51 protein-coding genes and 1 rRNA gene (1 of these 52 running past the window's edge) are annotated in these 57,671 nt (G+C 63.3%); 24 read left to right on the top strand and 28 right to left on the bottom strand.

The genetic code is table 11. From position 1 onward, the window contains the following. A protein-coding gene (locus tag AB0O58_RS14585) for an ABC transporter substrate-binding protein (protein WP_283550899.1) crosses the window boundary here: on the top strand, positions 1–530 show its 3' portion. It extends 442 nt beyond the left edge of the window; 530 of the gene's 972 nt are visible here — the last part of the coding sequence; its start codon lies off the left edge, out of view; it ends in the stop codon at positions 528–530. Positions 531–633: 103 nt separating this feature from the next. Next, the gene (locus AB0O58_RS14580) at positions 634–2,112 is read left to right on the top strand and encodes a mannitol dehydrogenase family protein (protein ID WP_287452524.1); all 1,479 of its coding nucleotides are present in this window, start codon (positions 634–636) and stop codon (positions 2,110–2,112) included. Here the strand turns inward: AB0O58_RS14580 and AB0O58_RS14575 are convergent. The 3 genes from AB0O58_RS14575 to AB0O58_RS14565 form a co-directional block, all read right to left on the bottom strand. Continuing rightward, entirely contained in the window at positions 2,100–2,891 is a 792-nt protein-coding gene (locus tag AB0O58_RS14575) for a thioesterase family protein (protein WP_032399135.1), read from the bottom strand. The genes AB0O58_RS14580 and AB0O58_RS14575 overlap by 13 nt on opposite strands. A 54-nt stretch (positions 2,892–2,945) precedes the next feature. After that, on the bottom strand, positions 2,946–4,235 hold the full coding sequence (locus AB0O58_RS14570) for an MFS transporter (protein WP_032399136.1): 1,290 nt from the start codon (positions 4,233–4,235) through the stop codon (positions 2,946–2,948). 82 nt (positions 4,236–4,317) lie between these two features. Next, the gene (locus AB0O58_RS14565; RefSeq protein ID WP_094623181.1) at positions 4,318–5,364 is read right to left on the bottom strand and encodes an SDR family oxidoreductase; all 1,047 of its coding nucleotides are present in this window, start codon (positions 5,362–5,364) and stop codon (positions 4,318–4,320) included. 92 nt (positions 5,365–5,456) lie between these two features. Here AB0O58_RS14565 and AB0O58_RS14560 point away from each other — a divergent pair, with 92 nt between their 5' ends. Then, on the top strand, positions 5,457–5,774 hold the full coding sequence (locus AB0O58_RS14560) for a helix-turn-helix transcriptional regulator (RefSeq protein ID WP_167329389.1): 318 nt from the start codon (positions 5,457–5,459) through the stop codon (positions 5,772–5,774). Here AB0O58_RS14560 and AB0O58_RS14555 read toward each other — a convergent pair. Both AB0O58_RS14555 and AB0O58_RS14550 read right to left on the bottom strand, forming a co-directional pair. After that, positions 5,758–6,033, bottom strand: a complete 276-nt coding sequence (locus AB0O58_RS14555; RefSeq protein WP_366238327.1) for a hypothetical protein — start codon at positions 6,031–6,033, stop codon at positions 5,758–5,760. The genes AB0O58_RS14560 and AB0O58_RS14555 overlap by 17 nt on opposite strands. After that, positions 6,030–7,532: an SAM-dependent methyltransferase gene (locus AB0O58_RS14550; RefSeq protein ID WP_366238326.1), complete on the bottom strand. Its 1,503-nt coding sequence runs from the start codon at positions 7,530–7,532 to the stop codon at positions 6,030–6,032. The genes AB0O58_RS14555 and AB0O58_RS14550 overlap by 4 nt, the downstream gene beginning before the upstream one ends. Before the next feature lie 115 nt (positions 7,533–7,647). On the opposite strand from AB0O58_RS14550, the gene AB0O58_RS14545 reads away from it, so the two are divergent. Both AB0O58_RS14545 and AB0O58_RS14540 read left to right on the top strand, forming a co-directional pair. Next, positions 7,648–8,151 (top strand): DUF1648 domain-containing protein, encoded by a 504-nt coding sequence (locus AB0O58_RS14545; RefSeq protein ID WP_052053708.1) that lies wholly within the window; start codon positions 7,648–7,650, stop codon positions 8,149–8,151. A gap of 163 nt (positions 8,152–8,314) precedes the next feature. Next, a complete protein-coding gene (locus tag AB0O58_RS14540; RefSeq protein WP_287452519.1) occupies positions 8,315–9,526 on the top strand; it encodes a Fic family protein in 1,212 nt (403 codons plus the stop codon). Between the two features lie 18 nt (positions 9,527–9,544). Here AB0O58_RS14540 and AB0O58_RS14535 read toward each other — a convergent pair whose 3' ends face one another. Further along, positions 9,545–10,789, bottom strand: a complete 1,245-nt coding sequence (locus tag AB0O58_RS14535) for a TetR/AcrR family transcriptional regulator (RefSeq protein WP_366238325.1) — start codon at positions 10,787–10,789, stop codon at positions 9,545–9,547. A gap of 173 nt (positions 10,790–10,962) precedes the next feature. On the opposite strand from AB0O58_RS14535, the gene AB0O58_RS14530 reads away from it, so the two are divergent. Beyond that, positions 10,963–11,223, top strand: a complete 261-nt coding sequence (locus tag AB0O58_RS14530) for a LuxR C-terminal-related transcriptional regulator (protein WP_366238324.1) — start codon at positions 10,963–10,965, stop codon at positions 11,221–11,223. A gap of 3 nt (positions 11,224–11,226) precedes the next feature. Here the strand turns inward: AB0O58_RS14530 and AB0O58_RS14525 are convergent, their stop codons facing one another. After that, complete coding sequence (locus tag AB0O58_RS14525; RefSeq protein ID WP_287452518.1) at positions 11,227–11,880, bottom strand: DedA family protein; 654 nt, start codon at positions 11,878–11,880, stop codon at positions 11,227–11,229. Positions 11,881–11,967: 87 nt separating this feature from the next. On the opposite strand from AB0O58_RS14525, the gene AB0O58_RS14520 reads away from it, so the two are divergent. The 4 genes from AB0O58_RS14520 (at position 11,968) to AB0O58_RS14505 (ending at position 14,883) form a co-directional block, all read left to right on the top strand. Next, complete coding sequence (locus tag AB0O58_RS14520) at positions 11,968–13,017, top strand: superoxide dismutase (RefSeq protein WP_366238323.1); 1,050 nt, start codon at positions 11,968–11,970, stop codon at positions 13,015–13,017. Between the two features lie 137 nt (positions 13,018–13,154). Further along, positions 13,155–13,844 (top strand): DUF998 domain-containing protein, encoded by a 690-nt coding sequence (locus AB0O58_RS14515; protein WP_283348389.1) that lies wholly within the window; start codon positions 13,155–13,157, stop codon positions 13,842–13,844. A gap of 64 nt (positions 13,845–13,908) precedes the next feature. Then, positions 13,909–14,472, top strand: a complete 564-nt coding sequence (locus tag AB0O58_RS14510) for a DUF3558 domain-containing protein (protein ID WP_167325994.1) — start codon at positions 13,909–13,911, stop codon at positions 14,470–14,472. Between the two features lie 165 nt (positions 14,473–14,637). Further along, a complete protein-coding gene (locus AB0O58_RS14505) occupies positions 14,638–14,883 on the top strand; it encodes a hypothetical protein (RefSeq protein ID WP_143537157.1) in 246 nt (81 codons plus the stop codon). 60 nt (positions 14,884–14,943) lie between these two features. On the opposite strand, the gene AB0O58_RS14500 is transcribed toward AB0O58_RS14505, so the two are convergent. Further along, the gene (locus AB0O58_RS14500; RefSeq protein ID WP_027497711.1) at positions 14,944–16,317 is read right to left on the bottom strand and encodes a dicarboxylate/amino acid:cation symporter; all 1,374 of its coding nucleotides are present in this window, start codon (positions 16,315–16,317) and stop codon (positions 14,944–14,946) included. 314 nt (positions 16,318–16,631) lie between these two features. On the opposite strand from AB0O58_RS14500, the gene AB0O58_RS14495 reads away from it, so the two are divergent. Both AB0O58_RS14495 and AB0O58_RS14490 read left to right on the top strand, forming a co-directional pair. Continuing rightward, positions 16,632–17,309 (top strand): ElyC/SanA/YdcF family protein, encoded by a 678-nt coding sequence (locus AB0O58_RS14495; protein ID WP_287452897.1) that lies wholly within the window; start codon positions 16,632–16,634, stop codon positions 17,307–17,309. A gap of 191 nt (positions 17,310–17,500) precedes the next feature. Beyond that, on the top strand, positions 17,501–19,096 hold the full coding sequence (locus tag AB0O58_RS14490) for an ABC-F family ATP-binding cassette domain-containing protein (protein WP_236254224.1): 1,596 nt from the start codon (positions 17,501–17,503) through the stop codon (positions 19,094–19,096). A gap of 9 nt (positions 19,097–19,105) precedes the next feature. On the opposite strand, the gene AB0O58_RS14485 is transcribed toward AB0O58_RS14490, so the two are convergent. The 8 genes from AB0O58_RS14485 to AB0O58_RS14450 form a co-directional block, all read right to left on the bottom strand. Beyond that, positions 19,106–20,722 carry an AMP-binding protein gene (locus AB0O58_RS14485; RefSeq protein WP_283550998.1) on the bottom strand — a complete coding sequence of 539 codons (1,617 nt, stop codon included), beginning with the start codon at positions 20,720–20,722 and terminating at the stop codon, positions 19,106–19,108. A 20-nt stretch (positions 20,723–20,742) separates the two neighbouring features. Next, complete coding sequence (locus AB0O58_RS14480; protein ID WP_366238322.1) at positions 20,743–22,098, bottom strand: DUF2786 domain-containing protein; 1,356 nt, start codon at positions 22,096–22,098, stop codon at positions 20,743–20,745. A 90-nt stretch (positions 22,099–22,188) separates the two neighbouring features. Next, positions 22,189–22,998, bottom strand: coding sequence for a hypothetical protein (locus tag AB0O58_RS14475; RefSeq protein WP_366238321.1), 810 nt, complete (start codon positions 22,996–22,998; stop codon positions 22,189–22,191). Positions 22,999–23,172: 174 nt separating this feature from the next. Next, entirely contained in the window at positions 23,173–24,771 is a 1,599-nt protein-coding gene (locus tag AB0O58_RS14470) for an FAD-dependent oxidoreductase (protein ID WP_366238320.1), read from the bottom strand. A 61-nt stretch (positions 24,772–24,832) separates the two neighbouring features. Further along, positions 24,833–25,852, bottom strand: a complete 1,020-nt coding sequence (locus AB0O58_RS14465; protein ID WP_287452907.1) for a diiron oxygenase — start codon at positions 25,850–25,852, stop codon at positions 24,833–24,835. A 91-nt stretch (positions 25,853–25,943) separates the two neighbouring features. Further along, positions 25,944–27,242 carry a hypothetical protein gene (locus tag AB0O58_RS14460; protein WP_287452909.1) on the bottom strand — a complete coding sequence of 433 codons (1,299 nt, stop codon included), beginning with the start codon at positions 27,240–27,242 and terminating at the stop codon, positions 25,944–25,946. Positions 27,243–27,333: 91 nt separating this feature from the next. Continuing rightward, positions 27,334–28,494, bottom strand: a complete 1,161-nt coding sequence (locus AB0O58_RS14455; RefSeq protein WP_052054975.1) for a hypothetical protein — start codon at positions 28,492–28,494, stop codon at positions 27,334–27,336. 48 nt (positions 28,495–28,542) lie between these two features. Then, positions 28,543–29,217 carry an NUDIX hydrolase gene (locus AB0O58_RS14450; RefSeq protein ID WP_045841341.1) on the bottom strand — a complete coding sequence of 225 codons (675 nt, stop codon included), beginning with the start codon at positions 29,215–29,217 and terminating at the stop codon, positions 28,543–28,545. Between the two features lie 62 nt (positions 29,218–29,279). Here AB0O58_RS14450 and AB0O58_RS14445 point away from each other — a divergent pair, with 62 nt between their 5' ends. Continuing rightward, positions 29,280–30,206 carry an ADP-ribosylglycohydrolase family protein gene (locus AB0O58_RS14445; protein WP_045841340.1) on the top strand — a complete coding sequence of 309 codons (927 nt, stop codon included), beginning with the start codon at positions 29,280–29,282 and terminating at the stop codon, positions 30,204–30,206. Further along, positions 30,203–30,712, top strand: a complete 510-nt coding sequence (locus AB0O58_RS14440; protein WP_283348394.1) for an O-acetyl-ADP-ribose deacetylase — start codon at positions 30,203–30,205, stop codon at positions 30,710–30,712. Before AB0O58_RS14445 ends, AB0O58_RS14440 begins: the two co-directional genes overlap by 4 nt. Here AB0O58_RS14440 and AB0O58_RS14435 read toward each other — a convergent pair. Together AB0O58_RS14435 and AB0O58_RS14430 are read right to left on the bottom strand one after the other, a co-directional pair. Then, the gene (locus AB0O58_RS14435; protein WP_366238319.1) at positions 30,709–31,407 is read right to left on the bottom strand and encodes an excalibur calcium-binding domain-containing protein; all 699 of its coding nucleotides are present in this window, start codon (positions 31,405–31,407) and stop codon (positions 30,709–30,711) included. The two genes, AB0O58_RS14440 and AB0O58_RS14435, sit on opposite strands and share 4 nt — an antisense overlap. Positions 31,408–31,571: 164 nt before the next feature. Then, complete coding sequence (locus AB0O58_RS14430; protein WP_032364467.1) at positions 31,572–31,922, bottom strand: VOC family protein; 351 nt, start codon at positions 31,920–31,922, stop codon at positions 31,572–31,574. Between the two features lie 149 nt (positions 31,923–32,071). Between AB0O58_RS14430 and recC the strand changes: the two genes are divergently transcribed. The 3 genes from recC to recD are packed head-to-tail and all read left to right on the top strand — an operon-like array spanning position 32,072 to position 40,538. Beyond that, positions 32,072–35,350 carry an exodeoxyribonuclease V subunit gamma gene (gene recC, locus AB0O58_RS14425; RefSeq protein WP_366238318.1) on the top strand — a complete coding sequence of 1,093 codons (3,279 nt, stop codon included), beginning with the start codon at positions 32,072–32,074 and terminating at the stop codon, positions 35,348–35,350. Beyond that, positions 35,347–38,679: a UvrD-helicase domain-containing protein gene (locus tag AB0O58_RS14420; protein ID WP_366238317.1), complete on the top strand. Its 3,333-nt coding sequence runs from the start codon at positions 35,347–35,349 to the stop codon at positions 38,677–38,679. The genes recC and AB0O58_RS14420 overlap by 4 nt, the downstream gene beginning before the upstream one ends. Next, the gene (gene recD, locus AB0O58_RS14415) at positions 38,676–40,538 is read left to right on the top strand and encodes an exodeoxyribonuclease V subunit alpha (protein ID WP_366238316.1); all 1,863 of its coding nucleotides are present in this window, start codon (positions 38,676–38,678) and stop codon (positions 40,536–40,538) included. Before AB0O58_RS14420 ends, recD begins: the two co-directional genes overlap by 4 nt. Positions 40,539–40,542: 4 nt before the next feature. Here the strand turns inward: recD and AB0O58_RS14410 are convergent, their stop codons facing one another. The 4 genes from AB0O58_RS14410 to AB0O58_RS14395 form a co-directional block, all read right to left on the bottom strand. Continuing rightward, entirely contained in the window at positions 40,543–41,385 is an 843-nt protein-coding gene (locus AB0O58_RS14410; RefSeq protein ID WP_366238315.1) for a hypothetical protein, read from the bottom strand. A gap of 79 nt (positions 41,386–41,464) precedes the next feature. Further along, positions 41,465–42,670, bottom strand: a complete 1,206-nt coding sequence (locus AB0O58_RS14405; RefSeq protein WP_366238375.1) for a sulfite reductase subunit alpha — start codon at positions 42,668–42,670, stop codon at positions 41,465–41,467. 75 nt (positions 42,671–42,745) lie between these two features. After that, positions 42,746–44,218 (bottom strand): DUF2079 domain-containing protein, encoded by a 1,473-nt coding sequence (locus AB0O58_RS14400; RefSeq protein WP_366238314.1) that lies wholly within the window; start codon positions 44,216–44,218, stop codon positions 42,746–42,748. 50 nt (positions 44,219–44,268) lie between these two features. Then, positions 44,269–45,249 (bottom strand): GTP pyrophosphokinase family protein, encoded by a 981-nt coding sequence (locus tag AB0O58_RS14395; RefSeq protein WP_027497694.1) that lies wholly within the window; start codon positions 45,247–45,249, stop codon positions 44,269–44,271. 90 nt (positions 45,250–45,339) lie between these two features. On the opposite strand from AB0O58_RS14395, the gene AB0O58_RS14390 reads away from it, so the two are divergent. Then, positions 45,340–46,314 (top strand): sigma-70 family RNA polymerase sigma factor, encoded by a 975-nt coding sequence (locus tag AB0O58_RS14390; RefSeq protein WP_027497693.1) that lies wholly within the window; start codon positions 45,340–45,342, stop codon positions 46,312–46,314. A gap of 6 nt (positions 46,315–46,320) precedes the next feature. Here AB0O58_RS14390 and AB0O58_RS14385 read toward each other — a convergent pair whose 3' ends face one another. Together AB0O58_RS14385 and AB0O58_RS14380 are read right to left on the bottom strand one after the other, a co-directional pair. Next, the gene (locus AB0O58_RS14385) at positions 46,321–46,728 is read right to left on the bottom strand and encodes a VOC family protein (protein ID WP_032364405.1); all 408 of its coding nucleotides are present in this window, start codon (positions 46,726–46,728) and stop codon (positions 46,321–46,323) included. A gap of 166 nt (positions 46,729–46,894) precedes the next feature. Then, entirely contained in the window at positions 46,895–47,164 is a 270-nt protein-coding gene (locus AB0O58_RS14380) for a hypothetical protein (RefSeq protein ID WP_366238313.1), read from the bottom strand. A 267-nt stretch (positions 47,165–47,431) separates the two neighbouring features. Between AB0O58_RS14380 and AB0O58_RS14375 the strand changes: the two genes are divergently transcribed. Together AB0O58_RS14375 and AB0O58_RS14370 are read left to right on the top strand one after the other, a co-directional pair. Then, on the top strand, positions 47,432–48,613 hold the full coding sequence (locus AB0O58_RS14375) for an FAD-dependent oxidoreductase (RefSeq protein ID WP_366238312.1): 1,182 nt from the start codon (positions 47,432–47,434) through the stop codon (positions 48,611–48,613). A 58-nt stretch (positions 48,614–48,671) separates the two neighbouring features. Next, positions 48,672–49,898, top strand: a complete 1,227-nt coding sequence (locus AB0O58_RS14370; RefSeq protein ID WP_366238311.1) for a hypothetical protein — start codon at positions 48,672–48,674, stop codon at positions 49,896–49,898. Here AB0O58_RS14370 and AB0O58_RS14365 read toward each other — a convergent pair. From AB0O58_RS14365 to AB0O58_RS14350, 4 genes are read right to left on the bottom strand one after another with little or no spacing between them, the layout of a single operon-like run. Further along, positions 49,815–51,257, bottom strand: coding sequence for a gluconate:H+ symporter (locus AB0O58_RS14365; RefSeq protein ID WP_366238310.1), 1,443 nt, complete (start codon positions 51,255–51,257; stop codon positions 49,815–49,817). The genes AB0O58_RS14370 and AB0O58_RS14365 overlap by 84 nt on opposite strands. Further along, a complete protein-coding gene (eda, locus tag AB0O58_RS14360; protein WP_027497688.1) occupies positions 51,254–51,892 on the bottom strand; it encodes a bifunctional 4-hydroxy-2-oxoglutarate aldolase/2-dehydro-3-deoxy-phosphogluconate aldolase in 639 nt (212 codons plus the stop codon). Before eda ends, AB0O58_RS14365 begins: the two co-directional genes overlap by 4 nt. Next, positions 51,889–53,502: a D-aminoacylase gene (locus AB0O58_RS14355; protein WP_366238309.1), complete on the bottom strand. Its 1,614-nt coding sequence runs from the start codon at positions 53,500–53,502 to the stop codon at positions 51,889–51,891. Before AB0O58_RS14355 ends, eda begins: the two co-directional genes overlap by 4 nt. Before the next feature lie 13 nt (positions 53,503–53,515). Further along, positions 53,516–54,799 (bottom strand): alanine racemase, encoded by a 1,284-nt coding sequence (locus tag AB0O58_RS14350; protein ID WP_027497686.1) that lies wholly within the window; start codon positions 54,797–54,799, stop codon positions 53,516–53,518. 114 nt (positions 54,800–54,913) lie between these two features. On the opposite strand from AB0O58_RS14350, the gene AB0O58_RS14345 reads away from it, so the two are divergent. The 4 genes from AB0O58_RS14345 to AB0O58_RS14330 form a co-directional block, all read left to right on the top strand. Beyond that, a complete protein-coding gene (locus AB0O58_RS14345) occupies positions 54,914–55,936 on the top strand; it encodes a sugar kinase (protein WP_366238308.1) in 1,023 nt (340 codons plus the stop codon). Beyond that, positions 55,933–56,730 carry an IclR family transcriptional regulator gene (locus tag AB0O58_RS14340; protein WP_366238307.1) on the top strand — a complete coding sequence of 266 codons (798 nt, stop codon included), beginning with the start codon at positions 55,933–55,935 and terminating at the stop codon, positions 56,728–56,730. Before AB0O58_RS14345 ends, AB0O58_RS14340 begins: the two co-directional genes overlap by 4 nt. Then, complete coding sequence (locus AB0O58_RS14335; protein ID WP_032372898.1) at positions 56,727–57,128, top strand: RidA family protein; 402 nt, start codon at positions 56,727–56,729, stop codon at positions 57,126–57,128. Before AB0O58_RS14340 ends, AB0O58_RS14335 begins: the two co-directional genes overlap by 4 nt. A gap of 452 nt (positions 57,129–57,580) precedes the next feature. Further along, positions 57,581–57,671: ribosomal RNA gene (locus tag AB0O58_RS14330) — 16S ribosomal RNA — on the top strand; the annotation flags it as partial.

Here is a 57,671-nt window from a genome sequence, read left to right as displayed (position 1 = left end):
TCAGCGCCATCGAGCGGCTCAGCCCGGCAGGCGGCAAGGTACTGGTGATCTCCACCGATCCAGGAGTCTCCACCGCCGACGCCCGAGTGGAAGGCTTCGAGGAAGCCGTCGGAGCGAACTCGGCCTTCGATTACCTGGGCGTGCAGTACAGCCACAACGATCCGGCCGAAGCAGCCCGTCTGGTCTCGGCCGCACTGGCCAAGGACCCCGACATCGTCGGCATCTTCGCCGCCAACACCTTTGCGGCCGAAGGCACCGCAACCGGAGTTCGGCAGGCAGGCAAGCAGGATCAGGTCAAGATCGTCGGCTTCGATGCGGGCCCGGCGCAGGTCAAGCAGCTTCGTGAGGGAACGGTGCAGGCCCTGATCGCTCAGCAGCCCGGCACCATCGGCACCGATGGCGTCGAGCAGGCCATGGCTGCCATCGACGACAAGCCGGTCACCGCCGAGATCTCCACCGGTTTCCACGTCATCACCGCCGACAACATCGACGGCGAAGGCGCACAGTACGTCTACAAGTCGTCTTGCTGATTCACCCCTGAACTGCGGTGGTGCTCCTGGTGGCAGAACCTGCCCGGGAGCGCCACCGCTCACCACGTCCGTTTCATCTTCAGCCGACTCGAGGACCGAAGTCATGACCGAGCTTCGTCGCACCACGTTGGAACACCTACCGGCGACCGTCGCGAGGCCCGAGTACGACGCGGACGAACTGCACTGCGGTGTGGTTCATTTCGGTGTCGGTGCGTTTCACCGCGCACATCAGGCGGTCTACTTCGACCGATTGCTCGCGGCCGGGCACCTGGACTGGGCGCTGTGCGGGGTAGGAGTGCTGCCCCAGGACAAGAGAATCGGAGAGGTCCTAGACGCCCAGGACTACCTCTACACAGTCGTGACCGTCGACCCCGACGGCATACGTGACGCCCGAATCGTCGGCTCCGTCGCCGATTTCGTCTTCGCACCCGACGATCCGCAGGCCGTCATCGATGTGCTGAGTTCACCGTCCACGATGATCGTGTCCCTGACCATCACCGAAGGCGGTTACGGCGTCGACGATCTCACGGGCGCATTCGAGCCCACCGACCCGTCGGTGCTGGCGGATCTCGAGGATCTCTCCATACCCAAGAGCGTCTTCGGTTTTCTGACCGTGGCTCTCGCCACCCGTCGATTCCATGGAGTACCGCCGTTCACCGTGATGTCGTGCGACAACATCGTCCACAACGGAGCGGTCACGCGCACCGCGCTGACGTCCTTCGCGCGCCACCACGACCGCGATCTCGCCGACTGGATCGATGCCACGACCGCGTTCCCCAATTCGATGGTCGACCGCATCACGCCGGCAACGACGTCGACCGTCATCGAGGATGCTCGACGTGACTTCGGCATCGACGATCGGTGGCCCGTCCAGTCGGAATCGTTCTCGCAGTGGGTACTCGAAGACACCTTCTCGTTCGGGCGGCCACCGTTCGACGAAGTAGGAGTGCAACTCGTCTCCGATGTCGCACCGTACGAGCACATGAAACTTCGGCTGCTCAATGGATCCCACCAGGCCATGAGCTACCTCGGCATCCTCGCCGGATACACCCACGTTCACGAGGTGATGGCGGATCCGGACATGCGTGAATTCGTCGCATCGTACATGCGTGCGGAGGCTGCCCCGACGCTCGCGCCGGTGCCGGGGATCGACCTCGACACCTACATAGAGCAACTGCTGCAACGATTTTCGAGTCTGGCCGTTCGAGACACCCTCGAACGTCAGATCGTCGACGCCTCCGCGCGAATCCCGAAATTCGTGCTGCCGGTACTGCGAGATCGGTTGGCGCACGATCGGACCGTCGATCATTGCGCGTTGATACTCGCCGGATGGTGTGGGGTGTACGAGCGTGGAGACGTGCCCATGATCGACGTCGATGCGGAGCGTCTGCAGCGACTGTCGTGGGAAGACCACGACAATCCCGGAGCATTCCTGACCAATCGCGCAGTGTTCGGGGACCTCTCGGTTAGCCCGCGACTACGAGGTGCGTACCAGCGAGCCAAGCGTTCGCTGCAGGACAACGGTGCGAGGGGCGCGGTACGACGACTGGTCGAACAGTCGTCGGTGAGTCACACCTTGTAGTAGACCATCTGGTGACTGGTGGCCAGCAAAATCCCGCCCTCGGTCCACAATTCGGCAGTCTGGTCGAAGTAGCCCTGGTGAAATCGGCGTGCCCGCGCGGTGCCGAGGACGTATCCGTCGGAATGCTGCTCGAGATCCTCGGGCGTAGCGAAGTAATGGGTAGTCAACGAGATCGTCCCAGCCGGAACATACGTGCCGAGCCGCTGGAAGATCCGCGGATAGAACACATCGCTCAGCGAGGTCAGGGCCGCGAAGTCCATCGGCCGCGGTGGTGTGTCGCGGATCCACAGAGTCTCGGTCGAGTCAGCGGACTCCTGATCGCTCAGTGCGCCGTGCACGAAACGCATCTCGTAGTTCTGTGCCCACGCGATGGCGTCGGGAAGACCGCCCTGCTTCGTGTCGGCGGGGGAGGGAACGTCAGGGGCCGTCGCCTCGATGTTGTCCCAGGTCTCACGACGCGAACCGAACACCGCGGTCGCGGTCGTCGCCACCGCACCGTTCTGAGTCAGTTCGAGATACCAGTGCTGGTTGCTTCGGTTGGTCCGCACAGGGCGAGCCGAGATCTCGAAATCACCCTCGGCGACAGGACCGGCGAAGTTCACCGTCAACGAGACCGGTGTTCCCTGGCAGTCGGGATGGAGCTCGATGGCCCGGACGAACGATGCAGCAGTGATTCCGCCGAACGGGCCGACCATGTTGTTGTACGACGGCGACGTACGTCCGGCGTACGTGCCGTCGCCGACACTCTCGAGTGCGACTGCTGCGTCGAACGGGTGCATTGAATCTCCTACGGCCTCGGACGGTGTGCCATCCGATCGTAGTGTCGCCGAGAATCAGTCCAGGTCCTGGCCACGCTTCTCCGGCATCCACACCATCGTCAAGAACGAGATCACAGCTGCTGCAGCGAGATAATAGAAGAACCAGTCGGCGTGGCCTGCGTCGGACAAGGCATTGACCAGTAAGGGAGCGGTGCCACCGAACAACGCAACCGTGAGGTTGTACCAGGCCCCGATACCTACACCTCGAAGCTCTGCCGGGAAGGCTTCGGCCAGAACGGCAGGAATGATGGCCGAGCACATCGCGAACAGCAGCAGGCCGACGCAGAAGACGATGAGCAGTTTGACGAACGACGGCCCGATCAGCTTGGAGAGCGGGATGATCAGAATCGCGAACAGCGCAGCGTAGGTGAGCAATTGCGGTTTGCGGCCGATACGGTCCGCGAGAGCGCCCATGGGGTACTGCAGCGCGACGAACATTGCTGTCGCGATCGACAACGCTACGAACACGTCGTTGGCGTCTGCTCCGCGCTGCTTGACGGCGTAGGGCGTCATCGCGGAGAAGAACGTGTAGTAGGCGAGTGTGGCGAGGAGAACGAATCCGATGACCTGCAGAACGGCGCGGGGATGGTGCTTCATGGTCATCCACAACGGGTTTCGCACGGCCTTCGCCTTCACCGCGTTGCGCTCCTGGTTGTCGGCTTCGGCCATGCCGCGTCGCATCCAGAGTCCCACTACTCCGAGCAGCCCGCCGATGACGAACGGTACGCGCCAGCCCCACGAGCTCAGTTGGTCGTCGTCGAGCACGAACGTCAGGTACGCGCCGAGCAGTGACGCAAGGAGAATGGCCGTGCCGGTGGAGATGTAATAGAAGGACGAGTATCGCCCCCGCCGATCGTTCGGGGCGATCTCGGCGAGGTAGGCCGACGCATTGGAGACTTCACCGCCCATCGACATGCCCTGGACGATCCGGGCCAGCAACAGCAGAATCGGAGCGATCCACCCTGCTACGGAAAACGTGGGGAGGACCGCGATCGCGAACGACCCACCCGACATCATCGCGATCGTCAAGATCATTGCCTGGCGTCGCCCCCGCAGATCGGAGAACCGTCCGATCAGCAAGCCCCCGAGCGGCCTGAAGAAGAACGCCACCGAGTACGTCGCCAAGGTGCTCAACAGAGCCACAGCCGGGTTGTCACCGGAGAAGATCTGGGTCGCGAAGTAGATCGAGAATGTCGCATAGACCGTCCAGTCGTACCACTCGACGGCATTGCCGATACTGACTGCGAGTAGTTGCTTCTTGGGCATCACGTGCCGAGTGGACGTCGATTCGGACTTCACTGACATGGCGATCTCCTTGTCGGGGGCGTGCGTCGAAAAGCCTATGCCTCCACAGCTCCCGGGTGCGGAACCACCGAGCCCGATTCGCTCAGGGAATGATTCGTTGCCGCCGGAGATCTGTGACGATGCCGGCGAACATCGCCTCGGTGTCCACGAAACGATGAAAACCCATACGGCGGGCCTTGGAGCCGTCGGATATGACGTCGTAGTCCCAGGAGAACACGAAGTCACCGAACGCCCAGGACGACACATCGCGGTAGGGAGTGGGCTTCAGCTCGTGCTCGGCAACGATCGAATTCCACAGTGGCTCTTTGTCGGCCATGACGTCGGCCAGCGACATCGGCAGTGGGGTGGCGGTGTCCAACCCGAAGATGTCCGCGATGCGCGGCCACATGTCGTTCCAGCGGAACAGGTCGCCATTGGTGATGTTGAATGCCTGGTTCGCGCACGCCGGCGTAGTTGCGGCCCAGACGGTCGCTTCGGCGAGCAACGACGCATCGGTCATTTCCAGCAGAGATCCGAAAGCGCCGGGCTTGCCCGGGAACCGCATGGGCACGCCCAGCTTCTTGCACATGGTGGCGTAGACAGCGATGACGGTGGCCAGATTCATCGGATTCCCCAGCGCTACACCGCACACCACCGATGGCCGGATAGCCGACCAGGACCACCTCTTTCCGACCTGACGGCTTTCGAGGAACTGTTGTTGGTCGACGTTGAACTCGGGCGGCATGTGCGGTGGATCGGATTCGCGCGCAGGGGTTTTGAACGGTCCGAGATGCGCGCCGTAGACCTTGTAACCCTGCATCAGGCTGACATGTTCCAGGTTCGGAGAACTGTCCTCGATCACGGTGACCACGTTGACGAGCATCGCCAGATTGGGAGGCACCAGCTCGGCCCACGTGGGGCGTTCCTGGTACGCGGCGTAGAAGATGTGCGTGACGTCTGTCAGGTGCGAGAGTCGGCGTCGAGTCTCGTCGCCGTCGAGCAGGTCCACCGCAATGTGCCGGACGCGTTCGCAGTCGATACCGCCGCGGCGGGACAGGCCGATGATGTTCCAATCCCCGGTCCGCTGCAGGTGTTCGACCAGATTTCCGCCGATCACGCCGTTGGCCCCCACGACTACTGCTGTCTTCATCGGCTTCTCCTTATCTGAATATCGCGATATTGCGATGTCCGAGTAGGTAGACCACAGATCGCGATATTGCGATATTGGAGTACGCTTCGAGGGTGGCTGACGAACTGAATCCAGCGGAGCTTGCGGCAGTGTTCGGTGCTCTCAGCAACCCGGCGCGATTGGCGATCATGCAATGGCTCAAGGAGCCGAGCGACTTTCCGCCGCAGCTCGAACCGGCCGAACAGGTAGGGGTGTGCCTCAAACACATTCAGTCGAGGGCCGGCGTCTCGCAGTCGACTGCCTCGCAATACATGGCGGTGCTACAACGCGCCCACCTGGTGACCAGCACCAAAATCGGGCCCTGGGTGCACTACAAACGCAACGCCGACTACCTCGACCGATTGACCGAAACCATCAAGACGGATCTGTGACGTCTCCACTGCGTCGGCGCGACTTCTGTATGAGGCCTGACAGCAGGTTGATGATGCCGGACAGTGCGATGATGCGCCGACTCTGACGGGCCAGCCATGTCGAAATGAGGGCTGCGAAACCGGCAAATACGCAGAGGAAGATGGACACGAAGATCAACGCGCTCCACTTCGCCACGGTATCCACCACGAACATGCCACCGCCGATGAAAAAGAGGACCAGCTCTGGAACGGGTTGTCGCTGAAGAGGATCGGCAGTCACAGTGGAAGTCCTCTCGCGAGATCCACCGCGCGAGTGAGCGATGCTGCCTCGAACACTAGACCGTGCGCAGCTGCCGCCGCTGCGGAACGCTCACTCAGTACGACGGGGTCGGTCGCCCGGGCGACCGCCGCGAGGTCGATGCGTTGCAAGAGCTTCTTCGTCACGGGCCGCTTGCTGTCCCAGAAGGCCAGAGCAGCAATGAGATCGGTAGCTTCGGGCCCGGTCAGTAACGCGTGGGCGACGGAGCAGGTTGCGGGGTCCTCGAAAGGGAGCAGATAGGTGGCATCGTCGAACACGGCTGGTTTGCCGTCGTAGAGACCGACCATCCTGAACTGTGGAATCTTGTGGAACCCGGAAATCGCAATCTTGCACGGCGCGAACGTGTACGGGCCTACACCGAAGATGCAGAACCGGGCTCTATTGCGATAGATCGACGACTTCCGCCCGTCGAGGACGGCGGCGTTGTCGTTCAGGTACTTCCACAGCTTCGGTGCAGTCGACGCAAGTAGCCCGGTGTCGTCACCGGTATGCGACTGCGGCACGATCATCCACCTTGACACCGAGTCCAGCTTGTCGCGGTAGACATCGGTGGACTTGAAGAGTGGGAACAGGTAGTCGGCTTCGATGTCCACGCCGGTTCCCAGTTTGGTTCGCGGGCCGCCATTTTCGGCCAACTCCATCACCGCTGTGGCGTCGTGCTTGATGCCTTGCCGCCATACGAGAGGGCTCGCACCGTCGAACTGCTTACTGCGCTGATATGCATCGACATTCGCGACCAGTTGGCCGTCGACGACTCCGATTCTATTGTCCGGCTGCACCGCATCGAGGCTCGGATATGCCTGTGCGGTGTAGTCGGCCTTGCCCGGCCCGAGTTCGACAACGAACCAGCAGGCATCGACCCCTGCGTCGAACCACTTCTTCGCATCGATCATTCGTAGGCTCGAACCGGTCACCGGAAGCTGATGCCGAGCACAGTGCAGCAGAACGTTTCGAGCTACTTGGGTTTTGCAGATCATCGCGATCGTGGCGGGGCGATCTGCGAATTCGGTGAGCAACTTGACCCAAATGAACTCTGCGATATCGAAGTTGGAGCTGCCGGTGATGGCATCGATGCCGCGAGCGTTCTTCGTGTTCGTGCGTGCGGGTCGATTGGCGGAATCGAGCACCGACAGTTGCGAGTTGGTGACCCACGGTGGGTTGCCGATCACGAGGGTCGCGCCGGGCCCCGAACTCCACTCGATATCTCGGGCCAGATCGAAGTCGAAGATCGACGCTGTGATGATCCTGCCGAATTGTGCTGCTGACGAGGCATACTCGGGCTGCACCTCGATCCCGACGCGCTCTGTTTCGGGATGAGTCCGGGCCATCACCGACAGGAAGTTCCCGACACCGCACGTGGGTTCCAGGACGCGGGTCCAGTTGCGACCGGGCAGGGTGTCGACCAACGCGCGCGCCAACTCGACCGGAGTCTGAAAGTCTCCGAACTCGTTGTTGGGCATCGATGCCTCCGGCAGTGGTGCGGATAGGTGCCGTCTGTGGCACAGGAGCATAGCCTGCGGAGCGACCCAGAGGCTCAGCACCGCACCACTGCCGCAGGCGCTAATGTTGACTGGGATGAAGCTTTCGCGCGCTGCCTTACTGCTGTCCAGTCTCGTCTTCGTCGGTAGCCTCGTGTGGGTCGCCGTCACCGCGGGCGACGAGATACCCGCTCATTTCGACGGATCCGGTCAGGTGGATCGGATGGACTCGAAGCTCTCCTTCCTCCTCACGATGGGTGGTACCGGGTTCGTCATGATCGGGTTGTTCGTCAGCGTCGGGTGGTGGCTGCCGAAGGTCCCGGCCCAGCTGGTGAACCTGCCGAGTCGACGACTGCACGAGTACTGGACTGCCCCCGAGAATCGGCCCGAACTGAACCGCAAGATTTCCGAGGACCTCGACTGGATCGGAGTCGCCTCCGCACTGCTGTTCGCCTGGATCTGCGTCGTTGCGGGCACGACTACAGGTGCGTCGGTGAGCGCGTGGGTGTTCGTGGTGCCGACTGTGCTTTATGTGGTGGTGATTCTGGGATATGCGGCCTTCGCGTTCATGGGCAGTCGATACCGTATTCCGAAGGACTGAGTCAGGGGAGTGGTTGCAACATGGCCAATTTCGAGCCTGACTGTAAAAGGTAGCTGCCATCGGCAGAGTCGACCTTCATCTCGACACTGTCCGAGCGTGCCGATCGTACGGTTTAGCAGTCCATACCAAACTATATACAAATAAGGTTTGGTATGGTCTCATAATGGCGGACGGTGAGGCCGGTGCATCCTGGTCTGCGGTGCAGTTCGAGAGCCGGCCGTGGCGTGTCGCCGATTCGTACACGTCGCGCGCCCAGAGGCGGCTGCATCAGGGTGACTATCGAGCAGCTGTACCGCCGCGTATTGCAGAGGTAGAGCTGAACCTGCCTGCGCAGCTGATCGCAGAGTCGGAGGACGCCCTCCGTGAGATCGTTCGATTCGACCACTATGCCTCTGAGCGGCTCGGTTCGTCGGTGGAACATGCACCCATGAGTTCGATTCTGCTGCGGACGGAAAGCTCGGCGTCCTCTCAAATCGAGAATCTGACCGTGGGAGCCAGGGCACTTGCACTCGCCGAATTGGGTGCGCCCACAACGCGGAACGCCTCGATCGTGTCGGCAAACGTCCGTGCGATGGAATCAGCACTCGAGGTCGGATCATCGATCGGAGAAGCAAGCGTGCTTCAGATGCACCGATCGCTGATGGAGTCCAACGGCGATCCGTTCCCGGGGCAATGGCGAACTCAGCAAGTCTGGATCGGGGGATCGGACATAGGCCCGCACCGTGCCGCTTTCGTTCCACCGCACCACGACCGGCTTGAGGGTGCACTTGCCGACCTGTTCGAGTTCGCAGCTCGTTCGGACTTGCCCGTCATCCCGCATATCGCCGTCACGCATGCGCAATTCGAAACGCTTCACCCGTTCACGGACGGAAACGGGCGAACGGGCCGAGCCATAGTCCACGCGATGCTGCGGAGGGCAGAAGTGACGGAGCGAGTGACGGTTCCATTGTCTGCTGGGCTCCTCACGGACACCGCAGGCTACTTCCGAAGTCTGGATGCCTACCGCGCCGGGGATGTCGAGGCGATCGTGCGAAGCCTCACCGCTGCCACGTTCCACGCCGTCGAAGGTGGGCGGCGATTGGTAGACGAGCTGTCCGACGTCAGAACCGAGTACACCGATCGCGTCGTCGCACGCAGCGACTCGGTTGTGTGGAAACTACTCGACGCGCTGGTGGCGCAACCGGTCGTCGACAACGCCTACGTACGAAACACTTTCGCCGTCAGCGAGATTGCGGCTCAGCGGGCAATCGACAAGCTGACCGAGGTGGGAATTGTGCACCAGACGTCGAAGGGGCGACGAAACAGGGTGTGGCAGGCCGAGGAGATACTTGCCGCTCTCGACGACTTCGCGGACGGCATCCGGCGGGTCCGATAACACGCACTCGGTCGATGCTCAGTGCACACCGAGACCGTCGAGGAGGAGTTCAGCGACGAAGTTCGCGTTGTCCTGCGGGCTGTTCTGTCTTCGTGTGAAGCATCGCATCAGCAGCGTATTGGTGATGCCTGCTGCGAGATCGACTGGGCTCGAGCTCTTTCGGAACACCCCGCTGTCCTGACCCCGCGCGATGACCGGCCCGATGATTGCCGGCAGGTTGAGTTTCTCCTTGATCGAGATCAACCCCTCCGGCTCGCCGTACGTGTCGTGTGCGACGGCGACGAGGAGCGCGTCCATGAATTCGACTTCGTCGGCGGCGAGCTGCGCGAACCGCAGCATGTGATTTCGTAGAATCGTGAGTTCATCGAGGCCCAGCAACTGGTCGTCGGCTACCGACTCGCGAAGATGATCGACCCGATTCTGCAGGGCTGCAACGATGACGGACGGCTTGGTCGGAAACAGTGTCTTGCAGGCCGTCCTCGGCACTCCTGCGATGTCGGCGACGTCGTCCATTCGCGTCATGAAGTAGCCACGCTTTCCGAACTCGTCGCGCGCAGCTGTGACGATCGCAGCGCGAGGATCGCGAGGAAGCGGGCGTTCCTCGACCGGTGAATCGACTTCTCCCACATCATCGAGGTGCTGATGACGTCCGGACGTGTCGACGACGGCCCCGAGAAAGGCAAGCACCGCGTCGGACATCACCTCGGCCGATACGGACGCGGCGTCCGCCTGACTGCGGAGGCGAAATCCATCGATGATTGCGTTGACCGTCACTGCGAACGTTCGGGCTGTGAAGGGACGGCGAAAGGCCCCACCGTCGGGGGCGAACAGTGCCTCGAACGCGCCCAGTACGGCTTCGTCTCGGACGCGGTACTCACTTATCAGGGCCGGGGACGACGGTCCGCCGAAAACGTGGTCCAGAAGAGACTCGGTGATGCTCTTCCGGTCGACGATTGCCGGGAAGTGCTGCGCAACGAGTGCCGTCACCGTCGAGCGAATCGATGCACCGCTGTTCGTCACCTGGCTGCGAATTGTTTCGTGGACGTCGGTGGGCAGCGAGGTCCGGGCCAGCTGCTCGACCACCTTGTCGAGAAAGTCGGCCTTGGTGCTGAACTTGCGGAAGAACGTCGCTGTCGACGAGTCGGATGCGTGGACGACGTCCTCGATGCGCATACCCCGGTCGAGAATTCGTCGAGGATCTGCGACCAACAATGTGACGGCCGCCTCGACGAAATGGGTGGCAGTCGCGTCGAGCTCGTTCATGGGGACGGACTTTACCGAGGTGAGACCGACCGTGACGGTGCCGGTGACAGTACTCACTCTCGGGTGAGAGCGACCTCGGTCATCAACCGGAGTGACCCAACGGAAAGAGTGCGGTGTGATGTGCTGTGTTCGCGCCGCCGGGACAGCGGTGGTGCCCGATATCAAGGATTTTCATGACAATTCTCGCCATCCGCATCCACGAAGGCTCCGATCCGCGGCTCAGCGCTCGTGAAATCGAAGTGCTCACCACGTGGCTGGTGTCCGACTCCAAGTCGGAGGCGTCGCGGGCGCTCTATCTGTCGATGGGAACTGTGAACACCCACTTGTCCCGGATCCGAGCCAAGTACTCCGCGGTGGGGCGCACGGCACCCACCAAAGCGGCATTGTTGGCGAGGGCTCTGCAGGACGGCTTCATCGATATCGACGATCTGTGAGGTTCACTCAACCTCGACGCGCCTCGACTTCATTTTCTTCACCACGAACCACGCGATCAGCGCCACAACGATGCCGATGACGATGTACTGGAACACCGAGGCGTAGTTCTCCACGTAATGCCAATTCTCGCCGAGGAAGTAACCGGCCAGCACGAATATGGAGTTCCAGATCAGGCTGCCGAGCGTGGTGTACAACGTGAATTGCAGTACCGGCATCCGTGACACACCGGCCGGAATCGAGATGCCCGAGCGAACCACCGGGATCATGCGGCCGAAGAACACCGCCGACCGACCGTGTCTGGTGAACCAGTCCTCGGCCTTCGTCAGATCCTCGGTTCCGACGAACGGCATCTTCTCGACAATGGCGTACATCCGGTCACGTCCGAATTTGATGCCCAGCCAGTAGAGAACCAGAGCGCCGAGCACCGATCCCGCCGTCGTCCAGAACAATGCACCGAAGAGCGTCATCCCGCCCTGAGATGCGGTGAAGCCGGCCAACGGCAGGATGATCTCGCTGGGTAGCGGCGGGAAGAAGTTCTCGGCAGCGACGGCAATACCGGCACCGGGACCGCCGATCGCCTCCATCAAACTCACCGCCCACCCGGCGATTCCGCCGAGTTCAGTGCTGGTCGCGGCAAGGGTGGAGAGCTCACTCATGACTACGACTGTACGAAACGTCTCGACCGAAAATCTGCTCACCAGGAGAAATGCCAAGAAATTGAGACATATGGAACACTTGCGAGGGTGAAACGAGCCCTCCAGGTACTGCCCGTTGTTGCCGCCGCCACACTCCTGCTGGGTGCCTGCGGGTCCTCCGATCCGGAGCCGACCCCCGCTTCCGCTCCCACTGAATTGTCAGCTCCGTCGTCGCCCGCTCCGTCGTCTGTATCGGCTTCGTCCGGCCCATCGAACGCCGGCGTCTACAACCTGCCGGGCACAGGAGTCTTCCCCGAAGGCATCACCGCCGCCGACGACACGTTCTACGTCACCTCCACTTCCGACGGTGCCGTGTTCCGCGGAACCGTCGGATCGCCGGATGTGTCGGTGTTCTTGCCCGGCGGTGCGGACGGACGCACCGGTGCTGCGGGGATCGACACAGCTGACGACGACGGCTTAATTGACCGTGCCTCGTATCTGGTCATCGCAGGCGGGGCGACCGGCAAGGTGTGGGTATACGACAGGGGTACCGGTGGCCTGGCTGCCACCTTCGCTAACGGCCTCGGTGCCGATGCGACATTCCTCAACGACGTCGCGATCGCCGACAATGGCGATGCGTACGTCACCGATTCTCGAAGTCCAGTGCTGTACCGGATTCCGTTCGAGCAGATGATGGCCGGCGTCCAAGATGGTCCGCTCGAGACATTCGCCAGTTTCGACGGCACTCCCTTCATATATGGCGAGGGCTTCAACGCCAACGGCATCGTCGAGAACGACAACGAGACAGCGCTGATCGTCGTGCAATCGAGCACCGGAAATCTCTATCGAATCGACAAGGCTTCGAAAGAGGTCACCCAGGTCGATCTCGGCGGAGCAACGCTCATGAACGGCGACGGGATGGAGATGGACGACGACACGCTGTACGTCGTCCGCAATCGGGACGGTCTGATCTCGAAGGTCGACCTCGACGATGATGGCCGGCGCGGATCCGTCACCGGCGAAATCACGGACCCATCGTTTGCCTACCCCACAACCGTTGCAGCAGTGGATGATCGACTACTGGTGGTCAACAGTCAGTTCGACAAGCGTGGGGGAGAACCGGTTGAGCCGTTCACCGTCAGCTCTGTTCCGGAGTAGAGCGGCTTCGCCGCACGTGCACGGAAATTCGTAGCAGAGACCGAGTTTCCGCGCACAACGATCCAAGGGGGTTCGAGCAACGGTTCGGGCACCATGGAAGTCGGACGCGACCGACGTCGTCCGGGAGAGGGGTCTTCGTGTCGATACGTCCGGCCGAGGTCGGCACCGTGTCGATCGTGTTGGGAGCGCTGGTCGTTCTGGTTCTCGATGCTCACACTGCATGGCAGACGCCTTCGCACCTTCGGCGCACGATCAGTGAATACGGACTCGGCGCACAGCAGTGGGTGTTCTCGATCGGGGTCGTCCTGCTCGCGTTGGGTTCTGCTTTCACTCTGCTGGCCGCGGTGCGACAACGGCTCACCCCACCCACCTCGGTAGCGTCCTTGTGTCTGATGCTGTGGACTGTCGGCCTTGTTGCCGTTGTCGCCGTGCCGAAGCAGGATTGGTCGAACGACGCGTCACTGAGCCTCGGCGGGACGATCCATCGACTCGGTGCGGCAGTGGCGTTCGTCAGCATCCCCGTCGCGGTCTTCGCGTTCTCGCGGCCCTGGATTCGGCAGGGGCCATGGACTGTCCGGGCACGAACGACACTGTGGTTGAGCGTGCTGTCCGTCTGCACGCTGCTCCCGATCGCATACGCACTCGTTGTCGGTGCCGTCGGCACGCGACCCTGGTATCGGGTGGTCACCCTCGGTTATGTGGAGCGCGTGCTCGTCGTTGCCGAAGTGATCGCATTGATCTCGCTGGCCTTGTGGGTGTGGGCAGCCGAACGTAGGAGTCCTGCTTCCGTGAAGTCACAGGAGATCGAGGCCTCGCAGCCCGTCTAGGGAACCGATCGCGCGTTGCGTGCGTCCAACCTGTCAGTGCCGTCGGCGTCGAGAGGTTGAATGAATGCGTGTGATGTCCGGACGTCGAATTGCTGTGGCGTGCAGCGCGGTGCTGTTGCTGACGGGATGCGCCGGGTCGACGAATGGAAGCCCGGTCGCGAGCGAGGACACATCCACGTCGGCGGTGACACCGGGTCCACGCGAGCCATTCGATCCATGCACTATCCCGAAATCTGCGGTGACAGCCAGCGGCTTGGACGTGAGTACTGAGCGACCCGACTTCGCGGGCATCACGACGTACCCCGGATGGAAGGGCTGTACTTGGGACGGCACTGCGCTGAACAGCTGGTACTACGTCGCCGTGTTGTCGTCGCTGGAGTCCATCAACGAACTACTGGGCAGTCCTTCGTTCGTGCGCGGTGCGGAGGTGAGCCTCTCGGGCCGCACTGCAGTTCAACTGCGGCACGCAGACGAATTGAAATCCCTGGGTTGCGCAGTTGCTTTCGGCACGGGTGACGGTCTGATCGTGCTCGACCTGCAGAAGAAGGGTTCGCGAGATCTCGAAGGTGAACCCTGCGCCGAGGTCAACCGACACGCGGTCGACTTCGAACCGTATTTGCCGAAGTGAATCAGAAGGGTGCTGACTACCTTGGAGCCATACGGTTTGAATCAGAATCTGGACCACTGGCGGAGTCTTCGAGACCGAGCAGCGGCGGGCGAAGTCGAGGTCGAATCAGGAGTGGCAGAGAGGTGCGACGCTGCGTGCGGCGACTACTTGACGAAGCTGGATCGCATGCTGGAGATGACCGCCTCCCTCGCGTGGCCTGAGTCCTGGGGTGACCTGGACTCGGCCAAACAGCTTCAGGCGAAGTTCACGCGGCTGGCGACAGGAGATGAAGGCTCCGCTCGCTTTGTGATCAAGCAGCAGATCGAGATCATCAAGACCATGCGCGAGTTCTTTCAACACTATTTCGCGAGTGTCGAAGCCGTGGACAGTGCCACCGCGGCAACAGTCGAAGCGCTGTCACCACCGCGATAGACGAAAAATCCCGACGACCCAGTTGCTCGGTCGTCGGGATCGGTCGTTCGAAACGTCCTGCTAGCGAGCCAGTTCCACTTCGGCTTCCTCGTCGACGAAGGGATCGCCGTTGCGCGGAGCGTTGTAGCGCTCGAGATTCAAGATGCCTTCGCGCTTGGCGACGATGGTCGGCACCAGAGCCTGGCCGGTGACATTGACCGCGGTACGGCCCATGTCGACGATCGGTTCCACTGCGAGCAGCAGGCCGACGCCGGCGAGAGGCAGTCCCAAGGTCGACAGCGTAAGAGTCAGCATCACCGTCGCGCCCGTCGTTCCTGCTGTTGCCGCTGAACCGATCACAGACACGACGATGATCAGCAGGTAGTCGGTGATGGTCAGGTCGATACCGTAGAACTGCGCGACGAACAGTGCTGCGATGGCGGGATAGATTGCAGCGCAACCGTCCATCTTCGTCGTCGCCCCGAGCGGTACCGCAAACGAGGCGTACTCACGCGGCACGCCCAGGTTGCGTTCGGTGACACGCTCGGTGAGAGGCAGAGTGCCGATCGACGATCGCGAGACGAAACCGAGCTGGGTCGCGGGCCACACGCCCGAGTAGAAGGCGCGCACCGAAAGACCATGAGCGCGAACGATCAACGGGTATACCACGAAGAACACAACAGCCAGGCCGACGTAGATCGAGACGGTGAACACTCCGAGCGAACCGATGGCGTCCCAGCCGTAGGTGGCCACAGCGTTGCCGATCAGAGCAGCCGTGCCGATCGGCGCGAGGCGAATGATCCACCACAGCACCTTCTGGACAATGGCCAGCAACGAGGCGTTGAACGCGAGGAAGGGCTCGGCCTTCTTGCCGACCTTGAGTGCAGCGATACCGATGGCAGCGGCGATCACCAGCAACTGCAGGATGTTGAAGCTCAACGACGTGGTCGCGGTACCGCTCTCGGCAACCGTGGTCTTCGCGCCGAGCGCGAGGAAGTTGTTCGGCACCAAGCCGGTGAGGAACGACCACCATGACCCGACGCTGGACGGATCTCCCGCCGAGTCCGCCCCAGCGCTGGTCCGCGATCCGGGCTGGGCGACCAGACCGATGACGATGCCGATGATCACTGCAATGAACGCCGTGATGGCGAACCACCACAGCGTCTGAATTGCCAGACGCGCAGCATTCGTGACTTCACGAAGATTGGCGATGGAACTGACGATGGCCGTGAAGACGAGCGGAATGACCGCGACGGTGAGTAGCTTCACGTAGCTCGAACCGATGGTCGAGAGGGTACCGACCAACCAGTTTTCGTTGCCATCGGCCGCGTCGGGCATCGATCGAGCGATCAGCCCGAACACGACACCGAGTACGAGACCGGCAACGATCTGTGGACCGAACGCGGTTGCCCAGGTAGGGACACGGCGCGTACGGGTAGCGCTGGGCGCAGACATGGTTATGCCTTTCGAAAAGAAGAGACGCCGACAGAGGTGGGCGAGAGAATGCTCATCGGGCCGATGTGCCCGACGGAGAGGTTGCGGTCTAGAGGACCGTCAACAGGTAGCGCTGGCTTGCAGACGCAAGTCGACGTAGCGTCGAGAGGTCAGCAGCGGATTCACTGGTAAGACGGTACTCGTCCGACAATCGCCGCGACGGGCAGGGTTCTTCTGAGGGTTCACTGTGGAATCGATGAGGGTGCGCTGCGCGATCGACGGTTCGCCGATTTCGTGAGCTACGTTGAGTTTTCCGCAGCCGACGAAACGAGATCATGAGTACGACAGCAAAGCCTCGAGGACTGGTTCGGCGACTGGTACAAGCGATGTGCGCTGTTGTCGCAGCGCTGGTCGCGGTCGTTCTGGCGTCGGCCGGATGGGTTGCGTACGCGACGGCGGGCAAGGTCTACGACGTCGACGACGCACCGGACGCGCCAGTAGGGATCGTTCTCGGTGCCCAGGTGCGCGACGGCAAGCCGATGCGCTTTCTCGCCGGTCGGCTCGACACCGCCATCCAATTGATGGAGGCCGGAAAGATCAAGGCAATCCTTGTCTCCGGTGACGCAGACGGCAACTCCGGCAACGAGATTCAGGCCATCACCGAGTACCTGATCGAGCATGGAATCGATCCGGACGTCATCATTGGTGACGACCACGGCATCGATACCTACGACACGTGCGCCCGCGCGAAAGAGACGTTCGGCGTCGAACGTGGACTCATCATCAGTCAACCCCTTCATGTCTCCCGTGCCGTCGCGCTGTGCGAGGACATGGATCTGGAGATCGACGGTGTGACTGCCGACTGCATCGACTGCAACACGCTCGCTGTTGTGCGGAACTACGCACGAGAGTTGTTGGCACGCCCCAAAGCAGTTCTCGATCTGTGGTCAGGGCGCGACCCAGTCGTCGTGTCCCCGCCGAACGATTCACTTGCGACCATCACCGGGCGATAAGTGTGCCCGTGGGAGATCGGCTCCTCAGATTGGGAAGTAGGACGCCGATCGGCACCTGCAAGTCGAGTCCGGGGAGCTGATCCGCGGCTCGTAGACCGGATCGGCGACGCGGAGCGTTCGCACCGACGCGACTACAGTGAGCGAGTCGGTTCGACGACTCAGCGAACCCCGTGTTTTACAGGAGTGGACGCTTGAGCTGGATTCGCTTGAACGACGTTGCCAAGGGATACGACCAGAAGGTGATGTTGCGTGAGGTGTTCTTCCGCCTCGCCGACGGCGATCGCATCGGTCTGATCGGCCGCAACGGAACGGGCAAGACCACCCTGCTACAGCTTCTCCTCGGCCGAGAGACCCCGGATTCGGGGACCGTCGACGTCACCGAGGGTGCTCGCATCGGCTACTTCTCGCAGTTCTCCGAACTGGACGGCGATCGCAGCATCCAAGCGGAGCTCGAATCTCTCTTCGGTGCTGTCCATGCAATCGAGACCGAGTTGGCCGAGGTCGAGGCCGCATTGGGCGGTGACCTGGACGAGAAGCAGATGTACAAGCTCGTCGACCGCCAAGCCGAACTGCTCGACGCCATGGAGAACAGTGGCGGTTGGACCTACCACCAACAGATCGACACCGTGTTGTCGATGCTCGGATTCAACGCCGAACGACGGGAGCTCCCCGTCGATCGACTGTCCGGTGGTTGGCGCAACCGCGCGGCGTTGGCCAAGATCCTCATCGAGGCCCCGGACGTCCTGCTCCTCGACGAGCCGACGAACTTCCTCGATGTTGCCGGAATCGCGTGGCTCGAACGCTGGCTACGAGACTTCCGCGGTGCGCTACTCGTTGTCTCGCACGACCGCGCATTCCTCGAGCAGGTCGTCACCAGCATCGTCGAAATCGAGAACCATCACCTGCAGACCTACGACGGTAGCTACTCGGAATACGTGCAGCAGAAGCAGTTTCGACTCAAGAACCTCGAACGTGAGTTCAGCAACGAACAGCAGCTGCTGGCCTACGAGCAAGAAGCGATCAGTGATCGTAAGGAAGCAGTGAAGAACCCCAGCGGAGTGCTCAAACGTCGACTGGCGAACATCAAGAAGAGCAAGAGCCCCCGCCCGGTCGACACGGTGGTCACCGCAATCTACGGCGGTTTGCATGTGCACGACAACCTCGCGGAGATCACGGGAATCGCGAAAAGCTATGGCGAGCAACGACTCTTCGAGAACATCTCGTTCACCGTGCACCGCGGTGACCGTATCGCCATCACCGGACCCAATGGATGCGGAAAGACCACGCTGGTCGACATTCTCGTCGGTGCCGAGCAACCCGACAGTGGCAAGATCAAATGGAAGACCAAGGCACCGTCGTTCATCTATTACAACCAGGTGCTCGCCGATCTCGATCTCGACGACACCGTGTCGCACTCGGTCAACGCGATGCCGGGCAGTCTCGCTCTGACGGCGACAAAGAAGGAAGTCCACCGCTTTCTCACGCTGCTGCAGTTCTCCGAGATGGATCTCAAATCGAAGATCGGCGTGCTGTCCGGAGGGCAGAAGGCGCGAGTTGCATTGGCGCAGTGCCTGTTGTTCGGCGCAGGCGTCATCGTGCTCGACGAGCCCACCAACCACCTCGACCTACAGAGCACCCAGGTGCTCGAACGTGCGCTGATGGCCTTTCCCGGCGCGGTGATTCTGGTGAGCCACGACAGGTTCTTCGTTGAGAAGGTGGCATTTCGGCAGCTGTCGTTCGACGGCAAGGGCGGCGTCACCGAAATCGCCGGTGTGCAAATGGCGTGACCAGAGTTGCTATCCGTTGATCTTGGACGCGGACGTGCCCCACTCGGCGTCGCGCAACTCCTTCTTCCTGATCTTGCCCGTCGATGTCTTCGGCAGCTCGACAATGAACTCGACGTTGCGCGGAGCCTTGTACGACGCGATGGCCGATTTCACGTGCGCCACGAGCTCGGCTTCCGAGACGTCCACGCCGGCCACCAGCACCACGAACGCCTTCGGCCGCTCTCCCCACTTGTCGTCGGGCACCCCGATGACCGCAACATCCGCGACGGCAGGATGGCTCGCCAGTGCCTGTTCCACCTCGATGGTGGAGATGTTCTCGCCGCCGGAAATGACGACGTCCTTGGCGCGATCGAGTAGCTGAACGTAACCGTCGGGATGCATCACCCCGAGGTCACCGGAATGGAACCAGCCGCCCGCGAAAGCCTGTGTCGTTCCGGCCGTGTCGTTGTAATACCCCTTCATGACGTTGTTGCCGCGCATGACGATCTCACCCATTTCGGTGCCGTCGGGTTCGACATCGATCAAAACCCCACCGGGGCCAGGCTTGTCGCGGACCACGCGCAGACGGTCTGCGGTGAGCATGCCGACTCCTTGTCGAGCCAAGCGACGGGCCTGTTCGTCGGCGTCCAGTTCGAGCCATTCCTGCTTCGCCTCGCACACCGAATACGGACCGTAGGTTTCGGTGAGGCCGTAGACGTGTACGAGCGTTGCTCCCAACGCTCGAATCTTGGCGATGATCGTCGGGCTCGGAGGAGCTCCCGCAGTGACGATGGTCAACGGTCGATCGAGTGAATGTGCCTCTGCAGCAGTGGCGAGAGTGGTCAACACGGTCGGCGCACCGGCAAGGTGATCGACGCCGTTGTCGATGGCCGACCAGATGGCGTCGCCGCGCACTCCGCGAAGGCACACGTGTGTGCCGGACGCGGCCGTGACCGCCCACGTGGTGCACCATCCATTGCAGTGGAACATCGGCAGAGTCCACAGATAGCGGGTGTCGCCCCCGAATCCCTGGTGGTGAAGTTCTCCCAGGGAATTGAGGTAAGCACCGCGGTGGGTGTACATCACGCCCTTGGGTCGACCGGTGGTGCCCGAGGTGTAGTTGATCGTGATGGTCGACGTCTCGTCGTCGACCTCCCACTCCATCGGTTCGTCCGTGCCCCGTTCGAGGAACGCGTCGTATCGCGTGGTGTGCGGCAGCCTGTCGTACGTGCCGTCCACCGAGGGGGTCTCGACGATCTCGGTGACCGAATCTGCGATGGGATCTGTTCCGAGACCGGCCAGCAGTGCCGAATCACCCACCAACAGAACCGAACCGGAGTGATCGCAGATGTACCGAACTTCGTCCGGCGAGAGCCTGGTGTTGATCGCGACCAGAACGGCACCGGCCAGTGGCACCGCGTAATGCGCGAACAGTAGCTCTGCCGAGTTCGACGCCATGTAGGCCACCCGATCGCCGTGGCCGACCCCCGACGCGCGCAGTGCATGCGCGAGCCGGGTGACGGCGGCGGCGAACTGCTCGTAGGTGAAGGTGCGCGCACCATCCTCCACGGCGATCTTGTGGGGATGAACCTCCGCAGCGCGTTCGAGAAAGCGAAGTGGTGTCAGCGGAGTATCCAGACCGGTCATGCCAGCCAATGTAGCGCGCACTACGAGGCCAGATCTGATTTGTCGATACGTTCGCGCCCACCGGTAAGGTCGGCGCGTTCGGCGGCGGCACGGCCTGCACGTCGACCCGCATGATCGCGTGCCTCGATAAGCACCTCCGTTGTCGACGGATACATGGCCGTGAATGCCTTGTTCACGGCATCGCTGCGCTCGGCCAAGATCGGCAGCAAGGCGCTACCGTGATGCTCCGACGCCGCCTTTGTAGCTCGCTCCCGAGCTTCCAGCAAGCGCTGGCCGATACGGTGGGCGTACGCGATCAGAAAAGATTTCCTGAAGCTGCGACCTCGGGCTTCCGGTGATTCGGCGAGTTCGTCGAGTGCGCGAGAAGACTGCACGAGTAGCGATGTGAACAGCAGCTCGCACAAATCCAGATCGACTTCGAGCCCGACGATGTTGACCAGAGCGAATCGCTTGTACCACAGGGTTCGGGCACCATTTGCTTCGCAAACACTGTGCAGGAGAAGAGACTTGGCCTCCGAGTACGGACTGTCGACCAAGATGCGGCGGGTGGTTACGTCGCCGATCGAACCGCGCGGGTTGTCGGACTCGAGCAGCGCATGGTCGATGGCATAGCGGGTCATGAGATCTTGAGCCTTCGCCGAAAACGCCTCGGCCTCGGCCGGAAACTGGGTGGACTCCGCCTTTGCCAGTAACCCCCGGATCTTGCCCAGCATCTTGGGATCCGAGACGCCACTCTTGTGGGCCGATGACGGTGTTGGCGAGGATCGAACCGACGACCACTGCGATGGAATGGGAACCAGCTTGTCGATCGAACCCAGTGAGGTCGTATGACCGAGGACGGTCAACACCGTGTTCCAGGAGTCGGACGTGGAGATCCGAGGCCTCGCACACCACCTTCGGAGGCGTTCGACGGACACGCCTGCGGTGGAATCGATTTTCAGATCGATCAGTTGCTCTCGCCAGGAATCGGGTGCGTTGGTATCGATCAGTTGCTCTCGCCAGGAATCGGGTGCGTTGGTGAGGGCAGAGGAACGCCCCGCATGGGTGGCGATCGCCTCCACCACGAGCATCCCGGCCGCGCCCCCGACCATCTTTCGAGTAGCGTGCGCGAGTTCGGCCGGCTGCCAACCGATCTCGAACAACCTGTCGACAGAGTGGTCGAGTATCCGTGCTGATACGGCGTACGCAGGATCGACCTCGGGCGTGCACTCGAATTTCGCGAGACGGTCTGCAACCAGCCGAACGTACGCCTTCCACCCTGACCCTCGAGTGGCGTAGTCGAGGCCCATTTCGACGAGGCGAACCGGATCCGCGTCCGGCCGGATTTGACCGGTGCGGTGAAAATTTTGAAAGCTGTCCAGATCGATACGACTCATCGTCGTCCCCTCCACGTCCCCCGGTGTGGTCCCCGAACTTTTCGGTGAATCGCAGAGTAGGGGAGGGGTCCGACAAGTTATTCGAACATGTCAGCGAGGAGCGAGCATCAGCAGCAGTTCTTCCACCGACGGCAGGCCGGGAATCACGGGAAGGTTCGGTACAGGAGAAGTAGTGGGCGGTGCCGTCAACTCGACGCCGCCCAGCGCTGCCAGGACGTCGTCGGTCTGTGAGCGGCGCGGTCCATACGTGTTGGAAGCCACGACGAATTCGTCACCGATCGACCCGGACGCAACCACGCTCGATCCGTCGTCGGCCCATCCCCATTTGCTACCGGTCACGCCGGGTAGTTGCTGGGTGCCCCAGTCCTGCACGGTTCCGTCGGCTGCAACCGGTGCGGCGGAGTTCATCCAGCCGAGGACCGGGCTGGTGGGGTCTGTTCGCTTCTTCGCCGCCAGGAATCGCACGGTGTCGGCTGTGCTGGTGTAGGAACTGCCCCAGAAACCGCCCCGCGAGGTGGAGGTGAGTCCGAACTCCGTTGCCGTCGAATCGATGGCCTGGGGATATTTGTTGTCGGGTACCGAGGCGGCACCGTCGTCACTGACCTGGACCATTCGTGCGGCCAGGTCGCGATCTCGCGGCGAACCGTCTCCGAAGCGCACGACGTAGTCGGCCATGTAGAGCTTGACCGTCGACAGCCCGGGACGTGCCGAATTGTCCTCTGCGCTGCCGACGTACGTACCCGTCGGGACGTGTTCGTACGAGATCGACGTCCGCGCCGGCACATCTGCCAAATCGCCCGGTGTGGGCAGAGCCTGCGCCGGTGCGGCGCACGCGAGCGCCATGGCAATTCCGACAAATGGGACAGCGGCTGTGACTGTGATGCGACGCAGGCCCGGCATCTCGGTCTCCTCGAGGTGTTGGCCCGCCGCGATTCGGTGGCCGATACACCCCAATCTACCCCGATGGTCGTCGCTTCAACCTCACGCCCGGACCGGATGAATGTGGCTTTGTTGCACTCAGAACGACTGACAGTCGCATTGATCCCGACCGGGTGGGGTGTCGGAGCCGAGCGGTCAGGATCGGCGTAGTGCCAGCAATTTGTCTTTCGAGCGACGCAGCGACCCTCGACCCGAGCTCGCCGTCCATGCGCTCGGCAGATCGATCGGATCGGTCAGGCGGCCTGCGTTGAAGTCGTCGACCAGATGTCCGACGGTCTCCTGAGCACACGACTTGTTGGTGCCGATGAAGCCCGAAGGTCCTCTCTTGATCCACCCGGTGACGTACGTACCGGTCGACGGGGATCCGCCTACTTCCTCGAGGACGCGGCCGCCGAGGTTGGGGATGATGCCGACTGCGTGATCGAACGGAATTCCTGGCAGCGCGACGCCGCGGTATCCGATCGAGGTGAGGACGAGGCCGGCGTCGATCGTTTCGATCTCGCCGGTGGCGGTACTGCGCACCCCATCGTCGGTGTCGGCGGTGAGACCCATGCGCTCGAACTCGACGCCGGTGACCCGATCCGTGCCCAGGATTCGAGTGGGGGAGAGCAGGTAGCGCAGCGTGATGCGCTTTCGGCCGTCGATGTGCTCGGGTGACTCGTCGACGTGCCGCAGCAGTTGCAGCTTCTGGGCGACCGCGTGAGGCAGGTCGTTGGTGCCGGCCAGTCGTACCGTCACCGGATCCAGTGCGAGCTCGCTGCGATCGACGGTGAGATCGATATCGGGGACGGTCAGCAGTCCCGCGAATTCGGGCACGGTGAATGCGGATTGCGCCACGCCGCGCCGACCGACGACCATCACCTCTCGAATGGCACTGTGGCGCAGCGCTTCCAAGGCGTGGGGGGCGATGTCGGTCGCGGCGAGTGCGTCGGGGTCCATGGTCAGGATCCTGGCCACGTCGAGTGCGACGTTGCCGTTGCCGATGACGACCGCTCGTTCGTGTGACAGATCGAACGTGCGGTGAGCGTGATCGGGATGGCCGTTGTACCAGGCGACGAAGTCGGTCGCCGACGTGCGCCCGGGCAGTTCGGCTCCGGGGATACCGAGTTCGCGATCCGACGACGCTCCGACCGCATAGATCACGGCGTGATGGGTGTCCATCAACTCGTCGTGCGTCACGTCTTTTCCTACCTCGACGCCGAGGTGATAGGTGAATCCCTCTTGCGCCGAGATGGTTTCGAACAGCCGTGACACTTGACGCGTCTTCTGGTGGTCGGGTGCAACGCCCAGGCGTGCCAGACCGTGCGGTTGCGGAAGCCGATCGTAGACATCGACGCTGACCCCCGGCTGCGTGAGCAGCTCGTCGGCCGCGTACATCGCTGACGGTCCGGACCCGACGATCGCCACCCGGAGCGGTTGGCGATCTCTCGACACCGAGGCGGCCGGCGTGACCGGAGCCAGAATCGGCCGTGGCGGCCGCTCCTGCTTGTAGAAGTCGGCGTTGATCGTCAGGAACGGAAGTTGAGCCTCGGTCAGTTTGGCCTGGGGAACGATGGCGTCCACCGGGCAGGCCGACACACAGGCACCACAGTCGACACACGACTGCGGGTCGATGTGCAGCATTTCCGCCGTCAGGAAGTCCGGCTCGTCGGGGGTGGGGTGTATGCAGTTGACGGGGCACGCGTAGACGCATGACGCGTCGCTGCAACATGACTGGGTGACGACGTGGGGCATGTGGGGTTCCTGACGGCGGGCGCTGCTGTACGGATAACTGGCGCGTGGGGTGTCGAGAGGGCTATGCGGCGAACTGGCTGGAGCTGCGGTCCGGCTCACTACGGAAACGTGATGCCTTGCCGTCGATTCCGCACAGCTTCCACATCAGGCGAGCCGCCCGGTTCATCATTCCGGTATCGGTGGCCAGCATGCGCACATCACCGAAGTAGTCCTGCAGAGCGTGCTGCGACTGCTCGGTTCCCCAGAAGAGGTCCTTCTTGACGCTCTTCGGAATGTCGAACTTCGTCCAGAATTTCTTCGGCGGGATGACGATGACGTCGCACAGAATGCGCATCGTGACGGGGAAGGCCATCGACAGCAGGAAGCGTCCGATCTTGGACATCTTGGGCACACGACGACGCAGGAGCTGGTGCGCGAAGGAGATGTGGCGAGCCTCCTCGGCCACGTGAATGGCCATCACGCTCTGCATGATCGGATGGATCTCTTCGCCGGAGCGAAGCACCGACTTCTGGATGTGGTCGATGGGTTCCTCGCCTGCGAGGACGCCGACGAAGAACAATTCGGGTAGCAGCGTCGCGAACAGAGGGATGAACGGCGAAAGCATCTTCATCGGTCGACTCATGCCGGGAGCGTCGGAACCCACCCGATTGACCATCTCCTGGAACATCAGGGTGTGGTTGCACTCTTCGATGGATTCGTGGGTGCAGTAGCGCGCCTCGGCCGAACCGTTGGGCAGCGAGAATACGTACTGCATCATGCCGCGGATCAGAATGTTCTCGAACTGCAGGCCGACCTTGGCGACATTGGCCTGACGCCACATGCCGATCTCGATCTGCCGGTCCAGCGGCAGGGACTGGTACCAGTCATGACCCCCGATCGGGTCGGTCTTGGCGGGCAGTACCCAGCGGGGATCATTGGCGGGAACCGCGAACTTCTCGGACTCCCAGTCGATGTCGACGTAAGGATCGAAGTGTTTGTGCACCGAACCCTCGGACAGCAACGTGAGTGTTTCGTTGTACTGCTGCTCATCCGTGGCGTCGATGTCCACCGAAACGGACGTGGTGCCGGTCGTCAGTGTCATGGCTTCTCCAAACGTGATGCGAACATGGAGTTAATGTAACCCCAGTTAACATGAAAGGGAAGCCCGTCGAAACTTTTCTGTTCGGATGGCGCTACTGATCGTCCGAACGCTCGTCGGACACCTCCGCGACTTCGTCGGTCTCGAACAGCTGCAATTGGATCGCCGACGGATCGACCACAGGAGTGACCTGTTCGGGGGTGCTCCGCAGCACCTCCCGCAGGGCAGCCACTGCGCTGCCCCAGTTCGCGGCCTCGCGATCCGCCTCGTCCACATCGCAGTGTTCGTCGCCCAGGTCCGCGGCTACCGCCATGCCGCGCCACGATGCCTCCTGCTCGGCGCTGATGCGGAGATACGACACGACCACGTCACGGTCCGAAGAGCAGCACTCGAGGACGGTGCGTGGCTCGACAGCATCGGGCGAATCCGCGATCAGCTCTATCAACGCGAGCAGACCGTCCGGGAAGTCGTCACCTTCGAGGACCGGAGGGGTCGGTTCGCCGAGCCTGCCCCCGAAGTCCTCGGCGAACTTGTCGTCGACCTGCTCCCACACGTGCGAGAGCATCCGGACCGCCCACAGCAGGTGATCGGCCACGAACGGTGATCCGCTGACACGTACCTGGGCCACGATGCAGTCCTGGACGAGATGCAACATCACATCCGGAAGCTGCACGTTGAGATCGACCAGCAACTCGGCCGCGCGGGTGCGACCGGTGACCGCGTGCACCAACGTCGAGTTGATCTCGACGACCGGCTCGGTGGATTTGACCGTGACGTATGCGGTGCCGTTGACGAATCGCAGAGGGATGTCGCCGTCGGGGTCGTGATCGGGCGGAAAGCCGAACCAGGGTTCGAGTGCACGATCGACGAGTTGCTGCAGGTGGTCCTTCCCTTTCGGCTGCACGCACAGTGGAACGACTGCCGAGACGGGTTCGGTGCTGGCCTCGAAGCTCGGCACGTCGTAGCGTCCGGTGGCCCGCGAACTCAGAAAAGACGGGTGTGGCAGGCCCCAGATGTCACGGAACACCGCGACCGTCTTCTTCGCCAGATCATCGGACCACGAGCGATTGCGGTCGACGTGGGGTGGCGTCGGCTCGGAATCCCGAGACGTTCGAAAGCCCAACGCGTTCAGTGCTTCTCGCTGAGCGTCGGTGATGGCGCGACTACTGTGGAGGTGCTCGTTGGCGGGCAGCTCGCAGCGAACCATGTCGAGATCCCCGGCGTAGAACTGGACGCAGGCCGCGGTGTCCGGAACGCCGTCCGTGCTGTCGTATCGAGACTCGATCACCAAGGCGTCACCGTCGCGCATGGCGCTGACGTACTCGCCGAGCCGGCGCTGGAAGTGCATCCATGCCGAGTCGACGTCGAAGTCGAACTCGAGTGAATCGCTCATGTCGGCTCCTTACCCGAATCGCGCTGAGATAACGCGGCGTCGGTCACGCTAGCGGCGAGCACCGACAGAGTCTCGGCGCGCGCGAGTGCGTTCACGACGACGCCGAGTCCTCGAGCGGCTCGTGCGTCTCCTCGTCCAGCGCCCCGAAAGGGTGCGCCTCGGCCACCCCGTCCAGAACAGCGGGACGCAGCGCATGTGGAACCGCCAGGACCTCTTCGATTCGCACGAGAATGCCTTGCTCGATCAGAGATCGAACCCGATGGTCGATCAGCTGCGCCGTCCGCAGGTCCTCACCTTCCAAATCGGCGTAGTCCTCGCCCTCGTTGTTCAGAGGCAGCTCGTCGGTCATCGCGGCCAGCAGGGTCTGAACCGCGAACGTGTTGGCAAGCGAACGGGACACGTCGGGGTCGTCGGCGTCTCCGGACAGCTGCACTCGGACGTGTTCGGCAACCAGCTCATGAACGGTCTCCGCCTCACGCTTGGCCAGAGAGGGGGCGTTGTCGCCGAGCTTGGCCGTGTCGCCGTCGATCCGGACCAGTTCGGTCGCGATGGCCGTCGACCAGTAATCGACGGCTGCAACGTCCGAGGACTCGGTGAGTCCGGCGGGGTCGAGTGGGGCCGGGCCGACAGCGGTGCGTAGATGGACGTCGTCCGACACTGCGAGTCCGTCGGCGACGCGAGCAACGATGTCATCGAGCGCAGGCAACAGCGGCAGAGCCGAAATGGCCGCAAGCTCCTGGTCGAGCGAAACGTTCGGCAGATCGATGTCGTCTGCGTCGAGCATGTCGGGCTCGTCGCCCTCGAGGAAGTCGGAGAGGTCTTCCATGCAGTGTGCGTAGTCCTCGGGGCTGCCGTCCCACAGATCGGTCTCGTCGAGGAACGTCAGATACTGCAGTGACGTCAGAACGAGGTTCACCGCCGTGTCCTCGGCTGTCTCCGATTCCTCCTGCAGAATGCGTTCTGCAGCATCCACCAGCAGGTGCGCATCGGCGGGAATCCACGCGCTGGGGGAGAACCCGTGGCGCGCACCGGACAACTGGGTCAGTGTCGACGACACCAACCGTGAGATTGCCTCGGCCTGCTCCGACATCTCGCTCTCGTCGAGCCACTCGACGAAACCGTCGATCAGATCGCTGATCCGCTCGGATACGACACCGGTCGGTGCCGGCCGAGATTGCTGGTGACGCCGTTGCCGGGCCTTGGTCTTTTCTGCACGTTTCTGTCCGCGGTTGGCAGGCCGCTTCGATCCCATGGCTCGCAGCTTATCCGCTGACATGTCCGGTTTCGTCGCGTGACGCCTCTAGCCGCGAAGGAACGAGTCCGCGGAAGCGGCCAGTGCAGCATCGGGTGCCCGGCGATACAGCTCGGCCGGGCGACCGCCACCTGCCGTCGTCGTCGTGCTCGTTCCCTCGAGCGCGGTGATGACGTGGCGGCGAAACGTGTCTTTGGAGAACGCGCGATCGAAGACGATTTCGTACAGCGATCGCAGTTCGAGGAGCGTGAAGGTGGAATCCAGAAATCCGGCAGGGTCGATCTCTCGCGCGTAGCGAGCTCGGAGGTCCAGCACTGCCTCGGTGACCATCTCGCTGTGATCGAACGCCAGCGTCGAGCCCGGCACCACACCGTCGATGGCGACCGATTCGGATGTCGCAGGCAGTGATCGACTCGGTGTTGCTGCGCCGTGCGCCATCGACAGCACCCAACCGCGGTCGTCGCGGCCGGGCTCGTCGAAGAGCTTGAGCTGGTGGAACTGCAGATCGACGATGTTCGCCTTGGACTCGAGTGCGCGTTCGGCGGCTTCGGTCAGGGTTTCCGACGGGCGCAGAAACGTTCCGGGAAGCGCGAGGCCCCGCTCCGAGGGCACGACAACGACCTGCAACTGCTGTTCACGGACCGTCAGGACCGCGACATCGACCGCAACCGAAGGGCGCGGGTAATCGGTCAGAGCCTTGCCGTCTCGGTCCGTCCACGTCATGGGTTGCAGCTTAGCGCAAGTCTGATCTATTGTTAGATCAACAACGATCTAAGGGGCAGCGAATGAACTTGACCGACAATCAGCGGGATCGGGCGCGTGGGGTACTGCTCGGCACTGCAGTGGGCGATGCGTTGGGCGCGGGGTACGAATTCGGATATCCGACGCCGGAGACTGCCATTGCGATGATCGGCGGCGGCGCGTTCGACTGGGCCCCGGGGGAATGGACCGATGACACGTCGATGGCACTCTGCGTTGCGAGCGCTCTCGAGATCGACGGAGACGTCGATGAGGTGGCAGCGAACTTCCGCGCCTGGTTCGCGGTGAATCCTCCCGACGTCGGCAATCAGACCCGGAAAGTGCTGTCGCAGAGAGCGAGCACCGGATCGGAGATGGCCGCGGTCGCGGCGTCGCTGACCGGCCGGGCCGGTGGAAACGGCTCGTTGATGCGGACCGCGCCCGTCGCGCTGGCCTATCTCGACGACGTGACCGGATGCCGGGCTGCTGCGGAGCGGATCAGCGCGCTGACCCACTCCGATCCTCGTGCCGGTCAGGCATGTCAACTGTGGTCGCACGCGATCCGGCACGCGGTGCTACACGGAACGTACGACGGTATCGCCGACTTCCTGCGCCACGAAGAACCCGATGTCCGGGACTTCTGGCAGCCGCTGCTGGACAGCGCTCAGGAGGGCGAGCCGACCGACTTCCCGAAGAACGGTTGGGTCGTGCACGCGCTCCAGACGGCCTGGTGGGCGATACATCGCGCGGCAGACGCATCGTTGCCCCTTCCTGCCGCGCTCGAACTGTGTGTTCGAGCAGGCGGAGACACCGACACCACCGCCGCGATCGCAGGCGGACTTCTCGGTGCACGGTGGGGCGCGTCGGCGGTCCCGACGCAGTGGCGCGAGCTGGTCCACGGCTACCCGGGGCTGCGCGCCGACGACCTCGATCGCATCGCCATCGCGATCGCCGAGAGAAAGGACGACGCATGACGATCATCGACGTAGTGCATGGTGATATCACCGAGGTGGCCGCAGACGCGATCGTCAATGCGGCCAACACCCGACTCCTCGGCGGTGGCGGGGTGGACGGCGCGCTGCATCGGGCCGGGGGTCCCACGATCTTCGCGGAATGCAAGGCGTTGCGGGCCACCACCCTGCCCCACGGCCTCGACACCGGTGCCGCTGTGGCCACCACCGCAGGCAGGTTGCGCGCCGAATGCGTGATCCACACCGTCGGCCCGCGCTATTCGAAGAACGAAGACAGATCCGAACTACTACGCCTGTGCTACCAGCGCAGCCTGGCGCTGGCGGCGTCGATGAATCTGAAATCCATCGCCTTTCCGCTCATTTCGGCCGGGTCCTACGGTTGGCCGATGCACGACGCCATCACCCAACAGGTCGTTGCCGTCAAGGCAGCGCGGCCATCCGTGGACCTCGTCATGCTCGTCGCATACTCCCGCGAGGCTGCCGAGCTGACACAGCGGATGGTGAATTAGTTCTCGCAGCCGACCCCGTCCCCGTCGCGGTCGAGTTTGCTCGCGTATCCCGGGTCGCCGGCGTAGATAGGGGCTGCGCCTGCTGCACGCACCGCGGAGCAGTTTGCGTAGTAGACGCTCTCCGGCACCGCTGCCAACGGCGCGGGAACGGTGTAGACGGGCTCGGGTGTGTACACCGGCTCCGGGATGTAGACAGGTTCGGGGATGTAGACGGGCTCGGGAGCGGTGGTGTACTCCGACGTCGTCGGTATTTCCACGATCGCGGCGACGGGCTCGGTGGTGGGAGCGGCCGTGGTCGTCGTGGTCGGTGCCGGTGTGGTGGTCGTCGGACGTGCGGAGGTCGTCGTCACGGTGGGTAGCGCGGGCACGGCCGCGACCGGGTTGACGGCCACCTTCTCGGGTTCGGTCGATCCCGTCAGTCCCATGACGATCAATGCCGGAAGAACAGCGATCGCCGGTACGGCCCAACCCTTGCGTCCACGCTCAGGGGACAACCGAAGGTACGCGACGCCCGCAGCGAGCATCGATGCGCCGACGAGTACCGCACCGAACTCGAACGAGATTATGGCTCCGATCAAGAAGATCGCGCCGAAAACGATTGCCGCCCAGGCGAAGATCCTGCCGACGAGGGGTCGTCGAGAAGGAGCTGGCTCGGGTGCGGGGCGCTGGAACGGTGGTGGGTAGGCACTGGTCATGTCGGATCGTCCTCGGGTCACGGGGTGTCGGTCTCGCGGCGAAGGGTGTCCGCGAGACGGGAGCAACCCCACGTTCTTCCGAACCGGGCGGTCGCATTTCCTTCCACCATGTCGCACCGCGTGCGAGCGTCGTTACACCTCGAGCCGAGACGGCACGCCCCGGCTCAGTAGTGCTCGCGAAAACCGCCGATAGCGGTGATGGAATTGCCGTCGGGATCCGTGGCCGTGGACAGCCGAACACCCTTGTTCGCTTCGACGATGTCGGCGAAGTCGATTCCGCGCGAGTGGGCCGCCGACACGAACGATTCGAGGTCGTCGACCGCCACATTGAACAGCGACGAGCCTGCACGCTCGGAATCGACGGTCACCTGCACCCATGCTCCGGGAGCGGCCTGCCACTCCACCAGTGTCGACATCGGATTGTTGTCCGCCGGACGGTCGAACAACTCCTCGTACCAAGTGTTCGCGATATCGATGTCCCGGACCGCCACGACCGCGAAAATGTATCTGAACATGCCGTTCTCCTCCGTTGCTGTCGGGTTCTGCACACACGGACCGCTGCCGAGGGCTCGACTCACCGGACAGAACTTGTCGGTGGCTCGAGTAGGGTCGTCACCAGTCCGAATTCGGGCGTTCTCAGACGAGCAGGCAGGGGACTTCGACCGTGTTGACGCTCCACCGCGCCGAACGTGCAGGAACGCTCGCTGCAGCCCTCGCCGATGTACTGTCCGAGCCGCTGCCCGATGCCTTCGTACCCGAAATCGTGTCGGTGCCGGCGAGAGGTGGCGAGCGGTGGCTCACCCAGCGTCTGTCGAGCGTCCTGGGCGCTCCGGACGGTGATGGAATTGCCGCGAACATCGAGTTTCCGAGCCCGGCGAGGTTGGTCGCGCGCACCATCTCCGAGGTCGACGGCATCGATCCCGACGACGACCCGTGGTCTCACAGTCGAGTGCTGTGGACCGCGCTGTCGGTGATCGACGACTGCCGCACCGAACCGTGGGCCGCGGTGCTCTCCAAGCATCTGGGATCGGGGTCTGACGATCATCGGGTAGGGCGCCGCTGGTCGACGGCCGCGCACATCGCGGAGCTGTTCCGCGCCTACGGATCTCAGCGACCCCAGATGCTGCGCGACTGGCGCGCCGGACGATTCACCGACGGGCTCGGCCAGGAACTGGACGACGACCTGACGTGGCAACCGCGGATATGGAGCCTGGTGCGCGAGCGGATCGGCAGTCCGAGTCCCGCCGAGCGCCTTCCCGATACGTGTTCGACACTGCGATCGGAACCGAACGCGGTGGACCTACCGTCCAGGTTGTCGGTGTTCGGTCCGACTCGGCTGACCGCCGACCAGCTCGACATCCTGCACGCACTCGCGCACCACCGCGACGTCCACATCTGGATCCCACACCCCAGCCCGTCGATGTGGTCCACACTCGCCGACGTCCCGGCGGCCACCCGACGGCGCGACGACGTGACCGCCCTGGCCGTCGAGCACCCGCTGCTGGCGAGTCTGTCGCGCGACGTGCGGGAACTGCAGGCAACCATCGGGTCGATCGCCGATCACACCGTGCACCACGAAGGGCCCGGACCAACGCGGACCTTGCTCGGAACGATCCAATCCGACATCGCCGGCGACGAAGTGCCCTCTCACGCAACGACGGTCGGCGATCCAGCGCTCGCCGACGGCACCGTGCAGATTCACGCATGTCATGGGCCTGCCCGCCAGGTCGAGGTGCTGCGCGAGTCTCTGCTGCATCTGTTCGCCGACGACCCGACTCTCGAACCCCGTGACGTGCTCGTCATGTGCCCGGACGTCGAGACCTATGCGCCGCTGATCCGTGCCAATTTCGGCCAGGCCACATTGGTGCATCCCGGTCATCGACTGCGGGTCCGGCTTGCCGATCGGGGCCTGCGTCGCACCAATCCGGTACTGGATGTGGTGGCGACGGTGCTCGATTTCTCCGAGGGGCGAGTGACGGCCAGCGAACTACTCGATTTCGCGGCGAGCGGCCCGGTGCGGCAGAAGTTCTCGTTCACCGACGACGACCTCGAACGCCTCCGCGAATGGGTCGCCACGTCCGGAGCCCGCTGGGGCTTGACGGTGCGACAACGAGAATCCTTCGGTTTGAACAACTTTCGGCAGAACACCTTCAAGTCCGCACTCGACCGTATTCTCCTCGGAGTGGCGGCGGACGAGAGCGGGAACGACTATCTCGACCTCGCGCTGCCCCTCGACGACGTGGACAGCAACGACATCGGGCTCGCGGGCCGATTCGCCGAGCTGGTCGACCGGCTCGCCTCGGTACTACGGGCGCTGTCCGGGCGCGCCCCCGTGACCGAATGGACGCGGCAGCTCGGCCGCACCCTCGATCTGCTTGCCGACGTGCCCACCGCCGACGAATGGCAACTGGCGCAAGCGCATCGCGAGATCGCCGAGGCCACCGAGCACGGCGACACCGCCGAGCTGCGGCTGGCGGACGTGCGCGCCATGCTCGGTGGCCGGCTCACCGGCCGCCCCACCCGAGCGAACTTTCGCACCGGAGAGCTCACCGTGTGCACGATGGTGCCGATGCGATCGGTCCCGCACCGCGTCGTGATCCTTCTCGGTCTCGACGACGAGGTGTTTCCCCGCGTCGGCAGCCTCGACGGAGACGACGTCCTCGCACGCGACCCGGCCGTCGGCGAACGCGACATCCGCAGCGAGGACCGACAGCTACTGCTCGACGCCGTGATGTCCGCCGAAGAAAAGCTACTGCTCTTCTACACCGGTGCCGACCCCGTCGACGGATCGACCAAGCCGCCCGCGATCCCACTGCGCGAGTTGATGGACGTCCTCGACGTGACCGCCGGCCGTAGCGTCGAACACCGGCATCCACTGCAGCCCTTCGATCCTCGAAATTTCGAGGCCCGACACCCGTTCAGCTTCGACACGGTGGCGTTGGCAGGCGCAGTGTCTCAGCAGCGGCCGTCCGTACCGGTGCCGTTGTTCTTGCCAGATGCATTGCCCCCAGCGAATTCGGGCGACGTGGAACTCGCCGACGTGATCGCGTTCGTGGAGAATCCGGTTCAGGCGTTTCTGCGTCAACGTCTCGGGTTTCGAGTTCCCGAGCTCGAAGACGATCTGGCGGACAGTCTCGACATCGAACTGGATCCGTTGGCTCGGTGGAACATCGGCGATCGGATGTTGGCAGCGGTGCTGGCCGGCACGGACATCGGCGAATTCGCCGACGCCGAGTGGCGGCGCGGCACGTTGCCTCCGTTTCATCAAGGTCGACGCGAGATGTCCGACATCCGCCGAGTCGTCGGAATCATCGCCGACGCGGCTGCGCCGTTTCACGACGGCCCGGCCGAGACCACCGACATCGTGGTCGATCTCGGTGACGGGCGACGTCTGACCGGTACCGTCACCGGCATTCACGACCGGACACTCGTGCGTTCGTCCTATTCACGGCTGGGGGCCAAGCACAGGCTCGCGGCGTGGGTGCGTCTGCTGGCGGTGGCAGCGTCCGAGCCGGGGGAGTGGAGCGCGGTCACCATCGGGCGCGCCAGCGGAATGCGTCCGCCTCGCCGGTCCCGCCTGACGACCCCTCCGAATCCCCTCGCGGTACTCCGCGACGTGGTGGACCTCCGGGATCGCGGATTGGTTGCGCCGCTGCCGATCTCGACCGGGACGGCAGCTGCCTACGCGGAGAAGCGGTTCGGCGGCGGATCGATCGAGGACGGTTACGAATCTGCCGGTTGGGCGTGGCGCGGCGATTTCGGTGACGGCACCGACCGATCGTTGCGATACGTGTACGGCCCGACGCTCTCGTTCGGAACCTTGCTCGATCCGAGCCCTCTCGACGACGAGGCCGACCCCGCGAACGAGCTGAGCCGCTTCGGAGTTCTCTCCCGCCGGTTGTGGGATCCATTGCTGGCCGCAGAGAACATGGGGAACGCATGACCGCCGCACGCGGATTCGACCTCCTCGGTCCGATGCCGACCGGGACGACCGTGCTCGAGGCCAGCGCCGGAACGGGCAAGACGTACGCGATCGTCGGACTTGCGGCGCGGTACATCGCCGAAGGACTGGCCGAGATCTCGGATCTACTGCTGGTGACGTTCAGTCGGGCCGCGACCCAGGAACTGCGCGATCGCACCCGCAGCCGGTTCGCGTCGATCGCCCGAGACCTCGGTGATCCGGACGCTGCGCGTGGTGCGCGCGACCCCCTCGTCGCCTTTCTCGCCGCGGCAGACGACGACGAAGTGGACAAGCGGCGCCGACGACTGCGTAAAGCGCTGTCGGACTTCGACGCCGGGACGATCGTCACCACGCACAGCTTCTGTCAACGCATGCTCGACGGGCTGGGTATCGCGGGTGAGCGCGAACCCGAATCCACGTTCGTCGAGTCGGTGTCGGATCTGCTCGAGCAGGTGGTCGACGATCTGTATCTGCAGATGTTCAGCGGCGACGACGAGGCACCACCGTTCGGGCGACGCGACGCCCAACAACTGGCCGCGGCTGCCGTCGGAGATCAACAATCCATCCTGTACCCCGACATCGACGACCTCGACGGTGACGATGGCAACCGGGAAGCCGCCCTGCGGGTGCAGTTCGCTCAGGAGGCCCGCCGTGAGGTCGAGCGTCGCAAACGTCTTCTCGGCGTCCGCGACTACAACGATCTACTCGGACTGCTGCACTCGGTGTTGTCCGATCCCGTGCACGGGGAGGCAGCATGCGCGCGCGTGCGAGACCGGTTCCGTGTCGTGTTGATCGACGAATTCCAGGACACCGACCCCATGCAGTGGGACATCCTGCGCCGGGCCTTTCACGGCTACACGACATTGATCCTCGTCGGAGATCCGAAGCAGGCCATCTACGCTTTCCGCGGTGCCGAAGTGCTGAGTTATCTGGATGCAGTGCAGTCGGCCGATCATCTGTACGAGCTGACGGCGAACTGGCGTAGCGACTCCGGGCTCCTCGACGCGTTGGACCACCTCTACGGAGGTGCCGCCCTCGGGCACGACGATATCGTCGTCCATCGCGTCGAAGCGCGGAACCCGTTCTCGCGCATGGCAGGACATCCTCCGCTGCGGCTGCGCTATCTCCCGCGCACCGGAGCAGGGCCGTTACGTTCGGGATTCCCGGCGGTGGATCGACTTCGCTCTCGGGTGGCTGCAGATGTGGCGGCCGAGATCGTGACGCTCCTGTCAGGGAACGCCGTCATGGACCGGCCGGACGGGCCGAGGACGGTCGAACCGCGGGACATTGCGGTGTTGACTCGCACGACCAAACAGGTTGCGCTGATTCGAGATGCGCTCGACGCAGTGGGTGTGCCGTCGGTGGTGTCGAGCAGCACCAGCGTCTTCGGCACCGACAGTGCGCGACACTGGTTGTGGCTACTGCAAGCGATCGAACAACCGCACCGCACCGACCGCGTCAGACTCGCAGCCCTGACACCTTTGCTCGGTTGGACTGCCGCCCAACTCGATTCCGGGGCCGAGGACGCTCTGTCGCAGGTGAGCAGCCGGCTGCGTGAGTACTCCGTGCTGTTCGACGAGGCGGGTTTCGCGGCAGTGTTCGAGCGGGTGTCGGCGCAGTCGGGTCTCGATGCTCGGTTGCTCGCGGTCGAGGCAGGGGAGCGCACGATGACCGACCTGCGGCACATCGCCCAACTGCTCAATCGCGCAGCGGTATCCGAATCGTACGGAATCACCGCTCTCACTCGGTGGCTCACCGATCGAATCAAGGAACCGGCAGCCGGCGGTTCCACCGATCGCAGTCGCCGGCTCGACAGTGACTCGGCGGCAGTGCAGATCATGACAACGCACGGGAGCAAGGGGCTGGAATTTCCCGTCGTCTACCTTCCGTACGCCTGGGACACGCTCTACTTCAGCTCACCGTCGACCCTGCTGCTGCACGAGGACGGCCACCGCATCCGGGACGTCGGCGGTCCCTCCGGGGCCGGCTACGCAGCACGAAAGCTTGTCAACGATCGTGAAGAAGCCGGAGAAGAACTACGGCTGCTGTACGTGGGACTCACCAGAGCCCAGTGCCAGGTGGTGTTGTGGTGGGCACCGGGACGCAACACTGCTACGTCGTCGTTGCACCGCATGCTGTTCGGCCGCATTCCGGGGATTGCGCAGCCGGAGCCGTCGTACAAGGTGCTCGACGACGCCACTACCGTCAACCGCGTGCAATCCTGGGTCGGTCCGTCAGCGGATCTGATCTCGATCGAGGCAGTCGGCCCCACACCACCCTCGGATCAGCAGTGGGTGCGCCCCGAGGAGGAACACCGCGACGTCACTGCCGCTCGCTTCGGGCGTGCTCTGGATCTGCTGTGGCGTCGAACGTCGTACTCGGCCTTGACCGCTCACGCGCACGATGCGTCGCCCGTCGAGCCGGAGGTGGGGGTGACCAGTGAGGCCGAGCGGCCCGAGAAAGCGGATGAGCCTGTCGAACCTCCGCTGGGAAGCGCGAACCCGGACGAGCCCGTGGACGGGATCGCGTCACCTATGAACGGAATGCCGGCCGGTGCCGCATTCGGAACGCTGGTGCACGAGGCCCTCGAGCACGTCGATACCTCCGCAGCCGATCTACTGGCCGAACTCGAGCAGCGCTGCAGAGCTGCCGTTGCCTCACGGATGGCAGATGTCGATCCGACGGCTTTGGCAGCCGCCCTGTTGCCGGTGATGCAGACACCGTTGGGCTTCGGGACGCTGGCCGACATCGCGCCGAATGACCACCTGGCCGAGCTGGATTTCGAGCTGCCCTTGGCCGGAGGCGACGACCCGGTGGAATCGAGCGTGACTCTGACATCGGTTGCGCAGCTCTTGCGTCGACATCTCGACCCGGCGGATGTCCTCGCGGACTACGCCGATCTGCTCGATGCAGTGGAAGCCACCCCACTGCGCGGCTTTCTCACCGGGAGTATCGACTCCGTTCTTCGGGTACCCGGCCCTCGCTACATCGTGGTCGACTACAAGACCAACCGCCTGGCCCGAGGCGATCTGACGACCGGCAATTTCACGCGCGAGAAGATGGCGCAGGAGATGATGCGGTCGCACTATTCGCTGCAGGCCATTCTGTATGCCGTTGCGTTGCACAGGTATTTGCGATGGCGGCAACCGAACTACCGGCCGGAGACGCATCTCGGCGGAGTACGGTACCTGTTCGTTCGGGGCATGGTGGGGCCGCAGACTCCGGCCGGCTGCGGTGTGTTCGACTGGGATCCGCCTGCGGCACTGGTGGTCGAGTTGTCGGATCTGCTCGCCGGAAAGGTGCAACGATGACGAGTGTCTCGACGGCGCTGCGCGGCGGCGGAATTCTGCGGTCCTTCAACGACGCCGGTGTACTGACAGCGGCCGACGTGCACGTGGCGTTGCGGCTCGGTGCCCTGGCCGGGGAAGCCTCCGAACCGGTGCTGCTCGCCACGGCTCTGACGGTGCGCGCAGTGCGATCCGGATCGATATGTCTCGACCTGCAGCGACTGCGTGATGTCACGGTGGACGAGGAATCGGACGTGGATCCGAGCCTTCTTCCCTGGCCCGATCTGTCCGACGTTCTCGACGGGTTGGCGGTCAGCCCGCTCGTGGTCGGCAGCGCCAACGGGCCGCTGACGCCGCTCAAGCTGGTGCGCACCGACCTGGGTGAACTGCTGTACCTGGATCGATATCACTTGCAGGAGAACACAGTTCGAGGAATACTCGACGCTCGATCGCAGTCGCACCCCGTCGTCGACGGTGCAAAGATCGACCGTGCTTTGGCCGAATTGTTCATCGACGAATCCGGCGCACCCACCACCCCTCCCGATCGACAGCGGATTGCAGCAGCCCTCGCGGCGACGCACTGGACCACGGTCATAGCGGGCGGGCCGGGCACCGGTAAGACCCACACGGTGGCTCGAATTCTGGCGCTGTTGGTTCGAGAACACGGCAGCGATGTGAGAATCGGTCTTGCCGCCCCCACCGGCAAGGCTGCCGCTCGTCTGCAGGAGTCGGTGGCCGAGCAAGCGGGACTGCTGGGTCTCCCGGCAGAACTGAAAGCAATGACTCTGCATCGCCTGCTCGGGTGGAAACCGGGCAGCAAGACCAGGTTTCGTCATGACTCCCACAATCGACTGCCGTACGACGTGGTGGTCGTCGACGAGACGTCGATGGTGTCGTTGACGATGATGTGCCGGCTGCTCGAAGCAGTGCGACCGGAATCGCGGTTGATACTGGTGGGCGATCCCGATCAGTTGACGTCCGTCGACGCCGGAGCAGTGTTGGCCGACCTCGTCGCACGGCCGGTCACTGGCACCGAGAACCCTGTGTTGGCGCACCTGGTCGACGCGGATTTCGACGCAGCCGAGGATCCGGACGAGGCGGCGCTCAGTGCGTCCGAGCGAGACAGGTTGCGCGGCGGAGTGGTTCGGCTCAGCCGCGGTCGACGATTCGGTGGCGCGATCGCCCGTCTGGCCGTCGCAGTTCGAGACGGCCGCGGTGACGAGGTGATGAAACTACTCGAATCCGGTGACGACCAGATCTCGTTCCATGCACCCGAGGACACCGACGCATTGCGGGCCGACGTGGTCGACACCGCCGCCGAGGTCACAGCGGCGGCAACCCGCGGTGACGCCGCCGCGGCGCTGCTGGGACTGGAGAAGCATCGACTTCTGTGCGCGCACCGTGAGGGGCGGTGGGGCGTTGCGCTGTGGGATCGGCTGGCACTCGAGTGGGTGGGAGAAGCGAACAAGACCTTCCTCGACCCCGCCTACTGGTACCCCGGTCAGCCGCTGCTGGTGACGGCCAACGATCACGAAGCGCGAATCTACAACGGAGACACGGGTGTTGTGGTGTCGGGTGAGAACGGAACTCCGATGGCTGCTTTCGCGCGGGGTCGCGGCCACGTTCTCATTCACCCGAACGTGCTCTCTGCCGTCCAGACCGTGTACGCGATGACGATTCACCGGAGCCAGGGCAGCCAGTACGACACCGTGTCGGTTCTGTTGCCCGCCGAGGCATCGACTCTGCTCACTCGCGAGTTGCTCTACACCGCGATCACCCGTGCGCGGTCGCATGTACGGGTGATCGGCACCGAGGAGGCCATCCGAGCCGGAGTCGAACGTCAGGTCCTGCGGGCCAGCGGATTGCGGCGAAGGATTCTGTAGCAGTTCAGCGACAGGCGTGCCGGTCCGATCCGGCTGCAGCAGCGATACTGCGGGCAACCAACAGCCAGGTTCGGGCCAGTCCCGTCCACACCGCGATCGAGGTGCCTGTTCCCTCGGCTGCGCTGCGGTCCGAGTGTGCGGCAGCCGAGCGATGCAGGGCGACGGCGTGTACACCGAGTTCGTCGATGTCCGCCCCCACGCACACCGAGTGCACTGTTTGCGCGTCGAGTTTGCGACCGGTCAATTGGCACAGAGTGTGCAGTGATCGCAGTTCGTCGGGAACGTCGGTGATGTCGAACGGGGGATCGGTCGGTGTCGAGTCGACACGGCTGTCCCCGGCAGTGCTGGTCCGGACGCCGACGATTCCGCGCTGGAGGTCGATCGGCCCCGAGGCGGCTCCGTCTGCGGCGACGCCCCACACGCTGAGAAACGACGGATGGGGAACGTTCCACTGCTCGCGGAACGCCCGGGTCACCATCTCGGCGACGAGAGCAGCGTCTGCCCTCGAATCCGTTCGCGTGAGATCGATGACCGACCCGTCTGCGACGGGCTTGCCTCGGTCCAGCCACCCGAAGTCGAGCAGCTGAACGTCGAGGGTGACCGACTCGGGTGCCTGTGGATACAGCAGCGAGGGCAGCGACGCGATCGACACCAGAGCCCCGTCTCGAGTTGCTGCGATGTCGATGTACGGCCGGAGCCCGCGCTCGCCCGGGCTGGCTTGCGCGGCCGTCACAGTGATGTAGTCCCGCATCGGCAGCGACCGCAGGTGCGCGTGCAGATTCTCGGTGAACGTGCCCCATGCACGCGCGGTGGTGGAGTCGAAATGGTCGTTCTGCACTGCGTTCACGGTGCACACCCTCTACTCGGACGAGAACTTCATTGCTGTGCCCGTGACGGTAGCGAGGGGGTCCGACAAGAACGGCCCGTCAGTAGACGTCGCGCAGATAGCGCTTGGCGCGCTTGAGGTCGTTCACGTAGTCCTCCGCGGCGTCGGAGGAGCGCCCACCGTGTTCGGCGACGACCTCGTGGAGTGCCTCGTCGACTCCCTGCGCCATGCGTGACGCGTCTCCGCAGACGTAGATCTGTGCGCCTTCTTCGAGCCAGCCGTACAGCTGCTTTCCAGCCTCGCGCATGCGGTGCTGTACATAGATCTTCTCGAACTGGTCGCGCGAGAACGCCAGATCCAGCCTGGTCAACAGACCGTCACGCTCGAAGTCCGTGAGTTCGTCCTCGTAGAGGAAGTCGCTCGCTCGATGTTGGTCCCCGAAGAACAGCCAGTTTCGGCCCGATACACCGCGAGCCCGACGTTCGTGCAGAAACGCACGGAACGGTGCTACTCCGGTGCCCGGACCGATCATGATGATCGGAGTGTCGTCGGAAGGAAGTCGGAACGACTTGTTGGCCGAAAGAAACACTCCCGCTTCCTGGCTGTCGCCGACACGATCTGCCAAGTACGTCGAGCACACCCCGCCGCGATCTCGCTCGGCCGATCGATATCTCACGGTCGACACGGTCAGGTGAACGCTTCCCTCGTGCGCTGTCGGCGACGACGAGATCGAATAGACGCGGTGCTGCAGGGGACGGAGCAGGCCCAGGAATTCGGCGGGGTCGAGAGCACCCGACCGATCGAGGTCGAGGACGTCGACGACGTCGCGTCCCCATGTCCACGCGTCGAACGACGCCCGGTCGCCGTTCTGCAGCACGTGGTCGAGTTCGGCATCACCGGCCCGCTCGGCGATGGCTTCTATCAGGTCCATCGACGGTATGCCGATTTCGTATTCGGTGGTCAGTGCCTGGGCGAGGCTGATTTCTCCGGACTTGGTGTGGACGGCCGTGTCTGCGGGGACACCGAGACGGTCGATGACGGCCGAGACCAGTGCGGCGTCGTTGACGGGTTTGACGCCGAATCCGTCTCCCGGCTCGTAGGTGATTCCGCTGTCACCGAGGTCGATCGAGAAGTGTCGTACTTCTTTCGCAGAGGTGGGACCGGACAGCAATCGGTTGCTCGACACCTGCGCGCGGTACGGATTCTTCCGATTCCACGGTGACCGCTTCGATGCTGTTCGGGTGGTGCCGAGGTCGCCGGTTCGAGCGTCGATGTCCTGTACCTGCCTTGCCGTAGCTGTCGTGATCGGTCGAATGTCGAGAGTTCGAGAACCCCGCGGTATCGAAATGCCCGAACTGATCGAAACCTTAGTAGGGACCGCTCAGTTGCGGTGCAGCACCTCGATACCGTCCACGGAGTAGACGACGTCATATCCGGTGGTCAGTGCCCGGTCGATCGCCTGCCGATCGCCGCGTTCGTCGGTCGGCCAACCCGCGGGCCGTTCTCGGTTGACGACGATCCAGTCCGGGACGGTCGAGTCGGTCGGTCGCTGCGGAAACACCGAGACGTCGTGGTCGGCGACGAGTTGTGCCACGAGGTTGTTCGACGCTGCAACGCGGTCACCGGCCGGGATCCAGGCCGAGATGTCGCGGGCAGTGGCTGCTTGTGGATCGACACGCCACTTCTCGGCGTGCACCATCCGCGACATGGGCAGGAACGGTAGCGCCACCAGTGCGAACGCAGCGACGAAGGCGACGATCGCTCGTCGACCTCGTTCGGTCAGCTGGGCGTGGCGCTCGCTGCGTGCCAAGGCGTCGATCAGGGCGACGAAGACGATCACCATCAGAATGGCGTTGTAGTGGTAGATCGGTTTCCAGAAGTTGGTGTTGTCGCTGAGGAAACGCCAGGCAACCGTCGGTACCGCGACCAGCAGAAGTGGAGAGCGCAGCGCGAAGAACCCCGTGACGGCAAGCAGCAAAAACGCCGTTGCGGCCCGGGAGTCGCCGGCAACCAGCCCGTGCGCGGTATCGGCGATCCCTTCGCCGATGGGCGGCAATTTCGAGCCCTGGCCGTACGAGTCGTCGGAGCTCAGCGCGGGAACGATCACCTTGACGGCCACTATCACCCAGGTCAGCCCCCACACCGCGGTCATCGCGCCCAGGATGCGCGGGCGGCCGGTGGTGAACAGGGCAACCAGTGCGCCGATGACGACGACCGTCAAACCCATGTCCTCTTTGACGAACACTAGCGGAAGAGCCCAGGCCAGAGAGGGCACCCAGCGTTCGCGAACGAGAGCCACCAGGGACATTGCCAGTAACGGCATCGCGAAGGCCACTTCGTGGAAGTCGAAGTTCAGCGCGGCTTGTACGCCCCACGACAGGCCGAACGCGCCGGCAATCACTGTTCCGACGACAGTGCCGAATTTCTGCACCGCCAATCGACTGATCGGAATCACCGCGAGCGCGAACAGAACCGCCTGAGCGACGAGCAGCGTCTCGGCATGAGGGAAGACGCGATACACCGGACCCAGCAGGGCCGTGATCGGCGAGAAGTGATCACCGAGGGTGTTGTAGCCGGTGCCCAGCAGATCGGAGGTCGGAGCCCGAAACTGCGAGTACGACGCGACCTGCTGCACGAATATTCCGAGGTCGAAGCCCGATGTGCGCAGTTGGCGGTGGCCGAGAACGGACATCGTCGAGTACAGCGATGCAAGGAGTACGAACGCGACGGTCGGGACCATCACATCGGGAGACCGGAGTCTCCTGCGCAGACGGCCGATGGCACGTGTGCCGGTCGTAGTTGCGGCGACGCTATCGCCGTCGGTGACGACCTGGGATTTCTCGGTAGTGGTCACGAGATGGCATGTCTACCGGACCGACGTGAGATCTTCCTGAGAAACGCCGGTCAGCGCTTGCGTTTCTTTCCTTGCGTGCGTCGCGGCGGCTGCGAGGTCAGGTGGTAGTACAGCGCGTCCTCGGAGTCCTCCACGACGACGTCGATGTAGTCGCCCACCTCGAGGTAATCGTTGACTGCGATGCGATCGGTCGAGCCGATCACGGCTTTGACCGACCGTGCGGGGACGAGCCCACGGCGCCCGTCCGGACCGACGGCCAGGGCGTAGCGAGGGCCGGTGCGCGTGACGCGTGCCCGGATGAAGTCGGGGTCCTTGGGGATCGGGTCGGGTGCCACCACGCTGCCGTCCTTCGAGGCGGCGGTCAGCGAGTCGAGCTGCGCGGCGAGATCGTCGGCCATGGCGTCGACCTGATCGAGCAGGTGCGCCATGTGCGCGGCGTAATCCGTGTGCTTTTTGGTCGGTTTGAGTGCTTCACCGGGCTTGTACATGTCCTCGTGGGTCAGCTCGCCCCACGCGTCCTGCAGCCGAGTCTTGACCTGAACCTCCACCTTCACGTCGAGGTCGCCCTGATGAGTGGCCACTCGTACGACAAGCACAGCGTGATATGCCCGGTATCCGCTCGGCTTGGGAAACGAGACGTAGTCGGTGGGCGGCTGCGCGAACCGCACCGAGCATTTCGGATCGGTACACGCGCGCTCGAGTGCGGTGACGAACGAGAGCTGGTCCCGTGGGGTCTTGCACAGCACCTTGATGCCGACCAGATCGGGCAGTGCGTCGGCCACGGCGTCGGCGTCGTGCGGTTCGCTGATGCGTCCCTCGGACAGATATCGACGGAGTTTGTCGGCAGATCTGCCAGGGTCCTTGATCCGCGCGGTCTGGGCATTGAGTCTGTCTCGGTCGACATCTTCGAGTATCTCGTCGGCGATGGTCTCGAGAAAATTCTGTGCGGTGACGAGTGCGGCTTCCCACGCGCGACGACGATGCAGATACAGCTCTTCTACCAAGTCGTCGATGCTGCTGAGCGATGTCACGAGCCGAGGTTAACCCAGAGGCCCGACCAATCCCGGCGGTGGCGCGCGATCGGCCGTCGATGCGACCGAACCCGGTTTAAGCTCTTCCGCATGACCGTGGCATCTGTGCAGAACGACGACTTCGTCGCGCAGTTCGATCCGTTCCGTCGCGAGCTGTTGGCGCACTGTTACCGCATGACCGGGTCCATCCACGACGCCGAGGACATGCTCCAGGAGACCTACATCCGCGCCTGGCGGGGGTACGCCAAGTACGAGGGCCGATCGTCGCTGCGCACCTGGCTGTATCGAATCGCAACGAACACGTGCCTCACCGCCCTCGAGGGGCGAGCCAAGCGTCCGCTTCCTACCGGACTCGGCGCGCCGAGTTCGGGCCCGACCGACGAACTCGTGCAGAACAACGAGGTGCCGTGGCTCGAACCGATTGCCGACTCGGATCTGGCCGACTCGAACGACCCGGCCACGTTGGTGGTGGGGAGGGAGTCGGTTCGCCTCGCGTTCGTCGCGTCGCTGCAGCATCTGTCGTCGAGACAACGCGCAGTGCTGTTGATGCGCGAGGTGTTGCAGTGGAAGGCCTCCGAGGTTGCCGAGGTTCTCGCCACGACGACCACTGCGGTCAACAGCCTCCTGCAGCGGGCCCGCGAGCGACTCGAAGAGATCGCTCCGGAACTGGACAACGTGGAACCCATCGAATCTGCCGAACTGCGCCAGCTCCTGGCCCAGTACGTGGAGTGCTTCGAGCGTTACGACATCGACCGGCTGGTCACACTCTTCACCTCGGACGCGGTGTGGGAGATGCCCCCGTTCGTCGGCTGGTATCAGGGAGCCGAGACGATCGGATCGCTCATCCGAAACAACTGCCCCGCCCAGGGAGCGGGCGACATGCGGATGGTGGCGACATCAGCGAACGGTCAACCTGCGTACGGGCTCTACATGGTGGGCGAGGACGGAATACATCGACCGTTCCAACTACACGTTCTCGACGTCGACGCTCGAGGCGTCGGGCATGTCGCCTGCTTCTTCGATCTGTCGCTGTTCGACCGATTCGGACTGCCCGACCGCCTCTGAGCGACATCAGCTCGTCGGAACGGCCGAGGGGTCCATCCACATCACTTCCCACACGTGATCGTCCAGATCGCGGAATGCTCGGCCGTACATGAACCCATGATCCTGCGGTTCCATCCACTTCGATCCACCCGCAGCGATGGCCGCGTCCGTGAGTGAGTCGACCTCGGCGCGGCTGTCGGCCGAAATACACATCAGTACCTCACGAGCGGACGTCGTGTCGCAGATCGAATCGGAGATGAAATCCCCGAACCTCGATGTGGCCAGAAACATCACCGTGGCCTGGTCGCTGACGATCATCGAGGCGGTGTTCTCGTCGCTGAAAATCTCGTTGAACTCGAAGCCGAGACCCTCGAAGAATGCGCGGGTGGCCACGACATCGCGGACAGGCATATTGGCGAACAGCAAACGGGACATGGATGACACCTATTCGTCGGGTACCGGCACGACCGTCGAACAACGGTCGTGCCGGTACTGACAACGGTCCGTCGACAAATTCACCGGTGCCGTGCCCAGACACGACGCGACCCCGCCGAGACGTGCTCGACGGGGCCGCGGACTGCGAAATAAAGGGGGAAGGACGTTACCGGGTGATCTGCGCGAGGCGGGAAAGCATCCGCGAGAAAACACGGCCGTCGTTGCCGAGATCGGCGTAGGGGTCTGCTGTGGTGTCCGACACGGTGGCGTCGGGCGTCACGGCAGCGAGGGTGCGCGCCAAGCGGGTGCGGCGCTCGATGGCGTCGAGGATGGTGGCGTCCAGCGTTGAAACTTCGTCGAAGAGTTGGTCGACGTCTGCGATCGCATTGTCGGCATTGCTGGTGCCGGCTGCGAGCGAATCGATCTGAACAGTCACATCGTCTCCTTTTGTTCGCGTCCTGAGGTGTGAGTCGTTCGTCCGAGCCGAACCGTTACAACCCAAAATGTGTGAACGCGATGTTTCGTCTCGCAAACCAAGATGCCCACTGGACGGGCCTGGGCCAACCTTTACGGGGTGTGATGCTGCATACAGTTCGTTCGGTTCGATTTGCTCCGGCCTTCCGAACCGAGGCGTCGGAGTGGTTGCGCTCACGCCGTTCCGGGTAGCCAGGTCGTCGATACCCCCACGTGCAAGGAGTGAGCGATGCGATACGACTACCTGATCATCGGCGGCGGAATGGTTGCCGACAGTGCTGCTCGTGGGATTCGTGAACACGACGCAACGGGTTCCATCGGGATCTTCGGAGCCGATTCCGACGAGCCGTACACGCGCCCCGCGTTGTCGAAGAAGTTGTGGACCGACAGCGACTTCGGCCGTGATCAGGTTCCGCTCGGCACCGCCTCGGACACCGGTGCCGAGGTCCATACGGGTACGCGAATCGCGTCGGTAGACCGGTCGAAGCAGGCGGTCACGACAGCGGCCGGTGAGACCCACGAGTACGGAACGCTCTTGTTCGCAACCGGCGCAGCGCCGACGCAGATCGACCTGTCGCCCAGTCCACGAGTGATCTACTTCCGCACCTTCGCCGATTACCGGATGTTGCGGGAACTGACCGAGACCGCGGAGCACATAGCGGTGGTGGGCGGCGGCTACATCGGAACGGAAATCGCAGCAGCGCTGTCTCAACAGGGTGTCAAAGTCACCCTCGTCACGTCCGACGACGTCGTGGGCAGCCACATGTTCCCCCGCTCGCTGGCCGCCGGATTCGACAAAGGGTTCTCCGATCACGGGGTCACCGTGCGCCGAGGAACCAAGGTCACGTCGGGAGCGGAGGCGTCGGCTCGTGTCCAGCTGCAATTGGACGACGGGTCCGCGGTGGAAGCAGATGGGGTCGTGTTCGGCCTCGGTGTCCGGCCCAGCACAGACCTGGCCGAGGCGGCAGGTCTCGAGGTGGACAACGGCATCGTCGTCGACGAGTTCCTGCGCACCGCGGACGAGCACATCTACGCGGCCGGCGACGTGGCCAACTACCCGGACGCCATTCTCGGTCGCCGACGCATCGAGCACGTGGACAACGCAACCGAGATGGGCAAAGCGGCGGGCCGCAACATGGCAGGTGCCGGCGCGGCCTACACCTACACTCCGTACTTCTACTCCGACGTGTACGACGACGGCTACCAGGCAATCGGAACGGTGGCAACGTCGATGAACACGGTGGAGGACTGGAAGACGATCGGCAAAGAAGGCGTCGTCTACTACCTCGACGACGATGCCGTCGTGCGCGGGGTACTGATGTGGAATGTCTGGGAGGGGCTGGACGAGGCGCGCACCTTGCTGGCCGAGAAGAAGCCTCACACGGAGGAAACCCTGAAGGGGTTGATCTGAACTTTCTGGAACACTCGACGGCGAGCACGCCGGACCGCGGTGCGACCGAGGAGAAATGATGTCTCAGTTCGATGCAGGCGATTCGGCACAGCAGCGCGCTCGATTCGATGACCGGGTGCATCGCCTCTGTGCCGACTGTCGGCTACCCGGCCATTCCGAGCCGTTGTCCGACGCCGCCGCAACGGCCGTCGCGGCGGGCAGGGTCGATGAAGCAACCAGAACGGTGCTCATCGCTCGGTGGCGTGCGGGGCGTTCTCTCCCGTCGGTCGGGGGATTCGGAACCTTGCGGCAGTTGGTGGACGAGCGGGATCGATGGCGTGCCAAGGATTCGTCGGGTAAGCCCGGCGCGGCCCTGGTCTACAAGTTGCGAGTCGCGGAGTCGAACAAGCGGATCGAGCATCTGCGAACCACGGTGGTGATGTCGAACCGGCATTACGCCAACGGCGTCCGCGCGGCACGCAAGGAACGTCGCGAAGGTATTCATCTCGACCTGGAACAGCGCGACGCGGTCTTCGATGCATTGATGCACACGCCCGCACCCCTCAAGTACGGGGTGCTCGCCGAGCGAGGTCTGACGTTGGCGGACGCCGCAAAGGATCGAGTCAGCACACTTGCACGTAGAACGCCCATCGACAAACGGGTGCAGTGGGCAGCCGGGGTGGTCGATCAGTTGATCGATCGCAAAGACGACCGATTCTCGGACCGCTACGACACGCTGCTGTTTCTCGCGGGCACCTCGTTCGATCGCATACATCGCTCGCCGGCGTGGCAGTCGACGTACTTCGAGTTTCAGCGAAGCCAGGTCGATCTGTTCGTCGAGCTCGCCGAAATCTCGGTCGATGCAACGTCTTTGCGCTCGGTGGGGGACGAGTTGATCCGTATAGGTCGGACGATGGTCGACGAGGACACGGCGGAACAGGTCGAATCACGTCGCCGCGCACTGGAAGTCGTATGGACCCAATTGACGGGACGAGTGGCTGCGTTGGTTCGTTTGGCCGATCTGGTCGAATCTTCGGAGGGTGAAGCACGTACGTCGGACGCCATGGCTCGCGCCCACAGCCTGGACGATCGAATAGACGACCTCGTCGGACGGTCGGGGAGCCGGGAGATGTCGGCAGAGAACACGCACTTCGTCGGTGATCAGGTGCACTCCCAGTGGCGCGATCAGGTGCCCACGTCGACACCCGACCGCGCCCTCGAGCTAGGCGATGATCGCGAAGAGAATGCCGGCAACCGCGAAGCTGACCACGGACAGAATCGTCTCGAGGACGGTCCACGTCTGTAGCGTCTGCTTGACGGTGAGGTTGAAGAACTTCGAGATGATCCAGAAGCCTCCGTCGTTGACGTGGCTCGCGATGATCGAGCCCGCTGCGATGGACATGGCGATCAATGCGACGGCAGGGGCCGAGTAGTCCTGCGCTGCGACGAGTGGGCCCACGATGCCACCGGTGGTGACGATCGCGACGGTGGCCGAACCCTGTGCGACACGCAGTGCACAACTGATGATGTACGCCAGGACGATGATCGGTAGACCTGCCGCCGCCATGGTGTCGGCCAGTGCGGTGCCGATCCCTGTGGCAGAGATGACCTTTCCGAAGAAAGCACCCGCGCCGACGACGAGCAACAGCATGCCGACCGGGCGCAGCGACTCACCTGTGAGCTTGCTCAGCTCCTGAACGGTGGACCCGCGGCGGATGCCCAGAACGTAGAACGCGATCAGCACGGCAATGAGAAGTGCGACGGCCGGAGTGCCGAAGAATGTCAGCACTTCGAGCAGATTGCCCGGGTCGAGCAGGATGCTGCCGAAGGTGGCACCGAGGATGAGGACCAGCGGCACCGCGATGATCGCGCCGATGGTGCCCACCGAGGGAGGCGTCGTGACCACCGGTCGTGCGGTGGTGACGGCACCGGCGCCACCGTTCGAGTCGCGGGGCGAGTCGTCCCCGTCGTTGATGAAGTCGTCCGGAACCTCGACGATGATCCGCTTACCGATCCAGTTTCCCCACACCAGGCCTGCAGCGATGAATCCGGGTATGCCACAGATGAAGCCGAACATGATCAGCCAACCGAGATTGACCTCGAGCAGTCCACCGAGTGCCACCGGCCCGGGGTGCGGCGGCAAGAATGCGTGCGTCATCGACAAGCCGGCGAGCATCGGCAACGCGTACAGCACCAGCGACTTTCCGCCTTGGCGCGCGGCGACGTACACCAGCGGGGCGAGCACGAAGATGCCGATGTCGAAGAACACCGGGATACCGAAGATCAATCCGAGCAGGCCCATCGCGACGGGTGCGCCGCGTTCGCCGAAAATTCCGAGCAACTTGGCGGTCAACGCCTGTGCGCCGCCGGACTTCTCGAGTATGGCCCCCAGTACGGTGCCGAGGCCGATGATGACGGCGATATGCCCGAGAATTCCGCCGAAGCCGGTCTCGAGCAACGACTCGTTGCTCTTGATCGCGGTTCCGACAATTTGATTGACCGGAAGACCGGCAGCCAGGGCCAGGCCGAGTCCGACGATGAGCAGTGCGACGAACGGTTCCAGTTTGATCTTGATGATCACGACGAGCAACACGGCGATTGCTATGCCGCACAGCACCAGAAGGCCGGGTGTCGAGGTTCTCAGCCAGTCGACGGCAGAATTCATGACAGTTCTTTCTCGTTGGCGGTTTCGATGGCGTGGACGAATGCCCGGGCTCGTGCTGCGATGTCGTCCCACTGAGCGGTAGCAACAGAATTCGGCGGCACCACATCCGTGCCGGCAGTTACTGCCACTGCTCCGGCTGCCAGAAAGTGTGCGGCATTTGCGGCGTTGACGCCGCCGGACGGGACCAGACGTGCATCCGGGAACGGACCGAGCAGATCCTTGAAATAGGCCGGTCCGACGGTGCGCGCCGGGAAAATCTTCACCGCGTCTGCACCGAGGTCGAGCGCGGTCATCACCTCGGACGGGGTGAGTGCCCCCATCATCAGCGGTATGCGCGCGGCGGTCACCACGGCGGCGACGTCTGACCGCAGCCCCGGTGTCACGACGAAACTGGCACCCGAGTCCAGGGCGGCCCGGGCTTGATCGGCTGTGAGGACCGTTCCGGCCCCGACGATGGCACCCGCATCGGATGCGGCCCGGATGAGGTCGAGGACTCCCGGCGTGGTGAACGTGAGCTCCACAGCGCGAATTCCGCCGCCGGCCAGGGCGTGTGCGAGTGCGGCGGGATCCGAGATGTGCGGCGCGCGCACCACGGCAAGTGCGCGGTCTTCGAGAATTGCCGTCAGTGCATTCACGACGTCTGCTTTCTGGCTGAGTCCATACGCAGGGCATGGCCTGCCAAGGAGTGGGTGGGAAGAAAATCGTCTATCGTGAACGAGCCGTTGACCATCACGTGGCGGATTCCCTCGGCCTGCTGTTTGGGCTCTTCGAACGTGGCGGTGTCTCGAACGGTGTCCGGGTCGAACACCACGAGATCGGCAGCATGACCCACGGCGATCGTGCCGCGCCTGCGCAGTCGTAACCGTGCAGCCGGACGACCCGTGAGGTGATTGATGCACTCCTCGAGTGAGAGCAGTTGCTCGTCCCGCACGTAGTGGCCCAGATAGCGGGGGAACGTTCCCCAGGCACGCGGATGTGGCTTTTCGCCTACGAGAATGGCGTCACTGCCGCCCATATGGCGCGGATGCTGCATGATCTCGCGAACGTTCTCCTCGTGCCCGACATGCTGCAGGATGGTCGTGGCCAGAGCGTCGCGGCGTAGAAAGTCGAAGAACACGTCGACCGGCTCGAGCCCTTCGTCCGCCGAGATGTCGGCCATCGTGCGACCGACGTACCGGTCGAGTTCCGGGTTCGATACTCCACTGAGCTGAATCGTCTCCCACTCGACGGTGACTCCGTGGCAGCCGTCCGAGCCGTCGACATCGACGTCCTGCGCTATGCGGCGACGCTCGGCCGGATCGTCGAGTCGTTCCAGCGCTCGGTCCGGCCCACCCGACATCGCCCAACTCGGCAGCAGCGCAGACAGAGTCGTGGCCCCGGGTAGGTACGGATACGTATCGAGCGTGACGTCGCAGCCGTCGGCGATCGCGGAGTCGACAAGATCGAGAAATTCACGTGCCCGACCACGATTGACACCGAAGTTCATCGTTGCGTGGGTCAGATGAAGGGCGCATCCGGTTTCTCTGGAGAGATCGAGCATCTCCTGGTAGGCGTCGAGTGCACCCGCGCCGTACGACCGGGTGTGGGGAGCATAGAACCCGCCGAAGTCTGCCACTACCTCACACAGTGCTCGCAATTCGCTTGTGTCGGCACACATTCCGGGTGTGTAGGTGAGTCCGCTCGACATTCCGACGGCACCGTCCTGCAGGCCCTGCGCCAGCAACTCCTGCATGTGGGTGATCTCGGACGGCGTTGCGGGACGTCGATCGGCACCGACGGCCAGGTAGCGCAGCGTTCCCTGCGGAACCAGATATGCGGCGTTCGGAGTGATGCCACGGTCGAGTCGGGCGAGATACTCGGCAACCGTTCGCCAGGAGAAGTCCAGATCGACGGGATTGCCGTTCCACCCGGCGATCTGTCGCCGGATGACGTCCAACGTCGCATCGTCGATGGGCGCGTACGCGATGCCGTCCTGTCCGATCACCTCGGTGGTGACACCCTGGCTGATCTTGGCGAAGTGCCCAGGATCGGTCAGCAACCCCAGATCGGAGTGCGCATGCATGTCGATGAAGCCGGGGGACAGGACGTGACCTGGTGCTGCATCGACGATTCTGTCTGCACTGGAAAGGCTTCCGGGCTCGACGAGTGCTGCAATGGTGCCATCACGGACGAGAACGTCCCGACGCAGCCGCGCGGAACCGGTGCCGTCGATGACGTCGAACCCGCGAAATAGTGTGTCCGCCATCAAGTTCTGCTTCCTAGAAAAAGGTGTGTATCAGATCGACCACGAGTGGGTCGTCGCTGTCCGAGTCGTCCACGACGGGGATCAGACGCCATTTGTCGAACGCAGTGCAGGGGTGCGAGAGGCCGAGTCGCAGCACCGCCCCCACCGGAAGTGCGTCGGCGTCGTCTGCCGGTAGTCGAAGAAAAGCATGCTGGTCGTTGAGTGCCGTCACCTCCGCGCCCTGATCCAGGAGCTCATTACCTCGAACACGTTGCGGGACGGGCATTCCTTCGTCGAAAGGAAAGTCGCGCTTACCTGCGTCCAGCAATGCGAGGCCGGGCTCGGGGCGTGACACCACTCGCGCCCATCCGTGCATCGCGGAAACCAACGGCGTCTCGGTTCGGGCGGGAGTCAGCGGTGAGATCTGCGAATAGAAGCCGTCGTCGTGCGCCACGTAGGCCCCGGATCGGAGCACGACGTCGGTGCGCACGCCGTTGCCCGAGGTCAGAGAATGCAGACGTTCGACCACCAAATCCTGATACGCGCTCCCGCCTGCGGTCACAATGGCGTGATCGCCGTACAGTCCCTCGGCATCGAAGGTGCAATGTAGTGCGGCGAGAGTGTCGAGGTAGGTGCGTACTGCCGCGAGACCGGCCTCGGAACGGTCGTGGCTCAGAGCACCCTCGTAGCCGCCCACACCGGCCAGTGCGAGACGGGGTGACGCGGCGATCTCCCGTCCTACTGCGACGGCCTCCTCGGTCGTTCGCGCGCCGGTTCGTCCGTGCTCGCCGCCGAGTTCGACGACGACGGACACCGGTCGATCACCGTGGTCGGCAAGGATGCGGTTCATCTCTCGCACCGTGGCGACGCTGTCCGCCCAGCAGTAGAACTCGAACTCGGGATGCGAGTCCAGTTCGGCGGCAATCCAGTTCAGAGCAACAGGATCGACTTCGGCATTGGCGAGAACGATTCTCTCCACACCGAATGCGCGTGCCACCTGAACTTGCCAACCGGTAGCGAGGGTGATGGCCCAGCAGCCCGCATCCAGTTGTTGCTTCCACAGTTGGGGAGCCATGGTCGTTTTGCCGTGGGGTGCCAGGAGGACGCCCGCCTTCTCGGTCCACTGCGCCATCACATCGACGTTCGATGCGATGCGTGTCCTGTCGAGGGTGAGTACAGGGGTGGTGAATTCGGACAGCCGCGGCGCGGTGGCCAGAAAGCTCTCGGCGCTCTGTCCCCACGATCTCGCTGGGAGCGATTTGTGTTCGGGCCCCAGGAGTCGTCGACTGAGCGCCTCGACTCCGGCAGTGTCGATCACGGCAGTCTCCTCGAGTTCTGCGTTGCGCTATATGCAACGACGGTTGCGTATCGTGTCTTTCATTTGTAGTCTGCATCCAACGATGCATTCCCGCAAGAGTTCGAGGAGACGGACATGGCAGCCCCCCGGGTGGTGTGTGTAGGCGAAGGCCTCGCTGTCCTCGTCGCGGACCCTGGCCCACTGGAACAGTCGGAGACGTTCCATCGCACGGCTGGAGGTGCGGAAGCCAACGTGGCTCGTGTCCTCGTCCAACTGGGAATCGAGGCTGCGTGGGTCTCGCGGGTGGGTGACGACGGGTTCGGCCGATATCTGGTCGCGGAACTCGACGCTGCCGGTGTGGACACGTCGGGCGTGATCGTCGATAACGGGCGGCCGACGGGCCTCTACATCAAGGAGCGCGGATCGGGGTCCGATCACCGTCACGACCTGCCTCTGGGAGACAGCGCGATGACGTACTACCGGTCTCTTTCGGCTGCTACTGCGCTCTCGCCCAACGATATTCATGACGAGGTGCAAGCGTCGATCGACTGCGCCGACCTCGTCCATTTCACCGGCATCACCGTCGCCATCTCACCCACTGCGGAACAATTGACGCGAAGCCTCATGGCCCGCCCCTCCACTGTCAGCTTCGATCTCAACTATCGGCCGGCCTTGTGGGCCGGGCGTTCGGACGACGCGGCCCGCGTCCTCGGTGAGCACGTCCGCGGTAGCGACATCGTGTCGATGGGTGCCGACGAGGCCGCTTCGGTGTTCGGGACATCGAGTCCAGTGGAACTACGCGAGATGTTTCCCGAGCCCCGTCATTTGGTGATCAAGAACGATGCACATACCGTGACGGCATTCGAGGGCGCCGCGCGAGTCGACGTCCCCGCATTGACGCTCGACGTCGTCGAAAAGATCGGTGCAGGTGACGCTTTCGCCGGCGGCTTTCTGGCCGCGTTGTTGATGGGATACAGCGCGGCGCAGCGTGTGCGATTCGGACATCTCTGTGCCGCAGGCGCATTGACCGGCCACGGTGATGTAGCGAAAGTCCTGCCGCACGACGAACTGGCAGCGCTGGCCGGAATCGACGACAATGCGTGGGCGACACTCGACTACGCGGCCGTGGCAGCGATGCACACCGAGGCGGCGTTGTGAGCCAGAGCTTGTCGAGGGCGCTGACGATCCTGGGATTGCTCGGGGACGGATCGAAGTCACTCGAAGAACTCGCCGCAGTCCTCGGTGTACACAAGACGACGGTGCTGCGACTGCTTCGGACCATGGAATCGGACAGGTTCGTCAGCCATGGAGCGGATCACCGGTACCAACTCGGTTCGAGGCTGTTCGAGCTCGCAAATCACGCGCTCGAGCAGCGAGACGTGCGCACCGTCGCGCGACCGCATCTCGCTGCACTGAACTCCGACACGGGCCAGACGGTGCACCTGGCCACGTACGAGGCGGGGGAGGTCATCTACATCGACAAGTTCGACGCACAGCAGAGCGTGCGGATGTACTCACGCGTCGGACGGCCGGCACCGCTGCACTGCACCGCGGTGGGAAAGATACTGGTCGCAGGCCGCCCGCGCGCCGAACGAGAAGAGATCGCTCGACGCATCACGTACACGCCGTTCACAGAACGCACGATCACCACACCGGAGAAGTACCTACGCGAGCTCGAGCTCGTGGACGAGCAGGGTTTTGCGGAGGACCGTGAAGAACACGAGTCTTTCGTCAATTGCATCGGCTGCGCGGTGCGCAACGGGACCGGAGACGTGGTGGCCGCGGTGTCCATGTCGGTACCGGACATGTTGCTCGACCATCAGCAGGTACTGGCTGCGCTGCCCGCAGTGCGCGGCACGGCAGCGGCAATTTCCGAAGGACTGGGCTGGCGGCCGCCCGATCGACATGACCGCTCACTGACAAACGACAGTTCGATGGAAGGAACATCATGAGTGAAAAGATCGAAATCCGCACCACAGGTGCCCCGGCCCCGGCACACACCTTCTCCCAGGGGGTGCGGAAAGGGCCGTTCGTGCAGGTTTCCGGTCAGGGCCCGGTGGATCCGGCGACGAGCGAATACCTGTTCCCAGGTGACGTTGCCGCGCAGACCACTCGGACCTTGGAGAACGTCAAGGCAATCGTGGAAGCCGGCGGTGCGACGTTCGACGACGTCGTGATGCTGCGCGTGTACCTGACCAAGCGTGAGGACTTCTCGATCATGAACGACGCCTATGGCGAGTTCGTCTCGGCGCACACGACAGGCGACGTGCTGCCGAGCCGCACGACCGTGTTCACGGGACTCCCGCGCGAGGAGATGTTGGTCGAGATAGACGCCATCGCCGTCGTCTGACTGCAGGCTCGATCTAGATGTTCACACGAAAATTACATCTGACCAGGCGATTTGCGTAAGCGTTGGTCTTCGCGTAACTTTTGTCGAGTCAGAGCGACACGGACACCGACCCGGTCTTCACAAACCGGGACAACGAGGTTGTACGGAGTACGTCCTGAACAACCCAGACAAGGCAGAGGTTATCAGCCATGTCTGGGGTTCGAGCGTGTAAGCCCCGGACGTTTCCGTTCACACGGTGACCATGGTGTGTGCGTGTTCTTTGAGAACTCAACAGTGTGTCGATGAATGTCAGTGCCGAATTTTATTTGGTGAATGCATTCGATGTATCAGCCATCCGCTTGTGGTGGTTGTTGTCGGGTGTTGTTTGAAAATGCTAGTTGAGTTTATTTGCTAGTGATTTGACTCTTTATGTTTATGACTGATTTGCAGTTTCGACTGTTGATCGAGAGTCTTTTACGGAGAGTTTGATCCTGGCTCAGGACGAACGCTGGCGGCGTGCTTAACACATGCAAGTCGAGCGGTAAGGCCTTTCGGGGTACACGA

The sequence above is a fragment of the Rhodococcus sp. NPDC080181 genome (assembly GCF_040702225.1).
In the GTDB taxonomy this organism is placed as follows: domain Bacteria; phylum Actinomycetota; class Actinomycetes; order Mycobacteriales; family Mycobacteriaceae; genus Rhodococcoides; species Rhodococcoides fascians.
This window is presented reverse-complemented; position numbering and strand designations above follow the sequence as displayed.

What these genes read in the sequence shown, in the direction of transcription:
- AB0O58_RS14580 (WP_287452524.1), top strand. Translation starts at nt 634, where the DNA reads ATGACCGAGCTTCGTCGCACCACGTTGGAACACCTACCGGCGACCGTC.
- AB0O58_RS14575 (WP_032399135.1), bottom strand. Translation starts at nt 2,891, where the DNA reads ATGCACCCGTTCGACGCAGCAGTCGCACTCGAGAGTGTCGGCGACGGC.
- AB0O58_RS14570 (WP_032399136.1), bottom strand. Translation starts at nt 4,235, where the DNA reads ATGTCAGTGAAGTCCGAATCGACGTCCACTCGGCACGTGATGCCCAAG.
- AB0O58_RS14565 (WP_094623181.1), bottom strand. Translation starts at nt 5,364, where the DNA reads ATGAAGACAGCAGTAGTCGTGGGGGCCAACGGCGTGATCGGCGGAAAT.
- AB0O58_RS14550 (WP_366238326.1), bottom strand. Translation starts at nt 7,532, where the DNA reads ATGCCCAACAACGAGTTCGGAGACTTTCAGACTCCGGTCGAGTTGGCG.
- AB0O58_RS14545 (WP_052053708.1), top strand. Translation starts at nt 7,648, where the DNA reads ATGAAGCTTTCGCGCGCTGCCTTACTGCTGTCCAGTCTCGTCTTCGTC.
- AB0O58_RS14540 (WP_287452519.1), top strand. Translation starts at nt 8,315, where the DNA reads ATGGCGGACGGTGAGGCCGGTGCATCCTGGTCTGCGGTGCAGTTCGAG.
- AB0O58_RS14535 (WP_366238325.1), bottom strand. Translation starts at nt 10,789, where the DNA reads ATGAACGAGCTCGACGCGACTGCCACCCATTTCGTCGAGGCGGCCGTC.
- AB0O58_RS14530 (WP_366238324.1), top strand. Translation starts at nt 10,963, where the DNA reads ATGACAATTCTCGCCATCCGCATCCACGAAGGCTCCGATCCGCGGCTC.
- AB0O58_RS14525 (WP_287452518.1), bottom strand. Translation starts at nt 11,880, where the DNA reads ATGAGTGAGCTCTCCACCCTTGCCGCGACCAGCACTGAACTCGGCGGA.
- AB0O58_RS14510 (WP_167325994.1), top strand. Translation starts at nt 13,909, where the DNA reads ATGCGTGTGATGTCCGGACGTCGAATTGCTGTGGCGTGCAGCGCGGTG.
- AB0O58_RS14505 (WP_143537157.1), top strand. Translation starts at nt 14,638, where the DNA reads ATGCTGGAGATGACCGCCTCCCTCGCGTGGCCTGAGTCCTGGGGTGAC.
- AB0O58_RS14500 (WP_027497711.1), bottom strand. Translation starts at nt 16,317, where the DNA reads ATGTCTGCGCCCAGCGCTACCCGTACGCGCCGTGTCCCTACCTGGGCA.
- AB0O58_RS14495 (WP_287452897.1), top strand. Translation starts at nt 16,632, where the DNA reads ATGAGTACGACAGCAAAGCCTCGAGGACTGGTTCGGCGACTGGTACAA.
- AB0O58_RS14485 (WP_283550998.1), bottom strand. Translation starts at nt 20,722, where the DNA reads ATGACCGGTCTGGATACTCCGCTGACACCACTTCGCTTTCTCGAACGC.
- AB0O58_RS14480 (WP_366238322.1), bottom strand. Translation starts at nt 22,098, where the DNA reads ATGAGTCGTATCGATCTGGACAGCTTTCAAAATTTTCACCGCACCGGT.
- AB0O58_RS14475 (WP_366238321.1), bottom strand. Translation starts at nt 22,998, where the DNA reads ATGCCGGGCCTGCGTCGCATCACAGTCACAGCCGCTGTCCCATTTGTC.
- AB0O58_RS14470 (WP_366238320.1), bottom strand. Translation starts at nt 24,771, where the DNA reads ATGCCCCACGTCGTCACCCAGTCATGTTGCAGCGACGCGTCATGCGTC.
- AB0O58_RS14465 (WP_287452907.1), bottom strand. Translation starts at nt 25,852, where the DNA reads ATGACACTGACGACCGGCACCACGTCCGTTTCGGTGGACATCGACGCC.
- AB0O58_RS14460 (WP_287452909.1), bottom strand. Translation starts at nt 27,242, where the DNA reads ATGAGCGATTCACTCGAGTTCGACTTCGACGTCGACTCGGCATGGATG.
- AB0O58_RS14455 (WP_052054975.1), bottom strand. Translation starts at nt 28,494, where the DNA reads ATGGGATCGAAGCGGCCTGCCAACCGCGGACAGAAACGTGCAGAAAAG.
- AB0O58_RS14450 (WP_045841341.1), bottom strand. Translation starts at nt 29,217, where the DNA reads ATGACGTGGACGGACCGAGACGGCAAGGCTCTGACCGATTACCCGCGC.
- AB0O58_RS14445 (WP_045841340.1), top strand. Translation starts at nt 29,280, where the DNA reads ATGAACTTGACCGACAATCAGCGGGATCGGGCGCGTGGGGTACTGCTC.
- AB0O58_RS14440 (WP_283348394.1), top strand. Translation starts at nt 30,203, where the DNA reads ATGACGATCATCGACGTAGTGCATGGTGATATCACCGAGGTGGCCGCA.
- AB0O58_RS14435 (WP_366238319.1), bottom strand. Translation starts at nt 31,407, where the DNA reads ATGACCAGTGCCTACCCACCACCGTTCCAGCGCCCCGCACCCGAGCCA.
- AB0O58_RS14430 (WP_032364467.1), bottom strand. Translation starts at nt 31,922, where the DNA reads ATGTTCAGATACATTTTCGCGGTCGTGGCGGTCCGGGACATCGATATC.
- AB0O58_RS14420 (WP_366238317.1), top strand. Translation starts at nt 35,347, where the DNA reads ATGACCGCCGCACGCGGATTCGACCTCCTCGGTCCGATGCCGACCGGG.
- recD (WP_366238316.1), top strand. Translation starts at nt 38,676, where the DNA reads ATGACGAGTGTCTCGACGGCGCTGCGCGGCGGCGGAATTCTGCGGTCC.
- AB0O58_RS14390 (WP_027497693.1), top strand. Translation starts at nt 45,340, where the DNA reads ATGACCGTGGCATCTGTGCAGAACGACGACTTCGTCGCGCAGTTCGAT.
- AB0O58_RS14385 (WP_032364405.1), bottom strand. Translation starts at nt 46,728, where the DNA reads ATGTCCCGTTTGCTGTTCGCCAATATGCCTGTCCGCGATGTCGTGGCC.
- AB0O58_RS14375 (WP_366238312.1), top strand. Translation starts at nt 47,432, where the DNA reads ATGCGATACGACTACCTGATCATCGGCGGCGGAATGGTTGCCGACAGT.
- AB0O58_RS14370 (WP_366238311.1), top strand. Translation starts at nt 48,672, where the DNA reads ATGTCTCAGTTCGATGCAGGCGATTCGGCACAGCAGCGCGCTCGATTC.
- AB0O58_RS14365 (WP_366238310.1), bottom strand. Translation starts at nt 51,257, where the DNA reads ATGAATTCTGCCGTCGACTGGCTGAGAACCTCGACACCCGGCCTTCTG.
- AB0O58_RS14355 (WP_366238309.1), bottom strand. Translation starts at nt 53,502, where the DNA reads ATGGCGGACACACTATTTCGCGGGTTCGACGTCATCGACGGCACCGGT.
- AB0O58_RS14345 (WP_366238308.1), top strand. Translation starts at nt 54,914, where the DNA reads ATGGCAGCCCCCCGGGTGGTGTGTGTAGGCGAAGGCCTCGCTGTCCTC.
- AB0O58_RS14335 (WP_032372898.1), top strand. Translation starts at nt 56,727, where the DNA reads ATGAGTGAAAAGATCGAAATCCGCACCACAGGTGCCCCGGCCCCGGCA.